This is a genomic window from Leptothrix mechoopdaensis (SeqCode), from assembly GCF_053893855.1.
Window position 1 is genome coordinate 963,104 of the sequence record NZ_CM132699.1, and the last position, 56,779, is coordinate 1,019,882.

Annotated in this window: 48 protein-coding genes and 1 pseudogene (2 of these 49 cut by a window edge); 32 read left to right on the forward strand and 17 right to left on the reverse strand. The window is 70.0% G+C overall.

The genetic code is table 11. From position 1 onward, the window contains the following. A protein-coding gene (locus ACWA7K_RS04360) for an aromatic/alkene monooxygenase hydroxylase subunit beta (RefSeq protein ID WP_456166002.1) crosses the window boundary here: on the reverse strand, positions 1-287 show its 5' end (the start). Its footprint begins 709 nt before the window's first position; only the first 287 of its 996 coding nucleotides appear in the window; it begins with the start codon at positions 285-287; the stop codon falls past the left edge of the window. A gap of 99 nt (positions 288-386) precedes the next feature. After that, positions 387-611 (reverse strand): phenol hydroxylase subunit, encoded by a 225-nt coding sequence (locus ACWA7K_RS04365; protein ID WP_456166004.1) that lies wholly within the window; start codon positions 609-611, stop codon positions 387-389. Between the two features lie 316 nt (positions 612-927). On the opposite strand from ACWA7K_RS04365, the gene ACWA7K_RS04370 reads away from it, so the two are divergent. Both ACWA7K_RS04370 and ACWA7K_RS04375 read left to right on the forward strand, forming a co-directional pair. Beyond that, positions 928-2,622 (forward strand): sigma 54-interacting transcriptional regulator, encoded by a 1,695-nt coding sequence (locus tag ACWA7K_RS04370; protein WP_456166006.1) that lies wholly within the window; start codon positions 928-930, stop codon positions 2,620-2,622. Positions 2,623-2,636: 14 nt separating this feature from the next. Beyond that, positions 2,637-3,377 carry a GntR family transcriptional regulator gene (locus tag ACWA7K_RS04375; protein ID WP_456166008.1) on the forward strand — a complete coding sequence of 247 codons (741 nt, stop codon included), beginning with the start codon at positions 2,637-2,639 and terminating at the stop codon, positions 3,375-3,377. Positions 3,378-3,443: 66 nt separating this feature from the next. Here the strand turns inward: ACWA7K_RS04375 and ACWA7K_RS04380 are convergent, their stop codons facing one another. From ACWA7K_RS04380 to ACWA7K_RS04410, 7 genes are all read right to left on the reverse strand, one after another. Then, positions 3,444-4,070 carry a SwmB domain-containing protein gene (locus ACWA7K_RS04380; protein ID WP_456168681.1) on the reverse strand — a complete coding sequence of 209 codons (627 nt, stop codon included), beginning with the start codon at positions 4,068-4,070 and terminating at the stop codon, positions 3,444-3,446. A gap of 43 nt (positions 4,071-4,113) precedes the next feature. Further along, positions 4,114-6,783: a sensor domain-containing protein gene (locus ACWA7K_RS04385; protein WP_456210362.1), complete on the reverse strand. Its 2,670-nt coding sequence runs from the start codon at positions 6,781-6,783 to the stop codon at positions 4,114-4,116. 34 nt (positions 6,784-6,817) lie between these two features. Then, the gene (locus tag ACWA7K_RS04390; RefSeq protein WP_456166012.1) at positions 6,818-9,916 is read right to left on the reverse strand and encodes an efflux RND transporter permease subunit; all 3,099 of its coding nucleotides are present in this window, start codon (positions 9,914-9,916) and stop codon (positions 6,818-6,820) included. A gap of 44 nt (positions 9,917-9,960) precedes the next feature. After that, positions 9,961-11,097, reverse strand: a complete 1,137-nt coding sequence (locus ACWA7K_RS04395) for an efflux RND transporter periplasmic adaptor subunit (protein WP_456166014.1) — start codon at positions 11,095-11,097, stop codon at positions 9,961-9,963. Between the two features lie 226 nt (positions 11,098-11,323). Further along, positions 11,324-12,217 carry a succinate--CoA ligase subunit alpha gene (sucD, locus tag ACWA7K_RS04400; protein WP_456164002.1) on the reverse strand — a complete coding sequence of 298 codons (894 nt, stop codon included), beginning with the start codon at positions 12,215-12,217 and terminating at the stop codon, positions 11,324-11,326. A gap of 31 nt (positions 12,218-12,248) precedes the next feature. Then, the gene (sucC, locus tag ACWA7K_RS04405) at positions 12,249-13,409 is read right to left on the reverse strand and encodes an ADP-forming succinate--CoA ligase subunit beta (RefSeq protein ID WP_456164004.1); all 1,161 of its coding nucleotides are present in this window, start codon (positions 13,407-13,409) and stop codon (positions 12,249-12,251) included. A 141-nt stretch (positions 13,410-13,550) separates the two neighbouring features. Continuing rightward, positions 13,551-14,282, reverse strand: a complete 732-nt coding sequence (locus ACWA7K_RS04410; protein WP_456166016.1) for a GntR family transcriptional regulator — start codon at positions 14,280-14,282, stop codon at positions 13,551-13,553. A 111-nt stretch (positions 14,283-14,393) separates the two neighbouring features. Here ACWA7K_RS04410 and scpA point away from each other — a divergent pair, with 111 nt between their 5' ends. From scpA to ribA, 11 genes are all read left to right on the forward strand, one after another. Further along, entirely contained in the window at positions 14,394-16,559 is a 2,166-nt protein-coding gene (gene scpA / locus ACWA7K_RS04415) for a methylmalonyl-CoA mutase (RefSeq protein WP_456166018.1), read from the forward strand. 73 nt (positions 16,560-16,632) lie between these two features. Then, the gene (locus ACWA7K_RS04420; protein WP_456166020.1) at positions 16,633-17,121 is read left to right on the forward strand and encodes a GNAT family N-acetyltransferase; all 489 of its coding nucleotides are present in this window, start codon (positions 16,633-16,635) and stop codon (positions 17,119-17,121) included. Positions 17,122-17,128: 7 nt separating this feature from the next. Then, on the forward strand, positions 17,129-18,175 hold the full coding sequence (gene meaB / locus ACWA7K_RS04425) for a methylmalonyl Co-A mutase-associated GTPase MeaB (protein WP_456166022.1): 1,047 nt from the start codon (positions 17,129-17,131) through the stop codon (positions 18,173-18,175). 91 nt (positions 18,176-18,266) lie between these two features. Beyond that, positions 18,267-19,799, forward strand: a complete 1,533-nt coding sequence (locus ACWA7K_RS04430; RefSeq protein ID WP_456166024.1) for an acyl-CoA carboxylase subunit beta — start codon at positions 18,267-18,269, stop codon at positions 19,797-19,799. Positions 19,800-19,824: 25 nt separating this feature from the next. Next, positions 19,825-21,912: an acetyl-CoA carboxylase biotin carboxylase subunit gene (locus tag ACWA7K_RS04435; protein WP_456166026.1), complete on the forward strand. Its 2,088-nt coding sequence runs from the start codon at positions 19,825-19,827 to the stop codon at positions 21,910-21,912. Between the two features lie 73 nt (positions 21,913-21,985). Beyond that, positions 21,986-22,279 carry an AbrB/MazE/SpoVT family DNA-binding domain-containing protein gene (locus tag ACWA7K_RS04440; protein ID WP_456166028.1) on the forward strand — a complete coding sequence of 98 codons (294 nt, stop codon included), beginning with the start codon at positions 21,986-21,988 and terminating at the stop codon, positions 22,277-22,279. Further along, positions 22,276-22,656: a PIN domain-containing protein gene (locus ACWA7K_RS04445; protein ID WP_456166030.1), complete on the forward strand. Its 381-nt coding sequence runs from the start codon at positions 22,276-22,278 to the stop codon at positions 22,654-22,656. Before ACWA7K_RS04440 ends, ACWA7K_RS04445 begins: the two co-directional genes overlap by 4 nt. Further along, the gene (locus ACWA7K_RS04450; RefSeq protein WP_456166032.1) at positions 22,653-23,114 is read left to right on the forward strand and encodes a VOC family protein; all 462 of its coding nucleotides are present in this window, start codon (positions 22,653-22,655) and stop codon (positions 23,112-23,114) included. The genes ACWA7K_RS04445 and ACWA7K_RS04450 overlap by 4 nt, the downstream gene beginning before the upstream one ends. A 163-nt stretch (positions 23,115-23,277) precedes the next feature. Continuing rightward, a complete protein-coding gene (locus ACWA7K_RS04455) occupies positions 23,278-25,176 on the forward strand; it encodes a propionate--CoA ligase (RefSeq protein WP_456166034.1) in 1,899 nt (632 codons plus the stop codon). Between the two features lie 50 nt (positions 25,177-25,226). Further along, complete coding sequence (locus ACWA7K_RS04460; protein ID WP_456166036.1) at positions 25,227-26,093, forward strand: pseudouridine synthase; 867 nt, start codon at positions 25,227-25,229, stop codon at positions 26,091-26,093. Positions 26,094-26,107: 14 nt separating this feature from the next. Then, positions 26,108-26,749, forward strand: a complete 642-nt coding sequence (gene ribA, locus ACWA7K_RS04465; RefSeq protein ID WP_456166038.1) for a GTP cyclohydrolase II — start codon at positions 26,108-26,110, stop codon at positions 26,747-26,749. Between the two features lie 19 nt (positions 26,750-26,768). Here ribA and ppk2 read toward each other — a convergent pair whose 3' ends face one another. After that, a complete protein-coding gene (gene ppk2, locus ACWA7K_RS04470; protein ID WP_456166040.1) occupies positions 26,769-27,932 on the reverse strand; it encodes a polyphosphate kinase 2 in 1,164 nt (387 codons plus the stop codon). Between the two features lie 232 nt (positions 27,933-28,164). On the opposite strand from ppk2, the gene ACWA7K_RS04475 reads away from it, so the two are divergent. The 4 genes from ACWA7K_RS04475 (at position 28,165) to ACWA7K_RS04490 (ending at position 33,327) form a co-directional block, all read left to right on the forward strand. After that, positions 28,165-29,694 (forward strand): methyl-accepting chemotaxis protein, encoded by a 1,530-nt coding sequence (locus tag ACWA7K_RS04475; RefSeq protein WP_456166042.1) that lies wholly within the window; start codon positions 28,165-28,167, stop codon positions 29,692-29,694. Between the two features lie 283 nt (positions 29,695-29,977). Next, positions 29,978-31,354 carry a tetratricopeptide repeat protein gene (locus tag ACWA7K_RS04480; RefSeq protein ID WP_456166044.1) on the forward strand — a complete coding sequence of 459 codons (1,377 nt, stop codon included), beginning with the start codon at positions 29,978-29,980 and terminating at the stop codon, positions 31,352-31,354. Between the two features lie 24 nt (positions 31,355-31,378). Continuing rightward, complete coding sequence (locus tag ACWA7K_RS04485; RefSeq protein ID WP_456166046.1) at positions 31,379-32,125, forward strand: YybH family protein; 747 nt, start codon at positions 31,379-31,381, stop codon at positions 32,123-32,125. Between the two features lie 8 nt (positions 32,126-32,133). Beyond that, positions 32,134-33,327, forward strand: a complete 1,194-nt coding sequence (locus ACWA7K_RS04490; RefSeq protein WP_456210364.1) for a L,D-transpeptidase family protein — start codon at positions 32,134-32,136, stop codon at positions 33,325-33,327. 14 nt (positions 33,328-33,341) lie between these two features. On the opposite strand, the gene ACWA7K_RS04495 is transcribed toward ACWA7K_RS04490, so the two are convergent. Further along, positions 33,342-34,229: a LysR substrate-binding domain-containing protein gene (locus ACWA7K_RS04495; RefSeq protein WP_456166048.1), complete on the reverse strand. Its 888-nt coding sequence runs from the start codon at positions 34,227-34,229 to the stop codon at positions 33,342-33,344. A gap of 141 nt (positions 34,230-34,370) precedes the next feature. Here ACWA7K_RS04495 and ACWA7K_RS04500 point away from each other — a divergent pair, with 141 nt between their 5' ends. The 6 genes and pseudogenes from ACWA7K_RS04500 (at position 34,371) to ACWA7K_RS04525 (ending at position 39,976) form a co-directional block, all read left to right on the forward strand. Then, positions 34,371-35,120, forward strand: a complete 750-nt coding sequence (locus ACWA7K_RS04500; protein ID WP_456166050.1) for an SDR family NAD(P)-dependent oxidoreductase — start codon at positions 34,371-34,373, stop codon at positions 35,118-35,120. Positions 35,121-35,209: 89 nt separating this feature from the next. Continuing rightward, positions 35,210-36,197: pseudogene (locus ACWA7K_RS04505) on the forward strand (TRAP transporter substrate-binding protein). A 97-nt stretch (positions 36,198-36,294) separates the two neighbouring features. Next, a complete protein-coding gene (locus ACWA7K_RS04510) occupies positions 36,295-36,819 on the forward strand; it encodes a TRAP transporter small permease (protein WP_456166052.1) in 525 nt (174 codons plus the stop codon). Continuing rightward, positions 36,816-38,075: a TRAP transporter large permease gene (locus tag ACWA7K_RS04515; protein WP_456166053.1), complete on the forward strand. Its 1,260-nt coding sequence runs from the start codon at positions 36,816-36,818 to the stop codon at positions 38,073-38,075. The genes ACWA7K_RS04510 and ACWA7K_RS04515 overlap by 4 nt, the downstream gene beginning before the upstream one ends. Before the next feature lie 54 nt (positions 38,076-38,129). Further along, positions 38,130-38,972: a transketolase gene (locus tag ACWA7K_RS04520; protein WP_456166054.1), complete on the forward strand. Its 843-nt coding sequence runs from the start codon at positions 38,130-38,132 to the stop codon at positions 38,970-38,972. Continuing rightward, positions 38,969-39,976, forward strand: a complete 1,008-nt coding sequence (locus ACWA7K_RS04525) for a transketolase family protein (protein ID WP_456166055.1) — start codon at positions 38,969-38,971, stop codon at positions 39,974-39,976. The genes ACWA7K_RS04520 and ACWA7K_RS04525 overlap by 4 nt, the downstream gene beginning before the upstream one ends. 34 nt (positions 39,977-40,010) lie before the next feature. On the opposite strand, the gene ACWA7K_RS04530 is transcribed toward ACWA7K_RS04525, so the two are convergent. The 5 genes from ACWA7K_RS04530 to ACWA7K_RS04550 all read right to left on the reverse strand — a co-directional run bounded on the left by ACWA7K_RS04530 (position 40,011) and on the right by ACWA7K_RS04550 (position 44,392). Beyond that, positions 40,011-40,496, reverse strand: coding sequence for a DUF1097 domain-containing protein (locus ACWA7K_RS04530; protein WP_456166057.1), 486 nt, complete (start codon positions 40,494-40,496; stop codon positions 40,011-40,013). Between the two features lie 506 nt (positions 40,497-41,002). After that, positions 41,003-41,731, reverse strand: coding sequence for an SDR family oxidoreductase (locus ACWA7K_RS04535; protein WP_456166059.1), 729 nt, complete (start codon positions 41,729-41,731; stop codon positions 41,003-41,005). Then, positions 41,728-42,729 (reverse strand): AraC family transcriptional regulator, encoded by a 1,002-nt coding sequence (locus ACWA7K_RS04540; RefSeq protein WP_456166061.1) that lies wholly within the window; start codon positions 42,727-42,729, stop codon positions 41,728-41,730. Before ACWA7K_RS04540 ends, ACWA7K_RS04535 begins: the two co-directional genes overlap by 4 nt. Before the next feature lie 163 nt (positions 42,730-42,892). After that, positions 42,893-43,711, reverse strand: coding sequence for a CmcJ/NvfI family oxidoreductase (locus tag ACWA7K_RS04545; protein ID WP_456166063.1), 819 nt, complete (start codon positions 43,709-43,711; stop codon positions 42,893-42,895). A 30-nt stretch (positions 43,712-43,741) separates the two neighbouring features. Continuing rightward, complete coding sequence (locus ACWA7K_RS04550; protein ID WP_456166065.1) at positions 43,742-44,392, reverse strand: glutathione S-transferase family protein; 651 nt, start codon at positions 44,390-44,392, stop codon at positions 43,742-43,744. A gap of 133 nt (positions 44,393-44,525) precedes the next feature. Here ACWA7K_RS04550 and ACWA7K_RS04555 point away from each other — a divergent pair, with 133 nt between their 5' ends. The 4 genes from ACWA7K_RS04555 (at position 44,526) to ACWA7K_RS04570 (ending at position 50,791) form a co-directional block, all read left to right on the forward strand. Next, positions 44,526-45,407, forward strand: coding sequence for a LysR family transcriptional regulator (locus ACWA7K_RS04555; RefSeq protein WP_456166067.1), 882 nt, complete (start codon positions 44,526-44,528; stop codon positions 45,405-45,407). Positions 45,408-45,561: 154 nt separating this feature from the next. Continuing rightward, complete coding sequence (locus tag ACWA7K_RS04560; protein ID WP_456166069.1) at positions 45,562-46,689, forward strand: metallophosphoesterase family protein; 1,128 nt, start codon at positions 45,562-45,564, stop codon at positions 46,687-46,689. Further along, positions 46,686-49,415, forward strand: a complete 2,730-nt coding sequence (locus tag ACWA7K_RS04565; RefSeq protein ID WP_456166071.1) for an AAA family ATPase — start codon at positions 46,686-46,688, stop codon at positions 49,413-49,415. Before ACWA7K_RS04560 ends, ACWA7K_RS04565 begins: the two co-directional genes overlap by 4 nt. Positions 49,416-49,660: 245 nt before the next feature. Next, positions 49,661-50,791, forward strand: a complete 1,131-nt coding sequence (locus ACWA7K_RS04570) for a GGDEF domain-containing protein (RefSeq protein ID WP_456166073.1) — start codon at positions 49,661-49,663, stop codon at positions 50,789-50,791. Here the strand turns inward: ACWA7K_RS04570 and ACWA7K_RS04575 are convergent. Then, complete coding sequence (locus ACWA7K_RS04575; protein ID WP_456166075.1) at positions 50,788-52,023, reverse strand: FAD-binding domain-containing protein; 1,236 nt, start codon at positions 52,021-52,023, stop codon at positions 50,788-50,790. The genes ACWA7K_RS04570 and ACWA7K_RS04575 overlap by 4 nt on opposite strands. Positions 52,024-52,230: 207 nt before the next feature. On the opposite strand from ACWA7K_RS04575, the gene ACWA7K_RS04580 reads away from it, so the two are divergent. The 5 genes in view from ACWA7K_RS04580 to xrtB are tightly spaced (at most 36 nt apart) and all read left to right on the forward strand, a layout consistent with a single transcriptional unit that may run on beyond the window. Next, a complete protein-coding gene (locus ACWA7K_RS04580; protein WP_456166077.1) occupies positions 52,231-53,094 on the forward strand; it encodes an EpsD family peptidyl-prolyl cis-trans isomerase in 864 nt (287 codons plus the stop codon). Positions 53,095-53,128: 34 nt separating this feature from the next. After that, a complete protein-coding gene (gene epsE, locus ACWA7K_RS04585; RefSeq protein WP_456166079.1) occupies positions 53,129-53,983 on the forward strand; it encodes a polysaccharide export protein EpsE in 855 nt (284 codons plus the stop codon). Positions 53,984-54,008: 25 nt separating this feature from the next. Further along, the gene (gene epsF, locus ACWA7K_RS04590) at positions 54,009-55,454 is read left to right on the forward strand and encodes a chain length determinant protein EpsF (RefSeq protein ID WP_456166081.1); all 1,446 of its coding nucleotides are present in this window, start codon (positions 54,009-54,011) and stop codon (positions 55,452-55,454) included. Next, entirely contained in the window at positions 55,451-56,380 is a 930-nt protein-coding gene (locus tag ACWA7K_RS04595) for a polysaccharide biosynthesis tyrosine autokinase (protein WP_456166083.1), read from the forward strand. The genes epsF and ACWA7K_RS04595 overlap by 4 nt, the downstream gene beginning before the upstream one ends. Before the next feature lie 36 nt (positions 56,381-56,416). Continuing rightward, positions 56,417-56,779, forward strand: the beginning of a protein-coding gene (gene xrtB / locus ACWA7K_RS04600; protein ID WP_456166085.1) for an exosortase B. The gene runs 510 nt beyond the window's last position; only the first 363 of its 873 coding nucleotides appear in the window; its start codon is at positions 56,417-56,419; the stop codon falls past the right edge of the window.

Below are 56,779 nucleotides of genomic sequence, written 5' to 3' on the forward strand. Positions count from 1 at the left end.
ATGGCGTCCTGCTGGCGGGCGCGGGTCATCGTCCAGGTCGCGTAATAGAACTGGCGCGGGTCCTTCAGCACGTACCAGTCGGCCAGCACGATGGCGCTGCGGCTGACGTCGAACAGCTCGTGCGACGGGTCCCAGGTCGGGCGGTAGTGGAAGTTGGCCATCGGCTGTGCGCCGAAGGTGGCCTCCTGGTAGCGCGTCGCCGCCTTGTCGCCGCCGATGTAGCGCGCGACATGCTCGTAGGTATGGCGCAGCGGGGTGATCTCGCGGGCCTGAAGGTCGATGTTCATCGGGCTTGTCTCCTGTGGCCGGTGCGTGCCGGCGGGTTCTCGGGGGCAGGGAAAGGTGAAGCGGGGAAACGTGATCGGGGAAGGAACGACCGGCGCGGCTCAGTCCGTCAGGACCACCGCCCGGTTGATGGCGCAGAACTCGTCGAAGGCCCTTGCGGGCAGCAGCAGCTCGACGGCCAGTTCGGGCCAGCCGATCGAGAACTCGAAGGCCACCAGTCCGTCGTCGCGGCGTTCCTGGATGCGCACGTAGCGGCGCTGCAGGTCGACGGCGGGCAGGGCGGTCTCGTCGGTGGGGGCGGCGGTCTGGATCGGGTCGGGCTGCATGCCGGGCTTCAACGCACGGGCCGTGCCCGTCCTGCCGTCGATCGCCGTGAATCTCGATAATTTCAGGGAAAACACCGAGGTTTGGCGATGTCGTCCGATCCTTGAAGAGGTTCTGTCCAGGACGATCGACCCGCCTGTTTTCGGATCTTGCGATGCGGCATGATCAAATCGGCAGTCGCTTCAGGCCTGGAATTCATCAAATGATCAACTTCTGGCCCGATGGCGGCCGGCGACGTGGTGGACGCGGCGCCGTTTGCGATCGGTCCCCGGGGTCAGCCCGGATGACAGTCTCCGGGTTTTTATCGATAGTTTCGACATGACTGCCGCCCCCCTGTTTTCGCTGCCGCCCGATGCCGACCTGCGCCGGCTGGTCCATTTCTCGGCCGGTGACGGGCGGATCTGGTTGGCTGGCCACCGCATGCTGCTGGTCCATGTCGAGGCGCTGGGATCGCTGCGGCGCGAGCTGATCCAGACCGTCGGCGTGCAGCAGGCCCGCCGGGTGCTGATGCGGGCGGGCTATGCCTCGGGCCAGCGCGATGCGGCACTGGCGCGCCAGGTGCGGCCGGACGCCACGCCGTTCGAGCAGTTCGCGGTCGGCCCGCAGCTGCACATGCTCGAAGGCGCCGTGCAGGTCACGCCGGAACGTTTCGAGATGGACCAGGAGGCCGGCCATCACCTGGGCGTGTTCCGCTGGGACCATTCCTGGGAGGTCGAGACCCATGTGCGCCACTTCGGCCCGCAGCAGGAACCCGTCTGCTGGATGCTGGTGGGCTATGCCTCGGGCTACGTCAGCGCCTTCATGGGCCGGCCGGTGATCTACCGCGAGACCGAATGCGCCGGCTGCGGCGCGTCGCACTGCCACATCGAGGGCCGCGTGCTGGAGGACTGGCCCGACGGCGAACAGCTGGCGCGCGACTACGACGCCGATTCGATGCTGGTGCGCATCGAGGACCTGCAGTCCACCGTCGACACGCTGCGCGAGACGCTGGCCCCGCGTGACGACCTGGGCGAGCTGATCGGCCAGTCGCGTGCCTTCCAGCGCGCCGCCGGGCTGCTGCGCAAGGGCGCGGGCACCAACGTCACGGTGCTGCTGACCGGCGAGACCGGCGTGGGCAAGGAGCGTTTTGCCCGATCGCTGCACGCGATGAGCGCCCGCGCGGCCAAGCCCTTTGTCGCGGTCAACTGCGCCGCGCTGCCGGCCGACCTGATCGAGAGCGAGCTGTTCGGCGCCGAGAAGGGCGCCTACACCGGCGCGGCCAGCGCCCGCATCGGCCGCTTCGAACGAGCCGACGGCGGCACGCTGTTCCTCGATGAGCTGGGCGAGATGCCCTTGCCGGCGCAGGCCAAGCTGCTGCGCGCGCTGCAGAACGGCGAGATCGAGCGGCTGGGCGGCACGCAGGTCCGCAAGGTCGACGTGCGGGTGGTCGCGGCCACCAACGTCGACCTGGAGGCGGCCGTGGCCTCGGGCCGTTTCCGGCGCGACCTGATGTACCGGCTCAACGTCTACCCGATCCGCATCCCGTCGCTGCGCGAGCGGGTCGAGGACATCGAACCGCTGGCGATGCACCTGCTGCGGCACTACGCGGCCCTGCACCAGAAGCGCGTCGGCGGCTTCACCGACAGGGCGCTGGACGCCATGCGCCACCACCCCTGGCCGGGCAACGTGCGCGAGCTGGAGAACCTGATCGAGCGCGGCGTGATCCTGTGCGGCAGCGGCGAGGCGATCGACGTCGACGAGCTGTTCCCGTCGCTGCCCGGACGTGACCGGCCCGGCGCCGTCACGGTCAGCGCCGAAGGGCATCTCGAACGGGTGGCACCGGCCGCCGACACGCACCTGCTCGACGCGGTGCTGCAGGGCGGCCTGAGCCTGGACGCGCTGGAGGACAGCCTGATCCAGGAGGCGGTCGCGCGCAGCAAGGGCAACCTGGCCGCCGCCGCGCGCACGCTGGGCCTGTCGCGGCCGCAGCTGAGCTACCGGCTCGCGCGGGTCAAGGAACGTCTGCGCGACTGACGCCGGAGCACACGATGGCCAAGCGCCCCTACATCCAGACCCCCGCCGACGAGGCGGGCCTGTCGGCCGGCGGCTCGCGCACGCTGATCGAGCAGGCCTATGCGCAGCTGCGCGAGGACATCCTCGACGGCCGGCTGCCGCCCGACGAGAAGCTGCGTGTCGAACACCTGAAGGACCGCTACGGCGTGGGCGCCGGCACGCTGCGCGAGGCGATCACGCGGCTGGTCAGCGACGCGCTGGTGGTGGCCGAAGGCCAGCGCGGTTTCCGCGTCGCGCCGATGGCGCTGGCCGACCTGGCCGACCTGACGCAGCTGCGCGTGCAGATCGAGATCGAGGCGCTGCGCCGCTCGGTGCGCCTGGGCGATGCGGCCTGGAAGGCGCGGGTGCAGGCGGCCTTCGACGACATCAGCGCGATCGAGCAGCCGCTGCTGCCACGCGACGCATTGCGCTGGGAGCAGGCCAACCGGCGGCTGCATGGCGCGCTGATCTCGGGCATCGATTCGCCGTGGACGTCCAAGGTGCTGCACCAGCTGTCGCAGCACTCGGAACGCTACCGGCGCGCGGCGATCGGGCTGACCCACCACGACCGCGACGTGCACGCCGAACACGCGCTGATCGTCGACATGGCGCTGTCCGGCCAGGAGGCCCGCGCCGCACTCGCGCTGGAGGCCCACATCATGCGCACGCCCGACTTGCTGATGCAGCGCCTGAAGGACGGCGCCGCGCTGCTCAGGCCGCGGCCGGAGCCGGCCTGAACCGCTGCTCGGCGCAGGCCTGTGGCGGCATCGGCCGGGCCTTCGGGTGGCCCGGCTCCGGCTGCGTCACTGCCAACGCAGCTTGATCGTCAGCAAGGGGCTGGACGAGTTCCCGAAGGTGATGGTGGTCAGGCCGCCGACGGTCACCGAGCTGTAGCTCACGTCATACAGGGCGGCTGACATGCTGTGGATGCTCATGGTGGCCGATCCGGTTCCCCCGTTGGCTCCGACCGTCTTGGTGCTTGTGGAACCGAGCCGGCTGTCGCTGTCGCTCACGGTCACACGGGTGCCTTCGCTAGCGGTGTACTCACCGTTGCTGGCGGGGCTGGCGACGACGCCGTTGATCTTCACCGTGGGCAGTGCGGCGACCGTGTTGGTCACCTTCAAGGCGCTGAAGCCGGGAGCGTCCGTTCCAGCGGCGTCTTGCAAGGCTGCATTGCTGAGCGAGGCATCGGCGGCGGGTGCGGTGTAGGACACGGTGACGACCTGCCCGGACCGGATGGCGCTGGCCAGGGTCAGGTTGACCCCGGTGCCGCTGATCTTGACGGCGGTGACGGCGATCGCGGTGCCGTCGGCCGAGACGCTCAGCGTGCTCGGCGCCGGCAGGGTTCCGGATATCCGATCGAGCCATGACCCGAATGACTGTTTTGGCTTTTGCGGCCATGCGGATTCATGCGTGCTGCGCCCGCAGATGTCCGTTCGTGATCTCCAGGAGGGCGCTCGTTGCGCCCAGGTGTCATCTCGCCAGAGACGCTCCGGCCGGCCTGAAGAGCTGCTCGGCGCAGGCCTGTGGCGGCATCGGCCGGGCCTTCAGGTAGCCCTGGATCTCGTGGCAGCCTTCCTGGCGCAGGAAGGCCAGCTGTTCCTCGGTCTCGACACCTTCGGCCAGCGTGCGCAGGCCCAGGCTGCGCGCCAGGCTGATGACGCTGCGCACGATGGCCTCGTCGTCCGGGTCGTAGCAGAGGCCGCGCACGAAGGACTGGTCGATCTTCAGGCGGTCGACCGACAGGCGCTTGAGGTAGCTCAGCGACGAGTAGCCGGTGCCGAAGTCGTCGATGGCCAGCTGCACGCCCAGGCGCTTGAGGCTGTCGACGGTGGCGACCGTGTGCTCGCTGTCCTCCATCGCGATGCTCTCGGTCAGCTCCAGCTCCAGCATCGACGCCGGCAGGCCGCTGGCGCGCAGCGCGGCGATGACGTGGTCGCGCAGGGCCGGGTCGCGGAACTGTGCCAGCGACAGGTTGACCGCCACCGGCACCACCGGCAGGCCGGCGTCGCGCCAGGCAGCCACCTGACGCAACGCCTCGTTCATGACCCACAGGCCGATCGGGCGGATCAGGCCGCTCGACTCGGCGATCGGGATGAAGCGGGCCGGCGAGACCAGCCCGAGCTGCGGGTGCTGCCAGCGCAGCAGCGCCTCGGTGCCGATCAGCTCGCCGGTGACGGCGTCGAACTGGCCCTGGTAGTGCAGCCGCAGCTCGTCGCGGCCGACCGCCAGCCGCAGCGCGCGTTCGAGTGCCAGCGACTCGCGCACCTGTTCGTGGCTGGCGCGCGAGTAGAAGCCCAGCCGGTCACCACCTTCGCGCTTGGCCTGCTGCACGGCCGATTCGGCCGCCTGCAGCAGCGGGCCCAGCTCGGTGCCGTCGGTCGGGTACTCGGCGATGCCGATGCTGGCGACGACGTGGAAGGTCTGGTCGCCGAGTTCGACCTCGTCGGCCAGCACGTCCTTGAGCCGCAGCGCGCGCTGGCTCAGGTCCTGGGTGTGGCTGCCGGCCAGCAGCACGATGAAGTTGTCGGCGCCCCGGCGCGAGACGGTGTCCTCGGGCGCGACGGCGGTGACCATGCGCGCGGCCAGCGTCTTCAGCAGCGCATCGCCGACCTCGTGGCCGTAGGACTCGTTGATGGCGCCGAAGTGGTCGATGTTGACGTGCAGCACCGCCACCACGCTGCGGTTGCGCACCGCGCTGGCGAAGGCGACCTGGGCGCGGTCGGCCAGCAGCACCGCGTTGGGCAGGCCAGTCAGCGCGTCATGCGACTGCAGGTGGGCGATGCGCGCATCGGCCGCCTTGCGCGCGCTGGTGTCGGTGAAGATGCCGAGGTAGCGCTCGATGCGCCCCGTCACATCGCGGATCGCGCTGATCGACAGCCATTCCGGGTACACCTCGCCGGACTTGCGGCGGTTCCAGATCTCGCCTTCCCAGCGGCCCTCGCGCAGCAGCTGGGCCCACATCGCCTGATAGAACGGCTGGTCCTGGCGGCCCGACTTCAGGATCGCCGGCGTGCGCCCGCGCACCTCGTCCGGGCCGTAGCCGGTGATCTCGGCGAACGACTGGTTGACCGCGATGAAGCGGCCGCGTGCATCGGTGATGAAGATGCCCTCGTGGCTGAGCTGGAAGACCTGCGCGATCAGGCGCAGCTGCTCGTCGGCACGGTGCCGGTCGCTGACGTCCTTGGCCAGCACGAGGCGCAGCCGGCGGCCGTCGCGCTCGAAGGTGTGGCCGCTCAGCTCGATCCAGAACAGGCTGCCGTCGCGACGCCGGTGCTGCATCTCGCCGGACATCGAGTAGGTGTCCTCGCGCTGGCGGATCTGCTCGATGCGCTGCATCAGCTCGGCGCGTTGCGCGGCCGGGCGGATGTCGAGGATCGTCATCGCCAGGAACTCGTCGCGGCTGTAGCCATAGGCCGCGACGGCGGCGTTGTTGACCGAGTGGAAACGCAGCGTCTCGAGGTCGTAGACCCACATCGGCCACGGGTTGATCTCGAACAGCTCCTGGTAGCGCGTGGCGGCCTCGCGCAGGTCGATCTCGGCCTGCTTGCGCTCGGTGACGTCCAGCCAGGCACCGACGACGTGGCGCGGCGAGCCGTCGGCATCGAAGATGACGCGCAGCTGGTCGTCGATCCAGCGCCATTGGCCGTCACCGCGACGGAAGCGGTACTCGTGGTGCAGCTCGCCGTCGATCATCAGGCGCTGCTGCGCGCCGTCGAAGCGGGCGTGGTCGTCCGGATGAATGTGCCGGCGCAGGAAGTCGGGCTCCGTCAGCCACTGTTCGGCCGTGTAGCCGGTGATGTGTTCGACGTTCTCGCCGATGTGGTCGATGCGCCAGCCGAGCCCGCCGGACGGCGGCCGCAGCGCATAGATCAGCGTCGGCGAGACGCGCAGGATCTGCGCCAGCCGGTCGCGCTCGTCGCGCAGGACCTCGCGCTGATGGGCGCTGACGCGCTGGCTGTGGCGCACCAGCGCGTGGATCAGCCAGGCCGACAGCAGCACGAACACGATGCCCTTGACCGACTGCAGCCGCAGCAGCAGCGCCTTGTCGTCGACCAGGGCATCGAGCAGGTGATCCGAGCCCAGGATCCACGACACGCCGAAGGCGATGAAGGGCAGCACCACCCGGGCGGTGGTGGGCACGCTCGGGGTGGATGCCGCGCGCCCCGTCATGGACTCAGGCCTGAGGTGCCGCCGCTGCGGGCGCCTTGTGGCCGCGCAGGCGGCCGATGCCGCCGGTCGTCAGCCGCACCAGGTCGTCGACATAGGTGAAGACCACCGGCACGACCAGCAGGCTCAGGAAGGTCGAGGTGATCAGCCCGCCGATGACGGCCACCGCCATCGGCTGGCGGAAGCTCGGGTCGGTGCCCAGGCCGAGGGCGATCGGCAACATGCCCGCGCCCATCGCGATCGTCGTCATGACGATCGGCCGGGCGCGCTTGTGGCAGGCGTCGATCAGCGCGTCGTAGCGGCTCATGCCGTCGCGGCGGGCCAGGATGGCGTAGTCGACCAGCAGGATCGAGTTCTTGGTCGCGATGCCCATCAGCATGATCAGGCCGATCAGCGAGGGCATCGAGAACGCGCTCTTCGTCAGCAGCAGCGCGACGAAGGCGCCGCCCAGCGACAGCGGCAGCGCGGCCAGGATCGTCACCGGCTGCATGAAGCCCTTGAACAGCAGCACCAGCACGATGTAGATGCACAGCACGCCGGTCAGCATCGCCAGGCCGAAGCTGGCGAACAGCTCGCCCATGACCTCGGCGTCGCCGAAGTTGGCGCGCGTCACGCCGGCCGGCAGGTTGACGACCGACGGCAGCTTCTCGACGGCGGCGGCGATGTCGCCGAGTGGCTGGCCGTTGAGCTCGACCTCGAAGTTGATGTTGCGCTGGCGGTCGAAGCGGTCGATCTGCGCCGGGCCGGTCTCCAGGCCGATCGTGGCGATGTTGGCCAGCCGCATCGGGCCGTTCCGGCCGGGCACGGTCAGCTGGCCGAGCAGCTCCGGATCGCGCCGCGCGGCATCGGGCAGGCGCACGACGATCGGCACCTGGCGCTGCGCCAGGTTGAGCTTGGACAGGCCGCTGTCGAAGTCGCCGGCGGTGGCGATGCGCAGCGTGTCGGCGATGGCCGCCGAGGTGATGCCGGCATCGGCGGCCAGCGTCGCGTCGGGGCGGATCACCAGTTCGGGCCGCACCAGGCTGGCGGTCGAGGCGATGTTGCCCAGGCCGGGCAGGGTGCGCAGGTCGCGCTCGACCGCGCGGGCGGCGTCCAGCAGCGTGTTGCCGTCGTTGCCCGACAGCACCAGCACGTACTTCTCGCCCGAGCCGCCCAGGCCGACCGTCACGCGGGCGCCGGGCAGCGCCTGCATGGCCTCGCGCAGCTCGCGTTCGATGACCTGCTTGCGCGTGCCCTTGCGCTGGTCACGCGGCTTGAGCGTCAGCGTCAGCGTGGCCTTGCGGACCTCCGAGACGCCGCCGCCCATGAACGGGTCGGCGCCCGATGCACCACCGCCGACGGCGGTGTAGACCTTGGTCACCATCGGGTTGGCCTGCACGATCGCGCGGGCCTGCTCGGCCGCGGCCAGCGTGTCGGAGAAGGTGCTGCCCGGCGGCAGCTCGATGGACACCTGCGACTGGCTGAAGTCGTCGGCCGGGATGAAGCCGGTGGGCAGCAGCGGCACCAGCATGATCGAGCCGATGAAGAAGGCGACCGCGCCGATGGCGGTCACCAGCCGGTGGCGGATGCTCCAGGCCACCGCGCGCAGGTAGACCTTCATGACGCGGCTGTCCTCGCCGCCGTGGCCGGCCACGATGGGCTTGAGCAGGTAGGCCGACATCATCGGCGTCAGCATCCGCGCGACCACCAGCGAGGCGAAAACCGCCAGCGCGGCGGTCCAGCCGAACTGCTTGAAGAACTTGCCCGGGATGCCGGCCATGAAGGCGGTCGGCAGGAACACCGCGATCAGCGTGAAGGTCGTCGCGATGACGGCCAGGCCGATCTCGTCGGCCGCCTCCATCGCCGCCTGGTAGGGCGACTTGCCCATGCGCAGGTGCCGCACGATGTTCTCGATCTCGACGATCGCGTCGTCGACCAGGATGCCCACCACCAGCGACAGGCTCAGCAGCGTCACCACGTTGACCGAGAAGCCCAGGTACCACATGCCGATGAAGGCCGGCACGACCGACAGCGGCAGCGCGGTCGCCGCCACGAAGGTCGCGCGCCAGTCGCGCAGGAAGAACCAGACCACGATGATGGCCAGGATCGCGCCCTCGTAGAGCAGGGCCAGCGAGCCTTCGTAGTTGTCGACCACTGGGTCGACCATGTTGAAGGCCTGGTCGAAGCGCAGGTCCGGGTGTTCGGCCAGCAGGCGGTCCAGCACGGCACGCACGCCGGCATCGACGTCGACCTCGCTGGCGCCGCGGCTGCGGGTGATCTCGAAGCCGACCACCGGCTTGCCGTCCAGCAGCGCGGCGCTGCGCTGTTCGGCGACGGTGTCGCTGACCCGGGCGACCTGCGACAGCCGCACCCGCCGGCCGTCCGACAGCGGGATGTCCAGCGCGGCCAGTTCCTCGGCCGACTTGACGGTGGCCAGCGTGCGCACGGTCTGCTCGCTGCCGCCCCAGTCGGTGCGGCCGCCGGAAGCGTCCTGCTGCACCGCGCGCAGCTGGCGCGAGACGTCCGACGCGGTCACGCCGAGCGCGAGCAGGCGCGACGGGTCGAGCTCGACGCGCAGTTCGCGCGTCACGCCGCCCACCCGTGCGACCGAGCCGACGCCGTTGACGCTCAGCAGCGCCTTGGTCACGTCGTTGTCGACGAACCAGCTCAGGCCTTCCTCGTCCAGCCGGCTCGACGCGATCGTGTAGGTCAGGATCGGCGTGCCGGCCAGGTTCATCTTGCTGATCTGCGGGTCGCGCAGGTCGCCTGGCAGGTCGGCGCGGATGCGGTTGATGGCATCGCGCACGTCGTCGACCGCTTCCTGGGTCGACTTCTCCAGACGGAACTCGACGGTCACCGTCGCGACGCCGTCCTGCACCTTGCTGTAGATGTGCTTGACGCCCTGCAGCGCGGCGACCGCGTTCTCGATCTTGCGGGCGACCTCGGTCTCGAGCTGGGCCGGCGCGGCGCCGGGCAAGGAGGCGCTGACGCTGACGGTGGGCAGGTCCAGGTCCGGGAAGTTCTGGATCTTCATCGACCGGAAGCTCATCAGGCCTGCCAGGGTCAGCAGGACGAAGAGCATCACGGCCGGGATGGGGTTGCGGATCGACCAGGCGGAAACGTTCATGACGGCGGGGCTCGTGACGGTGCTCGTGTCGGCTGGGGCGGGGCTCAGGACTTCGGCGCGGCGGGCTTGGCCGGGGCCTGCACCGTGCGCACCGTGTCGCCGTCGCTCAGGAAGGCGCCGCCCTGGCGCACCACGCGGGCCGTGGCATCGATGCCGTCGACGGCGACGCGCTGGTCCAGCCGGGCCAGCACGCGCACGGCCACCTGCGTCACCTTCTGGTCGTCGCCGACCTGCATGACGACGGCGCGGCCGTCACGCAGCAGCACCGCGCTGGCCGGCAGCACCAGCGCCTCGCGGCTGTCGAAGGCGAAGTCGCCGCGCACGAACATGCCGGGCTTGAGATCGCCTTCGGGGCCGACCGGCAGGTCGACGTAGACCAGGCCGTTGCGGCTGGCCGCGTCGACGGTCGGCGCGACCTTGCGGACCTTGCCGACGAGGCTGCGACCGCCGGGTGTCTTCAGCTCGGCCTTGTCACCGGCCTTCAGGCGCGCCAGGTCGGCGGCGGGCACCTCGGCGCGCCATTCGAGGCGGCCGGCGCGGATCAGCTTGAACAGGTCCTGGGCGCCACCGATCGCGCCGACCGTGGCGTTGCGGGCGCTGATCACGCCGTCGTCCGGCGCGCTGACGCGGGTCTGCGCCAGACGCAGCTTCTGCAGCTGGATGGCGGCCTCGGCGGCGGCCACGCGGGCCTGCGCGGCGGTCTCGCCGCTGAGGGCCTGCTGGACCTGCTGGGCGCTCAGCACGCCGGTGTCGCGCAGGTTGCGGGTCCGCTCGGCGTTGTCGGTGGCATCGGCCAGGGCGGCACGGGCCTGGGCCAGCGCGGCTTCGAGCTGGGCCAGATCGGCCTTCAGCGTGTCGGAGGCGAACACCGCCAGCAGCTGGCCGCGCCTGACGCGATCACCGACGTCGACCAGCACCTCGGTCAGCCGCAGCCCGGCCAGTTCGGCGCCGATGCTGGCTTCCTGCCACGCGGCGATGTTGCCGTTGGCCTGCAGCGTCACCGGCACCGTCGCCTTGACGGGGCTGACCACCTCGACGCTGAGCGCCGCCTTGGCGGCCTTGGCCGGTGCCGATGCGGCCACCGCCTGTGCCTGTGCTGCGGGGCTCAGGCTGGTCAGGGCCAGGCTGGCGGCGGTCAGCAGAACGGAAAGGGCGGGGGCGGTGCGGGTCGGCAGGTGCATGGCTTCGATCGGAGGGGGCTTCAGGCCTCGACCTGCACGGGGGGCCCGCAAGGGGCTGGCAGGGCGACTGTCGCGGCGCAGTTTACTGGCGCGATGGGTCAGCTTCGTGGCGAAACGTCCCGGCCCGGAACGACGAAGACCCCGGCCTCGCGGCACGGGGTCTTCGTGTGGATCAGCCGATCAGGCCGATCCGATCGATCAGATCAGCCCGGTCAGATCAGGCCGATCAGATCAGGCCCTTGAGCAGCCGCCCCATCTCCGACGGGTTGCGGGTGATGGTGAAGCCGCACTCTTCCATGATGGCGAGCTTGGCATCGGCCGTGTCGGCGCCGCCGCTGATCAGCGCGCCGGCGTGGCCCATGCGCTTGCCGGCCGGGGCGGTCACGCCGGCGATGAAGCCCACGATCGGCTTCTTCATGTTGGCCTTGCACCATTGCGCGGCCTCGGCCTCGTCCGGGCCGCCGATCTCGCCGATCATGATCACGGCGTCGGTGTCCGGGTCGTCGTTGAAGGCGCGCATCACGTCGATGTGCTTCAGGCCGTTGATCGGGTCACCGCCGATGCCCACGGCGCTGGACTGGCCCAGGCCGATCTCGGTCAGCTGCGCCACCGCTTCATACGTCAGCGTGCCCGAGCGGCTCACGACGCCGATGCGGCCCTTGCGGTGGATGTGGCCCGGCATGATGCCGATCTTGATCTCCTCGGGCGTGATCAGCCCGGGGCAGTTCGGGCCCAGCAGCAGCGTCTTCTTGCCGCCGGCGGCTTCCTTGGCCTTCATCTTGTTGCGCACTTCCAGCATGTCCCGCACGGGGATGCCTTCGGTGATGCAGATGGCCAGGTCCAGGTCGGCCTCGACCGCTTCCCAGATCGCGGCGGCCGCGCCCGCCGGCGGCACGTAGATCACGCTGACGGTCGCGCCCTGCGCCTGCGCGGCTTCCTTGACGGTCGCGTAGATGGGGATGTCGCTGAACTTCTCGCCCGCCTTCTTCGGGTTCACGCCCGCGACGAAGCAGTTCTTGCCGTTGGCATAGGCCTGGCAGCCCAGCGTGTGGAACTGGCCCGTCTTGCCCGTGATGCCCTGGGTGATGACGCGCGTGTCCTTGTTGATGAGGATGCTCATGTCTGGATTCCTTGGTTCTCTGGGCGGGGGCTTACTTGACCGCGTTGACGATCGCGGTGGCGGCTTCGGCCATCGTGTCGGCCGCGATGATCGGCAGGCCCGACTCGGCCAGCATCTTCTTGCCCAGGTCCTCGTTGGTGCCCTTCATGCGCACCACCAGCGGCACGCTGAGGTTCACGGCCTTGCAGGCGGTGATGACACCCTCGGCGATGGTGTCGCACTTCATGATGCCGCCGAAGATGTTGACCAGGATGCCCTTGACGCTCTTGTTCTTGAGCATGATCTTGAAGGCCTCGGTGACCTTCTCGGCGGTCGCCCCGCCGCCCACGTCCAGGAAGTTGGCCGGCTCGCCGCCGAACAGCTTGATGGTGTCCATCGTGGCCATCGCCAGACCGGCACCGTTGACCAGGCAGCCGATGTTGCCGTCCAGGCTGATGTAGGCCAGGTCGAACTTGCTGGCCTCGACCTCGGCCGGATCCTCTTCGTCCAGATCGCGGTAGGCCACGATCTCGGGGTGGCGGAACAGCGCGTTGCTGTCGAAGTTGAACTTGGCGTCCAGCGCGATCAGCTTGCCGTTCGAGTCGCAGTTCAGCGGGTTGATCTCGACCAGCGAGGCGTCCGTCTCCATGTAGCAGCGGTACAGGTTCTGGAACAGCGTGACGGCCTGCGCGATCGACACGTCACCCAGGCCGATGGCGCGGGCGATCTTCTCGGCCTGCGCGGCACCCAGGCCGGTCAGCGGATCGATCACCTCGGTGATGATCTTCTCGGGGGTCGAATGGGCGACTTCCTCGATGTCCATGCCACCTTCGCTCGACGCGATGAAGGCGACCTTCTGGCTCTGGCGGTCGGTGACCAGCGAGACGTAGTACTCCTTGCGGATGTCGGCGCCTTCCTCGATGTAGAGGCGACGCACCTTCTGGCCTTCCGGGCCGGTCTGGTGCGTGACCAGCTGCATGCCCAGGATCTGGCCGGCCAGCGTCTGCAGGTCGTCCATCGAGCGCGCGAGCTTGACGCCGCCGCCCTTGCCACGGCCACCGGCGTGGATCTGGGCCTTGACCACCCACACCGGGCCGCCCAGCTTCTGCGCGGCCTCGGCCGCCTCCTGGACCGTGAACGCCGGATAGCCGCGGGGCACCGGCACGTCGAACTGGCGCAGGATTTCCTTGCCTTGGTACTCGTGGATCTTCACTGGGATCGCTCCTCTTGGGGGATGGGGAAGGCTGGCGGGGCGGTCGGACCCGTTCGGTCCGGCCGGCCGGGGCAGGCGTGGCGGGCGGAACTGTGCGGGGTCAAGCTGACCTCAAGCTGAGAAGTGCGGGCGGCTGCGGCATCAGGCCGCCGCGGCCGCCAGGCCGTTGTCGAAATGCGCCTGCATCAGGCGGCGCACCGCCTCGGCATCGCGGGCCTCGAAGGCCCGCATGATGGCCCGGTGCTCGTCGAGGGACTCGACCAGGCGGCCCTCCTTGAACAGCGAGTGGTGGCGGTTGAGCTTCATGACCTTGCGCAGGTCGCTGATCATCTGCTGCTGCCAGCGGTTGCCCGCCAGCGCCAGGATCTGCATGTGGAAGGCCTCGTTGGTGGCGAAGAAGAACTCGCGCTGGTGAACCTCGCGCTCGAGCTGCTCGTGCAGCGAACGCAGGCTGGCCAGCTGGGCCTCGTCGGCATGGCGGGCGACCGAGGCCGCCGCGTCGCTCTCGAGCAGCGCGAGCAGGTGGTAGACCTGCCGCACGTCCTCGGTCGACATCTCGGTGACGTAGGCGCCGCGGCGCACCTTCATCGTCACCAGCCCCTCGACCGCCAGCACCTTCAGCGCCTCTCGCAGCGGCGTGCGGCTGATGCCGTAGTCGGACGCGAGCTTCTGCTCGTCGATCCAGCTGCCGGGTTCGAGCTCGCGGTTGAAGATCTGCTGGCGCAGCCGCTCGGCGACGTCCTGGTACAGGGCGCGCGGGGACAGCTGGGACTCGGCAAGGGCGAGGGGGAGGGCCACGGTGGGTGTGCTGACGGCGTCAGGCGGTGAGGACTTCAGGTGTCGGGGGATCTTGAATTCATAATTATGCATCATGTATCATGCTTGGCAACGCCGGACACCGGTCCGCACCGCCTACGTACCGCCGCCCGCACCGCCGTCCTCACCGCCTTGACGCCCCGTCATCTCCAGACCGCAGGAAGCCCCATGTCCCAGTCCCCCGAGTTCAAGCCCGCCAACCTCGACCAGTGGGCCAAGGCGGCCGCCAAGTCGGCACCGGGCGGTGACCTGGGCAAGCTGGACTGGGTGACGCCCGAGGGCATCACCGTCAAGCCGCTGTACACGGCCGCCGACATCGCCGACCTGCCGCACACCGACACGCTGCCGGGCTTCGAGCCCTTCATCCGCGGCCCGCAGGCGACGATGTATGCGGTGCGGCCGTGGACCATCCGCCAGTACGCCGGCTTCTCGACTGCCGAGGAATCGAACGCCTTCTATCGCAAGGCGCTGGCCGCCGGCGGGCAGGGCGTCTCGGTCGCCTTCGACCTGGCCACGCACCGGGGCTATGACAGCGACCATCCGCGCGTGACCGGCGACGTCGGCAAGGCCGGCGTGGCGATCGATTCGGTCGAGGACATGAAGATCCTGTTCGACGGCATCCCGCTGGACAAGGTCTCGGTGTCGATGACGATGAACGGCGCGGTGCTGCCGGTGCTGGCCGGCTACGTCGTCGCGGCCGAGGAACAGGGCGTGTCGCAGGAGCTGCTGAGCGGGACCATCCAGAACGACATCCTCAAGGAGTTCATGGTCCGCAACACCTACATCTACCCGCCCGAGCCGTCGATGAAGATCATCGGCGACATCATCGAGTACACGGCCCAGAAGATGCCGAAGTTCAACTCGATCTCGATCAGCGGCTATCACATGCAGGAAGCGGGCGCGAACCAGGCGCTCGAACTGGCCTTCACGCTGGCCGACGGCAAGGAGTACGTCAAGACCGCCCTGGCCAAGGGCCTCGATGTCGACGCCTTCGCCGGCCGCCTGAGCTTCTTCTGGGCCATCGGCATGAACTTCTATCTGGAGATCGCCAAGATGCGGGCCGCGCGCCTGCTGTGGTGCCGGATCATGAAGGGCTTCAACGCGCAGAACCCCAAGAGCCTGATGCTGCGCACGCACTGCCAGACCTCGGGCTGGTCGCTGACCGAGCAGGACCCGTACAACAACGTCGTGCGCACCACCATCGAGGCGATGGCGGCGGTGTTCGGCGGCACCCAGAGCCTGCACACCAACAGCTTCGACGAGGCCATCGCGCTGCCCACCGAGTTCAGCGCCCGCATCGCCCGCAACACGCAGCTGATCATCCAGGAAGAGACCCACATCACCAACGTCGTGGACCCGTGGGCGGGCTCCTACATGATGGAGAAGCTCACGCAGGACATGGCCGACCAGGCCTGGGCCATCATCGAGGAGGTCGAGGCGATGGGCGGCATGACCAAGGCCGTCGACAGCGGCTGGGCCAAGCTGAAGATCGAGGCCAGCGCGGCCGAGAAGCAGGCCCGCATCGACTCCGGCCGCGACGTGATCGTCGGCGTCAACAAGTACAAGCTGAAGCAGCAGGACGCCATCGACATCCTCGAGGTCGACAACGTCCGCGTGCGCGACGGCCAGATCGCCCGCCTGCAGCAGATCCGCGCCAGCCGCGACAGCGCCAAGGTCCAGGCCGCGCTGGCCGCGCTGACCGATGCCGCGCGCAGCGGCCAGGGCAACCTGCTCGACCTGTCGATCCAGGCGATGCGGCTGCGCGCCACGGTCGGCGAGATCAGCGATGCGCTGGAGCTCGTCTTCGGCCGCCACCGCGCCGACATCCAGAAGGTCACCGGTGTCTACGCCGCCGCCTACGACTCGGCCGAAGGCTGGGCCCAGCTGCAGACCGAGATCGCCGCCTTCGCCGAGGAACAGGGCCGCCGCCCGCGCGTGATGATCGCCAAGCTCGGCCAGGACGGCCACGACCGCGGCGCCAAGGTCGTCGCCACCGCCTATGCCGACCTGGGCTTCGACGTCGACATGGGCCCGCTGTTCCAGACCCCCGAGGAATGCGCCCGCCAGGCGATCGAGAACGACGTGCACGCGGTGGGCGTGTCGACGCTGGCGGCCGGCCACAAGACGCTGGTGCCGGCCATCATCGCCGCGCTGAAGGACCAGGGCGCCGACGACATCATCGTGTTCGTCGGCGGGGTGATCCCGCAGCAGGACTACGGCTACCTCTACGACGCGGGCGTCAAGGGCATCTTCGGCCCGGGCACGCCGATTCCGGCGTCGGCCAAGACGGTGCTGGAGCAGATCCGCGCCGCCGTCGGCAGCGCCACCGCCTGATCACGTGGTGAGCCACGCCACGGCGCGGGCGCTGACGGACACTCGCCGGGTCGCGACCATTCACGTCCTCGCCATGTCCAGCGCCCCGACCTATCCGACCGCCCGGCTGACCCTGATGCCCGCCGGTGAAGGCGACTTCGAGGGGTTGCTGGCGCTGCGCATGGCCGCCATGCGCGAGAGCCTCGACCGGGTCGGCCGCTTCGATCCGCAGCGTGCCCGCGAGCGCCTGAGCCGCGGCTACAACCCGGCCCACACCCGCCACATCCTGCGCGACGGCGAACTGGTCGGCTTCGTGGTCGTGATCCCGCGCGAGCAGGACCTGCTGCTCGACCACCTCTACATCCACCCCAGCGCCCAGCGCGAGGGCATCGGCGCCTGGGTGATGCGCCAGGTGCTGGCCGAGGCCGATGCCGCGTCCAGCCCGGTCAGCGTGACCGCCCTCAAGCACAGCGACGCGACCCGCTTCTACGAACGCCACGGCTTCGTGCTGCAGGCCGAGGGCGAGTGGGACCTGTACTTCCGCCGCCCGGCCCAACCGGCCAGCGACGACCCGATCAACTGACGCGCCGATGTCCGAACCCACCTCCAGTGCCGCGATGCCCGCGCTCCCGGCTGCCGACCAGGCCCTGGCCGACGCGCTGCTGCAGGGCGCCGAGGCGCCGCGCCGGCGCGCGCTGGCCAAGGCCATCACGCTGCTGGAGTCGACCCGGCCCGATCACCGTGCCCGGGGCGACGCACTGCTCAACACGCTGCTGCCGCACAGCGGGCGGTCGTTCCGGCTGGGCATCTCGGGCGTGCCGGGTGTCGGCAAGAGCACCTTCATCGAGGCGCTGGGCCTGTACCTGATCGGCCTGGGACATCGCGTCGCGGTGCTGGCGGTCGACCCGTCGTCGAGCGTCTCGGGCGGTTCCATCCTGGGCGACAAGACCCGCATGGAACAGCTGTCGGTGAACCCGCAGGCCTACATCCGGCCGAGCCCTTCGAGCGGCACGCTCGGCGGCGTGGCCGAGAAGACGCGCGAGTCGATGCTGCTGGCCGAGGCGGCCGGCCACGACATCGTCATCGTCGAGACCGTCGGCGTCGGCCAGAGCGAGACCGACGTCTCGGCCATGACCGACATGTTCGTGCTGCTGCAGTTGCCCAATGCCGGCGACGACCTGCAGGCGATCAAGAAGGGCGTGATGGAGCTGGCCGACCTGGTCGTCATCAACAAGGCCGACCTCGACGAGAACGCCGCCACGCGGGCCCGGGCGCAGATCACGTCGGCACTGCGGCTGCTGGGCATGCACGGGCATCCGGACCATGCGCATCACGACCAGCAGATCTGGCATCCCGAGGTCATTCAACTGAGTGCGCTCAAGCAGCAGGGCCTGGCCCCGTTCTGGGACTGCGTCTCGCGTTTCCGCACGCTGCAGACGGCCAACGGCCGGCTCGCGCAGCGCCGCCAGCAGCAGTCGCTGGCGTGGATGTGGGAGCGCATCGAGGCCGGCCTGCGGGCCCGCTTCAAGGCCCATGCCGCCGTGCAGGCGCAACTGCCCGACAGCGTCGAGGCGGTCCGCGACGGCCGGCTCGCGGCCTCGGTCGCGGCGCGGCGGCTGCTGGACCTGATGGCTTGATGACTTGATGGCCTGAGCCCCCGCACGTTCACCGTTCAACCTTCTTCGTTTTCCTTTCGATCCAACCACCTCCCGACGAGGAGCAAGACACATGCACGACATCCAGCAGATGCTCGAAGAGAAGCGCGCCAAGGCCCGTCTGGGCGGGGGTCAGAAGCGCATCGATGCCCAGCACGCCAAGGGCAAGCTGACCGCGCGCGAGCGCCTCGAGCTGCTGCTCGACGAGGGCACGTTCGAGGAATGGGACATGTTCGTCGAGCACCGCTGCGTCGAGTTCGGCATGGCCGACAACAAGATCCCCGGCGACGGCGTCGTGACCGGCTACGGGATGATCAACGGCCGCCTGGTGTTCGTGTACAGCCAGGACTTCACCGTCTTCGGCGGCGCGTTGAGCGAGTCGCACGCCGAGAAGATCTGCAAGGTGATGGACCAGGCGATGAAGGTCGGTGCGCCGGTGATCGGCCTGAACGACTCGGGCGGCGCGCGCATCCAGGAAGGCGTGGCCTCGCTGGGCGGTTATGCCGAGGTGTTCCAGCGCAACGCGATGGCCTCCGGCGTGATCCCGCAGATCAGCATGATCATGGGCCCGAGCGCGGGCGGCGCGGTGTATTCGCCGGCCATGACCGACTTCATCTTCATGGTGAAGGACTCGTCCTACATGTTCGTCACCGGCCCCGAGGTCGTGAAGACCGTGACGCACGAGGAAGTGACCGCCGAGGAACTGGGCGGCGCGTCGACCCACACGACCAAGTCGGGCGTGGCCGACCTGGCCTTCGAGAACGACGTCGAGGCGCTGCTGATGCTGCGCCGCTTCTTCAACTACCTGCCGCTGAACAACCGCGAGAAGGCTCCGCATCGTCCGAGCGGCGACCCGGCCGGCCGGCTCGATCCGTCGCTCGACACGCTGGTGCCGGACAACCCGAACAAGCCCTATGACATCAAGGAGCTGATCACCAAGGTGGTCGACGACGGCGACTTCTTCGAGCTGCAGCCCGACTACGCCGCCAACATCGTCATCGGCATGGCGCGCATGGAAGGCCAGACGGTCGGCATCGTCGCCAACAACCCGCTGGTGCTGGCCGGCTGCCTGGACATCAAGAGCAGCATCAAGGCGGCCCGCTTCGTGCGCTTCTGCGATGCCTTCAACATCCCGGTGATCACCTTCGTCGACGTGCCCGGCTTCATGCCCGGCACCTCGCAGGAGTACGGCGGCATCATCAAGCACGGCGCCAAGCTGCTCTACGCCTATGCCGAGTGCACGGTGCCCAAGGTCACCGTCATCACCCGCAAGGCCTATGGCGGTGCCTATGACGTGATGGCCTCCAAGCACCTGCGTGGCGACGTCAACTTCGCGTGGCCGAATGCCGAGATCGCGGTGATGGGCGCCAAGGGCGCCGTCGAGATCATCTTCCGCGAGGACAAGGGCGACCCGGCCAAGCTGGCTGCCAAGGAAGCCGAATACAAGGCCCGTTTCGCCAACCCGTTCGTGGCCGGCTCGCGCGGCTTCATCGATGACGTGATCCAGCCGCACGAGACGCGCAAGCGCATCTGCCGCTCGCTCACGATGCTCAAGGACAAGAAGGTCGAGAACCCGTGGCGCAAGCACGGGAACATCCCCCTCTGAGCCGCCGGACCAGGAGAAGAAAACCATGTTCACCAAGATCCTGATCGCGAACCGGGGCGAGATCGCCTGCCGCGTCATCCAGACCGCCCGCAAGATGGGCATCCAGACCGTCGCCGTCTATTCCGAGGCCGACAAGGACGCCCGCCACGTCGAGCTGGCCGACGAGTCCGTGCTGCTCGGCCCGGCGCCGTCGCGCGAGTCCTATCTCGTGGCCGACAAGATCATCGCGGCCTGCAAGCAGACCGGCGCGCAGGCCGTGCACCCGGGCTACGGCTTCCTGTCCGAGAACGAGGACTTCGCCCGCCGCTGCGAGGAAGAAGGCATCACCTTCATCGGCCCGAAGCACTACTCGATCGCCGCGATGGGCGACAAGATCGCCTCGAAGAAGCTGGCCAACGAGGCCCGCGTCAACACCATCCCCGGCTGGAACGACGCGATCGAATCGGCCGAGCGCGCCGTCGAGATCGCCAAGGGCATCGGCTACCCGGTGATGATCAAGGCGTCGGCCGGCGGCGGCGGCAAGGGCCTGCGCGTGGCCTTCAACGACAAGGAGGCCTTCGAGGGCTTCTCGTCCTGCCGCAACGAGGCCCGCAACAGCTTCGGCGATGACCGCGTGTTCATCGAGAAGTACGTGCTGGAGCCGCGCCACATCGAGATCCAGGTGCTGGGCGACAGCCACGGCAACGTGGTCTACCTGCACGAGCGCGAGTGCTCGATCCAGCGCCGTCACCAGAAGGTGATCGAGGAGGCGCCGAGCCCCTTCATCAGCGACGCGACCCGCCAGGCGATGGGCGAGCAGGCCGTGGCGCTGGCCAAGGCGGTCAAGTACCAGAGCGCCGGCACGGTCGAGTTCGTCGTCGGCAAGGACCAGGACTTCTACTTCCTGGAGATGAACACGCGTCTGCAGGTCGAACACCCGGTCACCGAGTGCATCACCGGGCTGGACCTGGTCGAGCAGATGATCCGAGTGGCCGCCGGCGAGAAGCTGTCGTTCGGCCAGGCCGACATCCCGCGCCAGGGCTGGGCCATCGAGTGCCGCATCAACGCCGAGGACCCGTTCCGCAACTTCCTGCCGTCGACCGGCCGGCTGGTGCGCTACCAGCCGCCGAAGGCCGATCTGGTGCAGGGCACCGAGACGCTGCAGGGCCCCGCCTACGCGGGCGGCCAGTTCGGCGGCGTGCGGGTCGACACCGGCGTCTACGAAGGCGGCGAGATCCCGATGTTCTACGACTCGATGATCGCCAAGCTCATCGTGCACGGCCGCGACCGCCAGGACGCGATCGCCAAGATGCGCGAGGCGCTCAACGGCTTCGTGATCCGCGGCATCAGCAGCAACATCCCGTTCCAGGCTGCGCTGCTGGCGCATCCGAAGTTCGTCACCGGCGAGTTCAACACCGGCTTCATCGCCGAGCATTACGCCAAGGGCTTCCGGGCCGAGGACGTGCCGCACGACGACCCGCTGTTCCTCGTCGCGCTGGCCGCCTTCGTGCGCCGAAAGGCCCGCCAGCGCGCCGCCGGCATCACCGGCCAGCTGCCCGGCCACGGCGTGACCATCGCGCCGGACTTCGTCGTCGCCGTCATGGGCGCGCAAGGCAAGCACGCCTACCACCCCGTCAACGTCAGCGCCTACGACCCGGTGGCCTGCAGCGCCAACGTGGTGGTCGGCGAGGGCGAGTCGGCCCGCACCTACGCGATCCGCAGCCACACCAAGCTCGGCGACCTGATGATGACCGGCGCGGTCAACGGCAAGCCGTTCACCGCCCAGGTCGAGCAGGGATCGGCCAAGCGCCCGCTGGCCATCCGCGTGGCCCACAACGGCACGCAGATCGACGCGCTGGTGCTGGCACCGCGCGCGGCCGAGCTGATGAAGCTGATGCCCTACAAGGCCCCGCCCGACACCAGCAAGCTGCTGCTGTCGCCGATGCCCGGCCTGCTGGCCGACGTCGCGGTGCAGGTCGGCCAGAAGGTGCTGGCCGGCGAGAAGCTTGCCGTCATCGAGGCCATGAAGATGGAGAACATCCTCGTCGCGCAGCAGGACGGCGTCGTCAAGTCGGTGCTGGCCAACAAGGGCGAGAGCCTGTCGGTGGACCAGCCGATCCTGTCGTTCGAGTGAGGGAACTGGCGATCCGTATGACGAAAACCTCCGGTGCTACGATTCTTGGATCGTTTTACGAAGGTGGTCTTGCATGACGAGTGTCGCCGTTTCTCCCAAATTTCAGATCGTCATACCCAAGGCGATACGCGAAGCCCTGAAGCTCCGTCCCGGTCAGAGGGTGGACGTCCGCCTGGATGGTGCGGGGCGCGTGGTCGTCGAACCGGAACTGGACATCCGTTCGGCGCGTGGATTCCTCCCGCCCATTCCAGGCGTGGACCTCGCCCAAGTCACTTCCGATCCGGAAGGCCCCGACTGGCCCGGTGGCTGTGAGCCGTTGCCAGACGCGCCGTGGGTACGGGCCTCGGATCCAGGCGACAAGCCATGATCGTCGTGGATTCCTGTGGGTGGCTGTCCTACTTTGCAGGCGACGCCAACGCCAACTTTTTCGCCGAGGCGATCGAAGACACCCAGCAGGTCCTCGTGCCTGGCATCGTGGTGTACGAAGTCTGCCGGCGGCTGATGCACCTCTACGGTCCGGAAATGGAAGCCAGAGGATTCGCCTTCATGTCGTTGGCACGGCCCGCGCCCGCCGACGGCGCGCTTCATCGGCTGGCAGCCAGCGCGGCGGTGCGATATCGACTGGCCATGGCCGACGCCATCATCTGGCAAACCGCACAGACCCACGGTGCGGCTCTCTACACCCAGGATGTCGACCTGCAAGGTCTGCCTGGCGTGGTCTTCAGACCCAAGCAACCATCATGAGCAAACCCTTCAAGATCCTCGGCATTCAGCAGATCGCCATCGGCGGTGCGAGCAAGGACCGGCTCAAGGCCCTGTGGGTCGACATGCTCGGCCTGACCGTCAAGAGCACCTTCGTCAGCGAACGCGAGAACGTCGACGAGGACATCTGCGCGCTCGGCAGCGGCGCGACCGCCGTCGAGGTCGACCTGATGCAGCCGCTCGATCCGGACAAGAAGCCGGCCGTGCACACCACGCCGCTGAACCATGTCGGCCTGTGGGTCGACGACCTGCCCAAGGCGGTCGAGTGGATGACCGCCAACGGCGTGCGCTTCGCGCCGGGCGGCATCCGCAAGGGCGCCGCCGGCCACGACATCACCTTCATCCACCCCAAGGGCAACGACGAGTTCCCGCTGGGCGGCGAGGGCGTGCTGATCGAGCTGGTGCAGGCGCCGCCGGAGGTGGTGGCGGCGCTGGGCTGAAGCGGCCACCCGCATCACCCCCTGATCGCCGGGATCCCCGATGAACACGAGCAAGGCGCTTGTCGACATCGCGGATCCCGGTGTCGTTTCCAGCGTCGGTTGACAGGGGCATGTCAGCCGCCGGCGCTGAAATCCAGGCCTGTTGCCCAGGAGACATCTCGCCATGACGAATTTCGCCGAATTCCACCGCCGCTCCATCCAGGACCGAGACGGCTTCTGGGCCGAGCAGGCCGAGCTGATCGACTGGCACAAGCCGTATGACCAGGTCTGCGACTACACCAACCCGCCGTTCGCGCGCTGGTTCGCGGGCGGGCAGACCAACCTGTGCCACAACGCGGTCGACCGGCACCTGAAGGACCGGGCCGACCAGAACGCGCTGATCTTCGTGTCGACCGAGACCGACACCGAGAAGGCCTACAGCTACCGCGAGCTGCATGCCGAGGTGCAGCGCATGGCCGCGATCTACCGCGCGCTGGGCGTCAAGAAGGGCGACCGCGTGCTGATCTACATGCCGATGATTGCCGAGGCCGCCTTCGCGATGCTGGCGGCGGTGCGCATCGGCGCGATCCATTCGGTGGTGTTCGGCGGCTTTGCCAGCCACTCGCTGGCCAGCCGCATCGACGATGCGCAACCGACCCTCATCGTCAGCGCCGACGCCGGCATGCGCGGCGGCAAGTCGGTGCCCTACAAGCACCTGCTGGACGAGGCCATCAGCCTGTCGACCCACAAGCCGGCCAAGGTCGTGATGGTCAACCGCGGCCTGGCCGACTACGCCCGCGTCGACGGCCGTGACGTCGACTACGCCGAGCTGCGCGCGCAGCACATGGACACCGTCGTGCCCTGCGAGTGGGTCGAGTCGACCCATCCGAGCTACATCCTCTACACCTCGGGCACGACCGGCAAGCCCAAGGGCGTGCAGCGCGACACGGCCGGCTACACCGTCGCGCTCGCGGCGTCCATGAAACACATCTACATGGGCAACCCGGGCGAGACCTACTTCAGCACCAGCGACATCGGCTGGGTGGTGGGCCACAGCTACATCATCTACGGCCCGCTGATCAACGGCATGGCCACGATCATGTACGAGGGCCTGCCGATCCGGCCGGACGCCGGCATCTGGTGGAGCCTGGTCGAGAAGTACAAGGTCACCGTGATGTTCAGCGCCCCGACCGCCGCGCGCGTGCTCAAAAAGCAGGATCCGGCCTATCTGAAGAAGTACGACCTGTCGTCGCTTCGGGCGCTGTTCCTGGCCGGCGAGCCGCTGGACGAGCCGACCGCGACGTGGATCGGCGGCGAGCTCAACAAGCCCATCATCGACAACTACTGGCAGACCGAGACCGGCTGGCCGATCATGGCCATCTGCAACGGCGTCGAGCCCGCGCCGACCAAGTTCGGCTCGCCCGGCAAGGCGGTCTACGGCTACGACGTCAAGCTGATCGACGAGAGCACCGGCGCCGAGATCACCGAGCCGGACCAGAAGGGCGTCATCGCCGTCGAAGGCCCCCTGCCGCCGGGCTGCCTGCAGACCGTCTGGGGCGACGACAAGCGCTACGTCAGCACCTACTGGTCGAGCATCCACGGCAAGGTCATGTACTCGACCTTCGACTGGGGCGTGAAGGACGCCGACGGCTACTTCTTCATCCTGGGCCGCACCGACGACGTCATCAACGTGGCCGGTCACCGCCTGGGCACCCGCGAGATCGAGGAGAGCATCTCCAGCCACGCCAACGTGGCCGAGGTCGCGGTGGTGGGCGTGGCCGACCAGCTCAAGGGCCAGGTCGCGGTCGCCTTCGCGGTGCTGAAGGACGTCAGCCGCGCGGCGACGCCGGAAGCGGCCAAGGCGCTGGAGGCCGAGATCATGAAGGTCGTCGACGGCCAGCTCGGCGCGGTCGCCCGCCCGGCGATGGTCAAGTTCGTCACCGTGCTGCCCAAGACCCGCTCGGGCAAGGTGCTGCGCCGCGCGATCCAGGCGGTCTGCGAAGGCCGTGACGCCGGTGACCTGACGACGATGGAAGACCCGGCCGCGCTGGCGCAGATCAAGGACATGGTCCGACCGGCCTGATCGACCAGCCTGATTCGACCGGCGTGCATCGCGCCGGCTAAGCTGGCGCGATGCACGAGCGCAGCGGCACCGATCTGCCCATCCTCTGGCGCGACGAGCACCTCGTCGCGGTCCACAAGCCGGCCGGCTGGCTGGTACACCGCACCGGGCTGGACGCGGGCGAGACGCGCTTTGTCGTGCAGACGCTGCGCGGCCAGCTCGGCGGGCGGCATGTCCACCCGGTCCACCGGCTCGACAAGGGCACCTGCGGCGTGCTGCTGCTGGCGCTGCATGCCGAGGCGGCGCGGGCGATGTCGGCGCTGATTGCCGGCCATCGGATCCGCAAGCGTTACCTCGCGCTGGTGCGCGGCTGGGCGCCCGCGGCGGTCGAGGTCGACCACCCGCTGCGACCTGATGACGCGCCGCCCGATGCCCCGGCGCAGCCGGCGCTGACGCGCTTCCGGCAACTGGCCGCCTTCACGCGTGACGAGGCCTTCGACCCGCGCCACGCGGCCACGCGCAGCGCGCTGGTCGAGGCGCTGCCGGTGACCGGCCGGCGCCATCAGATCCGGCGCCATCTGAAGCACCTGGCCCATCCGATCCTGGGCGATGCGACCCACGGCAAGGGCCCGCTGAACCGCTGGTGGGCCGAACGCATCGGCCTGCAGCGGCTGTGGCTGCATGCGCAGTCGCTCGCCTTCGAACACCCGCTGACGGGCCAGCCGGTGCAGGTCGACAGCGGCCTGCAGTGGGACGGCACGGCCTTTGTCTCGACCCGGCCGGAGCAGGTGGCCGCGCTGGCCGACTGGCTCGGGCTGACCGGCCCGCAGCGCCATGTCCTGGGCCGCATCGAGGGCGGTGCCGCCGCGCCCGCAGGTCTGCCGTCCGGCGTCACCACCCGGGACGGGCAAACACCGGACAATCCCGGGCTGACATGACACACGATGCCTTGATGACCCCCGACGAATCCCGCGACGCGCCCGTGCCCACCCCCTGCGTGCAGGCCGGCCCGAGCGTGCGCATGCCGACCTCCCACGGCGGCTTCCAGCTCTCGTCCTTCATCGAGACGCGCAGCGGCATCGAACACCTGGCGGTCCACCTGGGCGACCTGTCGGTGCCGGGCGTGCTGGTGCGGGTCCATTCCGAATGTTTCACCGGCGACATCCTCGGCTCGCTGCGTTGCGACTGCGGGCCGCAGCTGCACAAGGCGATGGACCGCATCGCAGCCGAGGGCCGCGGCGTGGTGATCTACATGCGCGGCCACGAGGGCCGCGGCATCGGCCTGATCGAGAAGCTGCGGGCCTATGCGCTGCAGGACCAGGGCCTCGACACGGTTGACGCCAACCTGGCGCTGGGCCATCCGGTCGACGCGCGTCGTTACGAGGCGGCGGCGGCGATCCTGCAGCTGCTGGGCGCCCGCTCGGTCCGGCTGATGAGCAACAACCCGCTCAAGCTGCTGGCGCTGCGCGAACAGGGGCTGGAGGTCGTCTCGCGCGAGCCGCACGAGGCCGGCGAACACCCCGAGAACGCCGCCTACCTCGGCACCAAGCGCGACCGCCTGGGCCACCTGCTGGGCCACCCGGTCAGCGACTGACGGCGCCCCCGGCCGGCGCTCAGCCGGCCCCGTTCATCGCCAGCAGGTCCTCGCCCAGGCTGCTGGGCACCAGCGACGGCCGGCCGACGATCAGCGGGTCGACCGGGCCGATCGCCGCCAGGTCCTTGCGCGCATAGGGCATGCGGTGCAGCACGTAGCGCATCGCGTTCAGGCGCGCGCGTTTCTTGCAATCGCTCTTGATCACCGTCCACGGCGCATCGGCCGTGTCGCAGTGCAGGAACATGGCCTCCTTGGCGCGGGTGTAGTCGTCCCACTTGTCGAGCGAGGCCGTGTCGATCGGGCTGAGCTTCCACTGCTTGAGCGGGTGCAGCTTGCGTTCCTTGAAGCGGCGACGCTGCTCGCTGCGGCTGACCGAGAACCAGAACTTGAACAGGTGGACGCCCGAGCGCACCAGCTGGCGTTCGAACTCGGGCGCCTGGCGCAGGAACTCGTCGTATTCGGCGTTGGTGCAGAAGCCCATGACCCGCTCGACGCCGGCGCGGTTGTACCAGCTGCGGTCGAACAGCACGATCTCGCCGCGCGTCGGCAGGTGCGAGATGTAGCGCTGGAAGTACCACTGGCCGCGTTCGACCTCGCTGGGCTTCTCCAGCGCCACGACGCGCGCGCCGCGCGGATTCAGGTGTTCCATGAAGCGCTTGATCGCGCCGCCCTTGCCGGCGGCGTCGCGGCCCTCGAACAGGATCACCACCCGCGCCCCGGTCTCCTTGACCCAGGCCTGCAGCTTCAGCAGCTCGACCTGCAGGCGGTACTTCTGCTTCTCGTAGGTCTTGCGTGACAGCAGGTGGCGATACGGGTAGGCGCCCTCGCGCCAGCCGGCCGACAGCACCAGGTCCGGGTCCGGCGCGCCGGGCAAGGCGCGGCGCGGCGGAGCCAGCGAGCGCCGCAGCGCGGCGATGTCGTCCGGCGCGGCGCCGTCGATCAGCGCCTGCACCTGGCGCAGCAGGTCGGCCCGGGCGGGCGTGCCCACGCCCTCGTGCATCGCCCGGTCGACCATGTCCTGCACGACCTCGTGTTGCACCACGTGGGCGGCGTCCTCCGCCGCCTGCACGGCATACCGCTCGCGCTCGGTGGCGCGGTTGCGCGACGGTGCCGGGAGTGCCGGCGGCGCGGCGTGGATCGGGGTCGGGCTGACCTGCGGGGGCGTCCGTTTGCGTGTGGCCATCGTGGGATCTCCTGGGGGCGGGCAACGAGCCCATGTTAGGCAGTCACCCGCTCGCTGCAGCCGTTTCGACCGCAGAGAAGCGCCCGGTTTCGCCCTGAACTGCAACGATCGGCCCCGGTGCGGTTCTGAACAATCCGCCCATTGCCACGGCTGGACGCGTCCGGCCTTGAGGTGGATCAAGTCGATCGCCACGGCAGCCAACGTCGCCCGATGCGACACGAGGGAGCGTTCGATGAAGCTGAGAACCCAGATCCTGCTGCTCGGTGCCGCTGGCGCGTCGGCCGCTGTCCTGGCCGGCGGCGTGGGCCTGTACGGCACGCAGCGCGTGAGCGTCGCCGTGGTCCATTCGATCGAGTCGGCCCAGGCCCTGCAGGCCAGTCAGCTCGCGGACATGATGCACGACGCCATCCGCGGTGACGGCCAGCTCGCGATGCTGGGGGCGCTGGAGCACGACGAGGGCAAGATCAAGTCGGCCGCCGAAGGGCTGGCCGAACACGAGAAGACCATGAAGGGGGCGCTCGACCAGCTGGCGCAGGCCAACATCAGCACCGAGGCCTCGGCCGCGCTGATGCTGGCCGGCCCCCAGGTCGAGAAGTACCTGGAGGCGGCGCGGCAGGTCGTGCGCGGGGCATCCGGCGACCTCGACGCTGCGCGCAGCGAGGTCGTCAAGCTGCAGCAGGCCTTCGAGGAACTCGAGGTCGCGCTGGCGGCCGTCAGCGAGCTGATCGAGGCCGACGGCAAGGCGGCCGCAGAGGCCGCCACCGCCGCCACGGCCAGCGCCGCCTGGGTCACGCTGGCTGGCCTGGTCGGCGCGGTGCTGGCGATCGTCGCCGGTGCGCTGCTGCTGGCCCGCCGCATGACCGCGCCGATGGGCCATGCGGTCGACGTCGCGGTGCAGATCGCGCAGGGCGACCTGGGCGTGCGGGTGCATCCGACCGGCAACGACGAGACCCGTCGCCTGCTGGAATCGCTGTCGGCGATGCAGTCCAGCTTCGGCCGCATCGTGCAGGAGGTCAAGCACAACGCCGACGAGGTGGCCAGCGCGAGCACCCAGATCGCGCACGGCAACAGCGACCTGAGCCAGCGCACCGAGCAGCAGGCCAGCGCGCTGCAGCAGACCGCCGCGACGATGGAACAGCTCAGCGCCACCGTGCGCAACAACACCGACAACGCGCGTCAGGCCAACCAGCTGGCGCTGGGCGCATCCCACGTCGCCAGCCAGGGCGGCGAGGTGGTCGGCCAGGTCGTCTCGACGATGCGCGGCATCAACGAGAGCAGCAAGAAGATCGCCGACATCATCGCGGTGATCGACGGCATCGCCTTCCAGACCAACATCCTGGCGCTGAACGCCGCCGTCGAGGCGGCGCGGGCCGGCGAGCAGGGCCGCGGTTTCGCGGTCGTCGCCAGCGAGGTCCGCAGCCTGGCCCAGCGCAGCGCCGATGCGGCCCGCGAGATCAAGGGACTGATCACCGCCAGCGTCGACCAGGTCGAGCAGGGCACCCGACTGGTCGACACCGCCGGCCACACCATGGACGAGATCGTCGCGGCGATCCGCCGCGTCAGCGACATCGTCGGCGAGATCACCGAGGCCAGCGTCGAGCAGAGCGGCGGCATCTCGCAGGTCGGCGAGGCGGTCACGCACATGGACCACGCGACCCAGCAGAACGCCGCGCTGGTCGAGCAGAGTGCGGCCGCCGCGCAGACCCTGCAGCAGCAGGCGCAGCGCCTGGTCGAGGCGGTCGGCGTCTTCCGTGTCGCGTGACCGCATCATTCAGGAAAACCTGACTTTCCGGATATTTCAAGTCCGGTGACCGGTTCCAGTCGGTCGAGATGGGATTGTTGATATTTTCTGGACGAAACTAGGAATTGGCTTGCAAAATATCTAGGTTATTCCTGATATTGGTATCCCAATGAGTATCTTTCGTCGTCGATGCAATAATTCGGACGTGGCGACTCGCCTGTCTGCCCCTGGGCAGGCCAAGGTCCGCACCGTGCTATCAGGCAGCGGGTGGCCGTGGCGCGAGAGTCCGTGTCCGAAAGCTGTCGTGCCCCTGCCTGTGTCCGTTTCCGTACCTCGTCCTGCCCGTCCGCTGCGTCCTGAACCGATCCGTCCACTGACCCTCCGGCTGCTGCACCTGTGTGCGTGCGCCGCCCTGACGGTCGTCGCCGGAACCGGCCGCGCCGGTGAGGTCGACGACCTGATCGCCCAGGGCCGACTGCGGGAGGCGCTCCAGTCGCTGGATGCGGCGGGCGCGTCACGAAGCGCCGCAGCGCAATTCCTGCGAGGCGTCGCATTGACCCAGCTGGGCCGTCTGGATGAGGCGGCGAAGGTGTATCGCAAACTGATCGAAGACCATCCGGAAATGCCCTCGGCCTATAACAATCTGGCGGTTGTCCTGAGTTCGCAAGGGCTGCATGAACAGGCCCGGGACGTGCTCGAACAAGGCCTGCGCGCCAGTGCCGAAACTGCGGCGCTCTACCGCAACCTGGGCAATCTGCAGGTCTACCTGGCGCGCGAGCGCTACCACAAGGCCTTCCCGGTGCTGGAGCGCACGAACGTCTCCGCGCCACGGCTGGCCCTGCTGCGCAAGGCCGGTTCGTCGACTGCGGCTGCGGCACCCAACGCGGCCGTCGCCGCAGGGCTGGCGGCCGACTGGCGGCTGGCGTCCGGACCGATCGACACCCCGCCCTGGCGTCGTCTCGGCCCCTCCACGGCGGCCGCTCGCCCGGCGGCGGCGCCCGCACCAGTGGTGGTGGCCCTGGCGGCACCCGCACCCGCACCCGCACCCGCACCCGCACCCGCACCAGCGCCAGCGCCAGCGCCAGCGCCAGCGCCCGCTCCGGTGCAACCGACCGCTGCCGCACCTTCGCCCGCGCCGACCCCGGCGCCGGCGCCGACCCCCGTGGTGGCCTCCGCAGCGCCCGTGGTGGCCCCGAAAGAGGCCGAGAAGCCGGCGCCCAAGGCGGTCGAGAAGCCGATCGAGAAGCCAGTCGAGAAAGTTGCCGAGAAGCCCGTGCCCGCGCCGACCGTGGTGTCCACCCCGGCTCCGGCCCCGGCCGCCGCACCGGTTCCGGCCGGGCAGGACGAGATCCGCTCGGCCGTGCTGGCCTGGGCGGCCGCCTGGAGCCGCCGCGATCTCGAGGCCTACATGGCCGCCTATGCCGACGACTACCGCGGCCAGTCCGCCAGCCGGGCCGACTGGGAACGCGAGCGGCGCGACCGCATCCTGGGTCGGCGCGAGATCCGCGTCGCCCTGACCGACATCACCATCGACGTGCGTGGCGACCGTGCGGTTGCCCGCATGCGCCAGGACTACCGATCCGAAATCCTGCAAGCCGTCAGCCGCAAGACGCTGACGCTGCGGCGGCTGCCATCCGGGCAGTGGCGGATCGAGCAGGAAACGTCGGGCAACACGAACTGAATGCCCGTAACCGGAGCCATCGCCATGAAGTTGCATGCCCTGTTCACCGTTGAATACAACGTCCCCGTCCGCGGTGCCGTGAAGCGTCGCATCCGCCTGCGCGAGCGTGCGCTGGATGCCGTGCTGGCCGTGCGCGGGACGCAGCGGCCAGGGGTGGAACTGCCGAGCCTGCGGATCAACCTGCAGCCTTCGGCGGCGGTGTCGCGGGCGGTCTGGATGGGTGGCGTCGGACTGGCGGTCGCGATGGTCCTGGTCGGCACGCGCCTGACGTCCGAAGCGCATGCCGAACGAGTCGGCGCCTTGGCCACGCCCGCCCGCGTCGTGCCGATGCGCGCGAGCGCCCCGGTTTCGCCGCCCTCTGTCGCGACGGTTGTCGCCCCGGTCACCGCACCGGTCGCCGCCGCACCGGCCGCGGACATCCCGGGCGTCGATGTGGCTGCGATGGAGAGCCGGATCCGCGATGCGGTCGAGAACTGGGCCGAGGCCTGGAGCCGCCGCGACGTGGCCGCGTACCTGGCGTCGTATGCAGACCACTATGCAGGGCCGGCCGGTGACCGGAATAATTGGGAACGTGAGCGCCGCTACCGAATTGAGTCACGCCGCCTGATCCGGGTGGAGTTGAGTGACATCGAGGTTGAACGCGACGCTGACAAGGCCCGTGTCACTTTCCTGCAGCGCTACCGCTCTGATGCGCTGCAGGAAACCACGCGCAAGACCCTGACCCTCGAACGTGTCGGCCAGGATCGCTGGTTGATCGTGCGCGAATCCTGACCCTCCTCATGAGCCTGAAGATCGAAGCTCGTCGCAACCGCCGCAGACTGTCCTGGTGGCTTTCCCTCGCCGGACTGGCCGTCAGCGGGGGGGCGAGCGTGTGGCTTCTGCAGGCCGATCTGCACGGGCTGGCCTGGGGCCGCACCGTCTCGCTGACGGCGGATCCCGCCACGATCCCTTTTTTCGACCCTGCCGCCGACCTGCCGCCGCCGCCGTCCGCCGCCGACGCGCATCCGGAGGCCCTGCTGTTGCAGGTGTTCGACCTGCTCGACCGCCAGGAGCTGGACGCCGCGCTGGTGGTCAGCCGGCGACTCGTGGATGCCCATCCGGACTTCGCGCTGGCGCAGTTCGTGCACGGCCAGCTGGTGGCGTTGCGATCGCCCGGCGTCGGCTGGCCCGAGGTCGCCTCGGACGACGCTTCGGCCCGGACCCTGCAGGACCTGCTCGATGAAGCCCGCCTGCGCCTGGGCGCGCACCGCCTGCCGCCGCCGCCGGGCACCCTGCCGACGGCCCTGATCCAGGTCTCGCCGCTCACCCGCCACGTCATCGCGGTCGACACCAGCGAGTCGCGGCTGCACGTGTTCGAGAACACCGGTCACGGCCTGCGCCAGGTCGACGACATGTACGTCACGATCGGCCGTCGCGGTGTCGGCAAGACCGAGGAGGGCGACCAGAAGACGCCCATCGGCGTCTACCACACGGGGGTGCTGCGCAGCTTCAAGCCGGTCGATCCGCGCCTGGGCACGCACGTCTTCTCGCTGAACTTCCCGAACGCGCTGGACCGCCAGTCCTCGCGCGGCGGCACCGCGATCCTGATCCACGGCGTGCCGCCGGAGACCTACTCGCGTCCGCCGCAGGACAGCGACGGCTGCCTGGCCCTGTCCAACCAGGACCTGCTGCGACTGGTCCAGCGCGGCCTGGCCCATGACACGCCGGTGATCATTGCCCGCAAGCTCGACTGGCGCGATCCCGCTGCCATCGCCGCGCCGCCGGCCATGAACCTGGCCTGGCGGCAGTGGCTGGCCACGCCCCGGAGCCCGGCCAGCCGCATCGAGGACATCAACATGCTCGGCTGGGCCGAGCGTGGCGTCGTGGTGGTGTCCTACACCGCCGTCGACGGCGTCAGCCGCAAGCGGATGCGCCAGTACTGGGGCGAACACGACGGCGCCTGGCAGGTGCTGGCCGACGGCGAAGTGCGCTGACCGGTCCGGCGGCCTCAGCCGCTGCGCGCCGCCTCGCGGTGCAGCCAGGTCAGGAAGGCATCGACCGGCGGGCGCTTGGCATGGCGCAGCGGGTAGACCACGAAGTGGGCCTTCACGCGGATCGCCATTTCCATCCCGAAGACCGGCTTGAGCCTTCGTTCGGCCAGGTGCTGGCCGGCGTTGGTCGCGCTCTCCAGCGCGACGCCCAGGCCCTGGGTGGCGGCGTCCAGTGACATCTGGGCGCGGTCGAAGCGGACCGCATAACGCTCCGGCGCGCGCAGCTCGGTGTAGCGCGAGAACCAGTCGGACCACTGCACGATGCTGACGTTGCTCTGGATCAGTGGCACTTCCAGCAGCTGCTCCGGGCGCTTCAGGCGGTGTTCGCGGATGAACGATGCGCTGGCCAGCGGCAGGATGCTTTCCTCGAACAGCGGCTCGACCTCCAGGTCCGGCCATTGCGGGATGCCGTAGCGGATGTCGACATCGGCCTGCCCGAGCGCGAAGTCGCTGTGCGTGTGCGCGGCCGACAGGTTCAGCGAGATGTCCGGATAGGCCTGCGCGAACTGGCGCAGCCGGGGCATCAGCCACAGGCTGGCGATGCTGGGCGCCGAATGCACGTAGAGGCTGTTGCTGACGCCCTGGCGCAGGTCCTCGGTGGCCGCCCGGATCGCGTGCAGCGCCCCACCCACACGCGACAGGTAGGCCTCGCCGGCGGTGCTCAGGCGCACGCCGTGGGCGCTGCGCTCGAACAGGCGCACGCCGAGCTGCGCTTCCAGCTTGGTGATCTGGTGGCTGACGGCCGATGCCGTCAGGTGCAGTTCGGCCGCCGCCAGCGCGAAGCTGCGCCGGCGCGCGACCGCCTCGAAGGCCAGCAGGTGGGGCGAGGGCGGGATGTTGGCCATCGGGTGTTCCCGGACGTCAGATGATGAAGCTTCATCTTAGGGTGAAAACGATTCGCTTGTCGTCATCTGATCGGGCCCGAAGAATGCGCTTCATCCGATCCAGAACCCGCCCGTCCAGGGCCACGCCAGGAGATTCCCACCATGCTGCTCGACGACAAGATCGCCGTGATCACCGGCGGTGCCGGCCGCAACGGCCTCGGCTACGCCACGGCCCGCGCCATGGCCGCCCAGGGCGCCCATGTCGCCATCCTCGACCTTGAACGGGCCGACCCGGCCGCTGCGGCGGCGGACCTCGGCGCCGGGCATCTCGGCCTCGTCGCCGACGTGACCGACAAGGCCTCGTGCGAGGCCGCCGTGCAGGCCGTGCTGGCCCGTTATGGCCGCCTCGACGTGCTGGTCAACAACGCCGGCATCACCCAGCCGGTCAAGACGCTGGAGATCACCGGCGCCGACTACGACCGCATCCTCGACGTCAGCCTGCGCGGCACGCTCTACATGTCGCAGGCGGCCCTGCCGGCGATGAAGCGCCAGCAGGCCGGCTCGATCATCTGCATCTCGTCGGTCTCGGCCCAGCGTGGCGGCGGCATCTTCGGTGGCCCGCACTACTCGGCCGCCAAGGCCGGCGTGCTCGGCCTGGCCCGCGCGATGGCGCGCGAGTTCGGCGCCGAGGGCATCCGCGTCAACTGCCTGACGCCCGGCCTGATCGAGACCGACATCACCGCCGGCAAGCTCAGCGACGAGCGCAAGGCCGAGATCAACTCGACCATCCCGCTGGCCCGCCTGGGCCGGCCGTCGGACATCGCCGGCGCCTGCGTCTTCCTCGCCAGCGAGCTGTCGGCCTACTGCACCGGCGTGACGCTCGACGTCAACGGCGGCATGTTGATCCACTGAGCCGCAGCGCCCGATTCGTCCGCCAGTCCACAAGCCAGCAAGCCCGCAAGCCGGCAAGCCCACCGCCGACATCCCCAGGAGACAAGACCATGCAACGCCAGACCTTCTTCCGCGCCCTCGTCGCCACCGCGATCGCGGCCGCCTTCGCCCTGCCGGCCGCGCAGGCCCAGACCGTCAAGCTGACGCTCGGTCACGGCGCCGCGCCGGGCAACCCGCGCCATGAGGCGGCGGTCAAGTTCGCCGAGGTCGCCAAGGCGAAGTCCGGTGGCCGCATCGAGGTGCAGGTCGCGCCGTCGGCCCAGCTCGGCGATGACGCCGCGATGGTGACGGCGCTGCGCACCGGTGCGCTGGACCTGTCGGCCAACTCGCAGGGCGCGGTCGCCACCACCGTGCCGGAGTACGCCGCCTACGGCATGCCCTTCCTGTTCTCGACCCCGTCGCAGGCCTTCCGGCTGCTGGACGGCCCGCTGGGCAAGGAGCTGGCCGACAAGTCGGCCGAGAAGGGCCTGGTCGTGCTGGGCTACTGGGACAACGGCATCCGCCACATGACCAACGGCAAGCGCCCGATCAACAAGGTCGAGGACATGAAGGGCCTGAAGATGCGCACGCCGCCCGACGCGGTGCTGGTGGACATCATGCATGCGCTGGGTGCCGAGGCGCAGCAGATCAAGTTCGCCGAGCTGTACGTGGCGCTGCAGCAGGGCGTGGTCGACGGCCAGGAGAACCCGCTGGTCAACATCCACGCCAGCAAGCTCTACGAGGTCCAGAAGCACCTCGCGCTGACCAGCCACATGTTCCAGATGACGCCCTTCCTGATGAGCAAGCGCAGCTGGGACCGCCTGTCCGAGGCCGACCGCAAGGCCGTCACCGAAGCCGCCGCCGAGGCCACCGCGCTGCAGCGCCGGCTGTCGCAGGAGGCCGATGACAAGCTGCTGGCCGAGCTGAAGGCCAAGGGCGTGCAGGTCACCACGGTCGACAAGGCCGCCTTCGCGAAGGCCACCGCCGACGTCGACGACAAGTGGCTGGCGCATCCCGATCGGGCCCTACCTGAAGAAGGTCATCGCGGCGGCACGCTGACCTTGCCGTGACCTGGCGCCGATGGCCCCCGCGTGGCCTCGGCCTTCTCTCCTGTCCACGCCGGCACGACCCGCTCGTGCCGGCCGAGGTGCCCACCGTGCAACGATTCCTCGACCGGGTCGACCAGGCCGTCGGCGCGCTCTGCCGCGCCGTGCTCTACCTGACGCTGACCCTGACCTTCCTGATCCTCAGCATCAACGTGGTGCTGCGTTATGCCTCCGGCTCCAGCCTGGCCTGGGCCTCCGAACTGCCCGAGCTGCTGTTCCCCTGGATGATCATGAGCGGCGTCGTGCTGGCCACGCAGCACGGCTCGCACATCGCGGTCGTGATCCTGACCCAGCGCCTGCAGGGCTCGCGTCGCTGGCTGCTGGCCGCCGGCTCGCTGCTGGTCGCCGCGCTCTACCTGGGCCTGTCCTGGGCCGCCGTGCCGCTGATGGAGATCGCGGCCGATGAACGCTCGCCGATCCTGCAGGTGCCCGGATCGATCACCGTCGGCTGCCTGCTCGCCGGCTTCGTGCTGCTGGCCGTCGTCACGCTGTGCCAGCTGCCACGGGCCTGGCGCCTGAACTCGCAGACCCGCACCGCCCCCACCGATGGCCTGACCGAAGGAGCCTCGTCATGACCGCGCTGATCATCGGCCTGTTCATCGTCGCCGCGCTGGCGTCGATCCCCATCGCCCATGCCCTCGTGCTGGCCTCCGTCAGCGCCTTGCTGCTGTCCGGGCGCATCCCCGTGGACCTGGCGGTCCAGCAGATGATTTCCCAGGTGCAGAGCTTCCCGCTCATCGCCATCCCGTTCTTCATGCTGACCGGCGCGCTGATGGTCAGCGGCAAGCTCGGCCAGAGTCTGGTCAACCTGCTGACGATGATGATCGGCCGCGTGCATGGCGGGCCGGCGCAGGTCGGCGTGCTGTCGTCGACCATCTTCGGCGGCGTCTCGGGTTCGGCCGTGGCCGATGCGTCGGCGATCGGCTCGATGCTGATCCCGTGGCTCAAGAAGCTCGGCTACCCGGCGCCGTTCGCGGCCGGCACGCTCGCCGCAGCGGCCACGATCGACATCCTGATCCCGCCGTCGATCCCGATGATCGTGTACGCGCTGGTCTCGGGTGCCTCGATCGGCGCGCTGTTCGTGGCCGGCATCCTGCCGGGCCTGCTGATGTGCGGCGGCTTCATGCTGGTCTGCTACATCCAGGGCCGGCGCCGCAACTTCCCGCGCGACACGACGCCGTTCGAATGGGGCGCCTTCGCGAGCCAGCTGGTGCAGGCCGGTCCGGCGCTGGCCATGCCGGTGCTGATCATCGTCTTCCTGCGCTTCGGCATCGCCACGCCGACCGAGGTCAGCGTGATGTCCACGCTCTACGCGCTGGTCGTCGCCGGGCTGGTCTACCGCGACCTGACCTGGGCCAAGCTCCGGCACGCCGCGATCGAGGCCGGCATCTCCACCGGCGTGGTGCTGCTGATCATCATGGCCTCCAGCGTGGTCGGCTGGATCGTCACCTACGAGCAGCTGCCGGCCGTGTTCACCCGCTTCGCGACCGAGACGCTGCAGTCGCCCTGGCTGATCATCCTGGCGATGAACCTGATCATGCTGGCCACCGGCATGTTCATCGACCTGCCGGCCGCCGTGCTGCTGCTCACGCCGATGTTCGTGCCGCTCGCATCGGCCGTCGGCATGGACCTGATCCAGCTCGGGATCATGATGATCGTGAACCTCTCGATCGGCCTGTACCACCCGCCGATCGGCACCACGCTGTTCATCACCGCATCGATCGCCAAGGTCCGCATCGGTGATGTCGTGGTCGAGCTGATCCCGTTCTACCTCGTCGCGATCGGCCTTCTGCTCGGTTTCGCCTACCTGCCGTGGCTCACGCTGCACTGAGCGACCGGCCGCATCCGACGTCTCCAACGACCCCCTTCCTCACGGGAAACCGACATGTCCGCATCCGCTGATCTTCGACAACGAGCCTGGCGCATCCGCCGCTACGCCCTGCGCATGGGCGAGGTGCAGGGCCAGGGCTACATCGGCCAGGCCCTGGGCTGGGCCGACGTGCTGGCCGTGGCCTACGGCCATGCGCTGAAGCTGCGCCCGGCCGAGCCCGGCTGGGAAGGCCGCGACCGCTTCCTGCTCTCGCACGGCCACTACGCGATCGCCCACTACGCCGCGCTGATCGAAGCCGGCGTGATCCCCGAGTCCGAGCTGGAGACTTATGGCAGCGACGACAGCCGCCTGCCGATGTCGGGCATGGCGACCTACACGCCCGGCATGGAGGTGTCCGGCGGCTCGCTCGGCCAGGGCCTGGCGATCGGCGTGGGCATCGCGCTCGGGCTGCGCCACAAGCGCAACCCGGCCTTCGTCTACAACTCGATGTCGGACGGCGAGCTCGACGAGGGCTCGACCTGGGAGGCCGCGATGGGCGCCGCCCACCACCGGCTCGACAACCTGATCTGCCTGGTCGACATCAACAACCAGCAGGCCGACGGGCCGTCGTCGAAGGTGATGGGCTTCGAGCCGCTGGCCGACAAGTGGGCCGCCTTCGGCTGGCATGTCCAGCGCGTCGACGGCAACGATCTCGACGCGGTGCTGGCCGCCTTCGAGACCGCCCGCACCCTGCCCGAGGCGCGACCGCGCGTCATCCTGTTCGACACGCTGATGGGCAAGGGCGTGCCTTTCCTGGAACAGCGCGAGAAAAACCATTTCATCCGCGTCGATCCGCCCGAATGGCAGCAGGCCATCGCGATCCTGGACGCCAACCGACCCGCTGGAGCCGACGCATGAACGCCACCACCGACAAGAAGCCCCGCCTGACCACCTCGGCCATGATCGCGTCGATCGCCAGCGAGGGGCAGCGCGTCCGGGCCGCACCGTTCGGCAAGGCGCTGGTCGAGCTGGCGGCCGACCGGCCCGAGATCGTCGGCCTGACCGCCGACCTGGCCAAGTACACCGACCTGCACCTGTTCGCGCAGGCCTACCCCGAACGCTTCCACCAGATGGGCATGGCCGAGCAGCTGCTGATGGCCGCAGCCGGCGGCATGGCCAAGGAAGGGCTGGTGCCCTTCGCGACCACCTACGCGGTGTTCGGCACGCGCCGCGCCTACGACTTCATCCACCAGGTCATCGCCGAGGAGAACCTGCCGGTCAAGATGTGCTGCGCCTTGCCCGGCCTGACCACCGGCTACGGCCCCAGCCACCAGGCCACCGAGGACCTGGCGATGATGCGTGGCATCCCCAACCTGACCATCGTCGACCCGTGCGACGCGCTCGACATCGAGCAGGCCGTGCCGCAGATCGCCGCCCATCCGGGGCCCGTCTACCTGCGGCTGCTGCGCGGCAACGTGCCGCTGGTGCTCGATGAATACGGCTATTCCTTCGAACTGGGGCGGGCGAAGATGCTGCGCGAGGGGGCCGACGTGCTGGTCATCTCCAGCGGCTTCATGACGATGCGCGCGCTCGAGGTCGCCGAGGACCTGCGCGCCGATGCGGTCGATGTCGCGGTGCTGCATTGCCCGACGATCAAGCCGCTCGACGAGGCCACGATCGTCGCGGCGGTCGGCGCGAAGCCGCGTCTGGTCGTCGTGGCCGAGAACCACTCGGTGATCGGCGGTCTCGGCGAAGCGGTGGCCAGCGCGCTGCTGCGCCACCGCGTCCAGCCGGCCGGCTTCCAGCTTGCAGGCCTGCCCGATGCCTACCTCGACGCCGGCGCCCTGCCCACGCTGCACGAGCGCTACGGCATCAGCCGCAGCGCGCTGGCCCTGCGCGTGAAGGCCTGGTTGAGCGCCTGAGCCGAGGCGGTTCGGCTTTCAGGCCCTCAGGCCGTCAGGCCGACTTCGTCAGCTTGCCCGCGACCTGCTCGGACAGCCAGCCGAAGGCGGTGCCCAGCACGATCGAGACGATGGTCGGCACGATCGCGTCCATCGGGGCCGTGCCCTTCAGCAGGATCAGGCCGGCGACGCTGGCGAAGCCGTAGACGCTCGACGGGATGGTCGACAGCAGCGGCACGTGCGCGGCCAGCACGATGACGGCCGCGCCGATGCCCACGGCCACGGGTGCCGCGAGGGCACCGAGTCCGCCGAGGTGGCCGGCCAGGATCACCGAGGCCATGCCGACGACGGCACCGAAGGACATGCAGACGGCGGTCTTCACCGCGCCGTCCGATTTCCCGCCGTTGTGGAAGAAGCTGGCCCAGGCGATGAACGCCTGCCAGATCTGGACGTTCATCGCCGCCAGGGGGCCCAGGAACAGCCAGGTCGCGACAACGGCGAGCAGGCCGATGGAGATCGTCAAGGCGATCAGCAAGGTCATGGAAAGTCTCCAGTTGAGGTGGGAATGCGCCGAGCTGCCGACAGGCCAGGAGCCTTCAGCGTTCCAGGGAGACGTCGTGGCACCGGTGCGTGCGTGCGTCGACCCTGCCGACTGCGGACGGCCAGGCGATGGCAGGCGGGGGGTGTTGCCTGCGCGCATGGCGGCACAACCCGGGACATGTCGTTGGAGAACGGTCAGGCAACTGGCCTTGCCAGCCGTTCGATGTCCGGTTGTGCCGGCCTTTCAGCAAGATGCATTCCGGCCCGGATGTCCCGTGGACCTGGCGGCCCGATCCGGCAAATCTGCGCGGTGATGGGCGGCCAGCGGGGCGAGGGCGAGGGAAGACCCTCAGCTCCGGCGGCTGACCAGCGGCCCTGGCATGCGCCGTTGGCGCATGGGGGTGTCCCATCGGTGTGTCGCATCGGTGTCGTGACCGATGACAGCGCGGCGCGCCGGTGCAGACCGGCGGCTGCGGCGTGACACAGTGTCCGGGTGTGGACGCGTCCTCAGAGGTCGAAGTTGGTCGGCATCATCACGACGTCGCGGATCGTCATGCCGCGCGGGCGGGTCAGCATGAAGGTCACGACCTCGCCGACCTCGCGGGCGTCGAGCAAGGAACCGGAGTCGCGCGCCTCCTGCAGCTTCTCGGCCGGCCAGTCGGACAGCAGCGCCGTGATGACCGGGCCGGGCGAGATCGAGCCGACGCGGATGCCGTGCTTGAAGACCTGCCGGCGCACCGTCTGCACGAAGCAGTTGATGGCCCATTTCGACGAGGCGTAGACGGGCTCCCACGGGGTCGGGAAGTGCGCCGCCAGCGAGCTGGTCACGATGATGTCGCCACTGCCCTGGGCGATCATGTGCGGCAGCACGTCGTGCACGTTCTTCATCACGACGTTGACGTTGAGGTGCAGCATGCGGTCGATCGCGCGGGTGTCGTTGTCGACCAGGTCGCCGCCGACATAGGTGCCGGCGTTGGCATGCAGGATGTCGAGCCGGCCGGCCAGTTCCAGCACGCGTGGCAGCAGGCGCGCGCATTCATCGGCGTCCAGCAGGTCGAGGGTCATCGGCAACACGGCGTCGCCGTGCTTGTCGCGCAGCGCCTGCATCGCCGCGACGTCGCGGTCGATCAGCACGACGCGGGCGCCTTCGGCCAGCATGGCCTCCGCGCTGGCCAGGCCGATGCCCGATGCGCCCCCGGTGATGGCGGCGACCTTGCCGCTCAATTTGCCTGTCATGTGCTTGCTCCTGTGGTGGGTGTGGATCCGTCCGTCGGCGAGCCGCCGCCCTTCAGGCGCAGCAGGCTCAGCCGGCGGTATTCCGTGGGCGTGACGCCCTTGACGTCGCGGAAGCGGCGGTTGAAGTTGGCGAGGTTGTTGAAGCCGACGGCCCAGCAGATGCTGGAGACCTGCTGGTCGCTGTGCATCAGCAGCTCGCAGGCCTGGTGCACGCGCACGCGGTTCACGAAGGCGGTGAAGGTGCTCTCGGTGGCACGGCTGAACCAGCGCGAGAAGCCGCTCTCGCTCATGTGGAAGCGTGCGGCGACCTCGGCCACCGACAGCTCCTGGGCGTGGTTCTCGTTGACGTATTCGACGACCTTGTTGATGGTCGATCGGGTCGAGCCCGGCGTCAGGCCGACCACGTTCTCGGACGACAGCAGGCGGTAGTCCTCGCAGCGGCGCAGCTGGCACATCAGGCCGATGAACTCGGCGAAGCGGGCCAGGCCGCGACTGGCGCGGATGCGGTGGAAACGTTCGAGCACACGCTCGCTCTGGCCGAGGAACTCGATGCCGCGCCGGGCGCGTTCGAGCAGCGGGCCGAGTTCCTCCAGCTCGCGGAAGGCCTGCATGCCCGCGCGCAGCGGTTCCTCGCGGAACTGGATGACGAGGCTGCGCACGCTCAGGCCGCTGGGCGGCAGGTCGGTCGAGATCCAGTTGTGCGGCAGGCGCAGGCCGCACAGCACCAGGTGACCGGGCTCGAAGTGGCCGACGTGGTCGCCGACGAAGGCCCGGCCGCGCGCGCCGACGATCAGCTGCAGCTCGTACTCGTCATGGCAGTGCCAGCGTTCCAGCGGCGTCGGGCTGCCGTGTTCGAAGCAGCGCACGAAGTCGCCCGCGTCCGGCGGCTCGTAGCCCAGCCGCGGATCGCGGTTGAGGTCGTGCTCGAACTCGGGGGTGAGCTTCGGCGTGGGCGTGGGCCTGGACTTGGCGGTGGACTTGTGTCGGCTGCTTCCCATCGGGGGCGGCTCCGTGTGCGCGGCGTGTCAGGTCGACACCTTAGTCGCGCCACGGTCACCGGCCGATATCCGGCGAGTCCGTGCTGATACTTTCCTGTCCGGTGGGGCGCCGGAAAAACACCAAGGCCGCACCGAGGTCGCACCGAGGCCGATGTCTCGACCCTCAGAAGAACGCCATCGTCCGCACCTCGATGCTCTCGCGCTTCATCGCGCCGGGCGGGGTGGTCGGGTCCTCGAAGGCGCTGTGGCCCATGAAGCGGGCCCGGCCGTCGACCTCCGAGTCGTAGGTCTTGAGCAGCAGCGCGTGGTGCGCCTCCATCTTCGGGAAGTAGACCCAGCGGTGCGCCGGCGAGTGGCGCAGCACGTAGATCTCGCCGGTGCGTTCGCGGTACTTCAGGTCCATGCGCAGCAGGTCGGCGTCGACCTGGGTGCGCGCGTCGATCATCGCCAGCGGCAGTTCCTCGACCCGCCGGTACAGCGGCTTCCAGACGTTGAAGAACGCGACCCGGCGCTGCAGCAGCGACTCGGCCTCGTCGGGCAGGATGTCGCGCACCCGCTGCGGGCCGCTGGCCGGCGTGTAGTCGCTGTGCACCAGCAGGACCGCCGGGCGCTGCACGGTGGTCTGCTGCTTCAGGTCGGCCGGCAGGCGCTTGCGGATGGTGTGGTCGAACACGACCACCCGCTTCGCGCCGGTGTGGCGCTTCACGAAGTCGATCACCTGCGGATGGAACTGCGCCCGGATCGACGCCTCGTCGTCGAACTGGTCGAAGCGGCCCTCGAAGTCGTGCAGCTCGAAGCCCTCGCGGTCGACCGAGAAGCCGGCCACCTGCGGCCAGCCGTCGTGGACTTCGACCTCGCGGGCATCGGTGCCCGGCGGGTTGAGCACGACCGACGGATCGGGCTCGTAGAAGTAGTAGTCCGGCGCGATGCCGTTGTCGACCGTGTACTGCATCGTCGCGCGGACGCTGGACGGGTGGCTCATGGCGGGCTGTCTCTCCGGCAGGTGCGGGCCTCAGGCGGGGCGCTGGGTGGTGAAGCCTTCGTAGACGGCGGTGTCCTGCCAGCAGGGCAGGGTCTCGACGCTCTCCAGCAGCCAGCGCTTGAGGTTGGGGTGATCGTTCAGCGGCAGCTGCTGCCAGCCGTGCAGGTGCATCGGCGCGGCCAGCACGATGTCGGTGATGGTGGGGCCGTCGCCGACCATCCACTGCCGGCCGGCCAGGCGGCGGTCCAGGATGCCCGCGAGCTTGTGGAAGGTCTCGGCCTGGGCCGTCAGCACGGCCGGGTCGGGCTGGCCGCCGAGCAGCGGCTTGACGCAGTTCTCGACCAGGAAGACATAGCAGGCCGGGAACCAGTGCGAGCCCTCCCACTGCAGCCAGCGGTTGATGTCGGCGCGGGTCTGCAGGTCACGCGGGTAGACGGCCTCGTTGCCCATCTTGTCGGCCGCGTACTGCAGCATCGCGTTCGACTCCCACAGCGAGAAATCGCCGTCGGTCAGCGCCGGCACCGAGGCGTTCGGGTTCAGCGACAGGTAGGGCTCCTGCTTGTGCTCGCCCTTGAAGTAGTCGACGTGGACCAGCTCGTAGGGCGCGCCGATCAGCTTGAGGCCGGCCAGCACCTTGCGGCAGTTGACGGTGATGGGGTCGGCATGGATCTGGATGGTCATGGCGTTGTCTCCGGTGTTCGGCGGTCTCGGGTGCCGCGCTGGGTCGGACTCTATGCATTGACGCAGGTCAACGCAGCTGCTCGAATGCAAACGTTTTGTCGCCGGAATGGAAACAATGGCGGTCTCATTCGACATGTTGGCGGCCTTCCTGAAAGTGGCCGACAGCGCCAGCGTCAGCCGCGCCGCACGCGAACTGGACGTCGGCAAGAGCGTGGTCAGCAAGCGTGTCGCGCAGCTGGAGGCCCAGGTCGGCGCGACGCTGTTCGCGCGCAGCACCCGCCGCATCGCGCTGACGCCGGCCGGCGAGGCCTACGCCGATTTCGCCCGCCGCGCGCTGGCCGAGATGGCCGCCGGCGAGGAGCGGCTGCGGGCCTTGCGCTCGGAGCTGACCGGCCGCATCCGGCTGTCGGCCACGGTGTCCTGGGGCCAGCGCGTGCTGGCCGGCAAGCTGCCCGAGTTCCTGCGCCTGCACCCCGCGATCGAGCTGGAGCTGCAGCTGGCCGACCGGCTGGTCGACGTCGCCTACGAACGCATCGACATCGCGCTGCGCTGGTCGACCACGCCGCCGCAAGGCCTGGCCTGCGAGCCGGTCGCGGTGGTGGGCTGGTCCATCGTCGCGACGCCCGCCTATCTGGCCGACGCCGGCACGCCGCAGCGGCCCGAGGACCTGGCCCGCCACAGCTGCCTGAGCTACTGGCGCGAGGCCTCCGACGACCTCTGGACACTCGCCCAGGCCGGCGCGATGGCGCAGGTGCGGGTGCGCGGCCGCTACCACGTCGACAACCCCGAGGCGGTCGCCGAAGCCGCGCTGGCCGGGCTCGGCATCGCGCTGCTGCCCGACTACCTCTGCCAGTCCGGCCTGGCCGACGGCCGCCTGCAGCGCGTGTTGCCGGGCTGGACGCCGCAGACCAAGTTCGGCTCGCTGATCAGCGCCGTCTCGACCGCCGAACGCCTGCGCCTGCCGCGCAACCAGGTGCTGCTCGGTTTCCTGAAGCAGCAGCTCGGAACCGGCTGAGGCGACGCGCCAACGCCTGCAGATAAAGTGCCTTCAACGTCGTCACACCCGCGCCGTCACACCCTCGCCGTCACGCCGCCCACTGACAGGCTCACCCGATGAGCCACCCGGACGGCAGCCTGTGCGCCTGTCCCCCACCTGACCCGGATCCCCGATGCCCCGCTTCCTGCACACCGCCGACTGGCAGATCGGCCGGCTCTACGCCAGCCTGCCCCCCGAGAACGCGATGCCGCTGGCCGAGGCCCGCATCGCCTGCGTCGAACGCCTGGCCGAGCTGGCGGCGCGCGAGCGGGTCGATGCGGTGCTGGTCGCCGGTGACGTGTTCGACGCCCAGAACGTCGCCGAGCGCACCGTGCGCCGGCTGTTCAACGCGATGGCCGCCTGGCCGGGGCCGTGGGTGCTGATCCCCGGCAACCACGACGCGGCGCTGGCCGAGAGCGTCTGGACCCGCGCGCAGCGGCTCGGCGCGGTGCCGGCCAACGTCCACCTGGCGCTGACGCCCGAACCGCTGCTGCTGGCCGACATCGGCCTGGCGCTGCTGCCCGCGCCGCTGACCCAGCGCCACACCCACAGCGACCTGAGCGCCTGGTTCGACACGGCGCAGACGCCCGCCGGCCTGCTGCGCATCGGCCTGGCGCATGGCAGCGTGCAGGGGCTGCTGGCCGAGGACATCGATTCGGCCAACCCGATCGCGCCGGACCGCGCCGCCCGGGCCCGGCTCGACTACCTGGCGCTGGGCGACTGGCACGGCTGCAAGCAGGTCGACGACCGCACCTGGTACGCCGGCACGCCCGAGCCCGATCGGCACAAGGACAACGGCGCCGGCCAGGCGCTGGTGGTCGACATCGCCGCGCCGGGCGCCTTGCCGCAGGTCACGCGCCATGCCACCGGGCGCTACCGCTGGCAGGCGGTCGACGCGGTGCTGGCGGTGCCCAGCGACCTCGACGGCCTGCTGGCGCGGCTCGATGCGCTCGGGGCCGACGATGTCGTCGCGCTGACGGTTGCCGGCGCGCTGGACCTGGCCGCCCACCAGCGGCTGCGCGACGCCCTGGCGCGGGCCGAGGCACGTTGCCGTCACCTCGGCACCGACCTGTCGGCGCTGCGCCTGAGCCCGACCGACGAGGACATCGCCGCGCTGCAGGCCGACGGCTACCTGGGCGAGCTGATCGTGTCGCTGCGCGAACGCCAGTCGCGCGCCGACGACCCGGCCGCCGCCCGGCTGGCGGCCGATGCGCTGGCGCTGCTGAGCGCCGAGCTGGTCGACCTGGAGGCCCGGACATGACGCTGCAACTCACGCGCATCCAGGTCGAGCAGGTCCGCAAGTTCCGCCAGCCTTTCGCGCTGACCGACCTGCAACCCGGCCTGAACCTGTTCAGCGGCGACAACGAGGCCGGCAAGAGCACGCTGGTGCGGGCGATCCGCGCGGCCTTCTTCGAGCGCCACGGCACCTCGACCGTGACCGACCTGCGGCCCTGGGACGACGGCTCGGCGACGCCGCAGGTCGAGATCGACTTCCGGCTCGACGGCGAGGACGGCCGGCTGACCAAGGCCTTCCTCGGCCGCAAGCGCTGCCTGCTGCAACTGGGCAGCCGGCGCCTGGAAGGCACCGAGGCCGAGGACCTGCTGGCCGAACGGCTGGGCTACGGCTATGCCGCCAAGGGCGCGAGCAAGACCGAGCACTGGGGCATCCCGGGGCTGCTGTGGATCGAGCAGGGCGCCGGCCAGGACATCCACGACGCCGCCGGCCATGCCCGCGAACACCTGCGCGGCGCCTTGCAGCGTGGCCAGGGCGATGCGTCTGGCGGGGTGGACGGCAACCCGGCCGGCGCGCTGGCCGCCAGCCTGGGCGACGCGCTGCAGGCGCGGCTGCTGGCGGCGCGGGCCGAACTGCTGACGTCGACCGGGCGGGCGCGTGGCGGTCTGGCCGATGCCCAGGCACGGGTCGACACGCTGACCGCCGAACGCGACGCGCTGGACCAGCGCATCGCCACCTACCGCGGCCAGGTCGATCAGCTCGACGCGCTGCGTCGCGCCCATGCAGTCGACGCACAGACGCAGCCGTGGCAGGCACTGGAAGCCGAGCTGGCGAGTGCCCGCGCGAAGCTCGCCGCGCTGCAGGACGGCGAACGCCTGCTGGCGCAGGACCAGCAGCGGCTGGCGACCTTGCAGAGCCAGGTCGACCTGCTGCAGCAGCAGGTCCAGGCCGGCCAGCAGCAGGCCGAGGCCCTGAGCCGCCGCGAGGCCGAGCTGGCGCAGGCACAGGCCGACCTGCAGGTGGCCGAATCCGCCGCGCAGCAGGCGCGTGAGCGGCTCGATGCCGCGCAGGCGCTGGCCCGTGCAGCGGCGGCCGACACCGGCCGCTGGCGCGCCCGGGCCAGCCGCGCCGAGCGGGTCCGCCAGCAGCGCGAGCAACACGAGGCGCAGGCCGTGCGGCAGGCCGCGCTGGTGCAGGCCGAGGCGGCCGCCGCGACGCTGACGGCGCTGCGCGCCCAGGCGGCCGCCGTGGCGCTGGCGCCCGAGGCGCTGAAGTCGCTGCGTGCGCTCGACACCCGTCTGCGCGAGCTGCAGACCCGCCACGACGCGGCGGCGACCCGGCTGTCGCTGGACCTGTTGCCCGGCGTCACGCTGACGCTGCAGACCGACGGCGAGGCCGACCAGCCGCTGACCGGGTCGAGCCGGCAGGTGCTGGTCCGGCCGGCCACGCTGGACATTCCCGGCGTGGGGCGGCTGGTCATCAGCCCGGGCGGGCAGGACCTGGACGAGCTGGCCCGCCAGCGTGCCGATGCGCAGGCGCGCTGGCTGGCGGCCTGCCAGTCGGCTGGCGTGGCCGATCTGGCGGCGGCCGAACAGCGGCAGGCACAGCAGGCCGACCTGCTGCGCCAGATCGGCCTGGCCGAACAGGCGCTGGCCCTGCACGCGCCGCAAGGGCTGGACGCCTTGCGGCGGGCCCAGGCCGAAGCGGACGCGCGCTTGCAGCAGCTCGATGCGGCGTTGGCCGCGCTGGAGGCGCCGCAGGTCGACCACGACGTGGTGCAGGACGGCGATCCGGACGTCGACCCGGCCACCGCGCTGACCCAGGCCGAAGCCCGCCAGCAGGCCGCCGACGCCGCCGTCCAGCTGGCCCAGCAGGCGGCAGCCCAGGCCGGCCAGCGGCTGGCGACGGCGACGACGCGGCATCTGCAGGCCCGCCATGAACGGGATGCGCTGGCGGCGCTGCGGGCCGATCCGGCGCGCCAGGCGCAGGACACGCAGGCGTCCGGCCAGCTGCTGTCGGTCGGCGCCGAACGCGCGGCGCTGGCGCTGCGCATCGAGCAGACCCGCCGCCAGCTCGACTTGGCGCAGCCGCGCATCGTCGAACAGGACGTGCAGCGGCTGACCGCCAGCGTCGCGCAGCTGCAGCGCGCCCACCAGCAGCGTCACGAGCAGATCCTGGTGCTGGAGACCCAGCTGGCCGAGGCCGGTGCGCAGGGGCTGGACGAGGCGCGTGCGCAGGTCGACGGCGAGCGGGCCCGGGCGGTTGCCCGGCGCGACGAGCTGCAGCGCCGCGCCGATGCGCTCGACCTGCTGTGCCGTGAACTCGGCGACCGCCGCGCCGCCACGCTGGCGCGCCTGCAGGTGCCGCTGATGCGCCATCTGCAGCACCACCTGGGCCTGCTGTTCCCGCAGGCGACGCTGGCGGTCGACGCGCAGCTGGTGCCCGGCGAGCTGACCCGGCCGGACGCCCGCGGCCGGCCCGAGACCGGCGCCATCACCGCGCTGAGCTACGGCGCACGCGAGCAGCTCGGCCTGATCGCCCGCTGCGCCTATGCCGACCTGCTGCGCGAGGCCGGCCGGCCGACGCTGCTGATCCTCGACGACGCGCTGGTCCACACCGACGCGCAGCGGCTGGCGCAGATGAAGCGCGTGCTCTATGACGCGGCGCAGCGCCACCAGGTCCTGCTGTTCACCTGCCACCCGGAAGACTGGCGCGACCTGGGCGTCATGGCCCGGCCGATCCAGGCCGGCTGAGGTTTTCCCCAGCCGGGTTACAGGTGCGTCACGACGAGCACCTGTTCCGGGGAGTCCTGAAATGAAAACGTTTGCGCCGAGTATTAACGCCGATCAATTTCCGGAATCGACTTGATCAAATCAGGGTAATTGAATTTCAATTTTGTCTGCATTCACCCGACTCTCAGGTTTCCCGCAAGTCTCTCAGGCAAGCTATGGTGTTTCCGAACAAACCGATCCCACCCTGACTGGAGCCTGTTTTGTCGATGCTGGAGCGCGCCATCTTTGGCGAAGCCCGCTTTGTCGAGAGCGAAGAGTATCTGGCGTTCCAGCATCGGTTCCTGATCCTGGTGCTGGTCGGCAGTCTCGTGTTCGCCAGCCTGTTCCTGTTGGCCGCGCTGCTGCAACTGCATCCGCTGCCGGTCGGCCACGTCTGGGTGCTGGCCGCCTACACGGTCGGCACGGCCGGCCTGTGGCAGGCGCTGCGGGGTCACCGAGAACGGCAGCGGTGGGTCACCGCCGGTCATGTGCTCGGCTCGCTGGTGGTGTTCTCGTCGGCCCTGGTGCAGGTGCCGCACAACGAGTTGCGACTGCTCTGGTTCTATACCTCGATACCCAGCGCCTATATCCTGATGGGCACCCGCTTCGGGTTGTTCGCGACCGCTGGCCTGGTGGTCGGGTTCGCGCTGGTGAATCCCTGGCTGAGCGCCCCGTATTCACGCCACGCGATCGTCAGCGGGCTGGTCGTGATGGTCTTCCTGGGTTTCTTCTTCCACGTCTACGTCGACCGCTCGCTGGCCTACTTCCAGCGCATGCGTGAATCGAACGAGCGCCTGCGCGAGCTGAGCCAGCACGATGTGCTGACCGGCGTGCTGAACGCGCGGGCCTACTACGAGCAGGGCGACCGGCTGATCCTGGCGTCGCGCCGGGTCGGCCAGCCGTGTTCGGTGCTGTTCATCGACCTCGACCATTTCAAGTGGATCAACGACACCCGCGGCCACGCCGCCGGTGACCGGGTGCTGCGGATGGTGGCCGAGCACATGATGAGCACGCTGCGCCGCAGCGACCTGATCGGCCGGATCGGCGGCGAGGAGTTCTCGGTGCTGCTGCCCCACACCGATGCCGCCCAGGCACTCGCGCTGGCCGAGAAGCTGCGCGGGTCGGTCGAGTCGCTGATGCCGTCGCTGGACGGCAAGCCGCTGCGCATCACCGCCAGCATCGGCGTGGCCAGCGGGCATGACCGCGACGCGTCGATCCTCGATGTCCAGCAACGCGCCGACCGGGCGATGTACCAGGCCAAGGCGCTGGGGCGCAACCGCGTGACCGCGTTCGACCCGATGCAGGTCTGGGCCCAGGCCTCGCCGGCGCATGTCGGTCTGGCCGGCCCGAACGGCTAGGCCAGGTTCCGGTCCTCGTCGGCCCGGTCGGCATGTGCGAGCAACCCGGCGACGCTGGTGATGCCCGCCGTGCTGCGGTTCCACCATTGCGAGAACGAGTCGCAGCAGGGGCTGACCTCCGGGAACAGCGCGGCCGGCGGGCGGCAGCGCGCCCAGCCCGACAGCCACGGCTCCAGGTGCGGTTCGGCCGTGCTGCGCACCCGCTTGGCGGCCGACAGCGCCTTGCCGACCGCCTCGGCACTGCCGTGCCAGCGCAGCGGCGTCAGCTCGGCCATGCGCTGGGCGACGAAGTCCCAGCGGCGCGCGTTCCAGGGTCGGGCGCGGTGGAAATCGGCCAGCCAGAGTCCGACCACGATGGTCTGCGGCGGCAGGTCGTCGGGCAGTTCGCCCAGGCTCCACGGGTGGACCAGCCAGACCTCGCGGCCGCGCACGTCGGCGGCGGCCGGGGCCTTCACGGCATGGTCGTCCGGCGGCGTCGTGCGCAACGCGGGCTCGTCGACGCCGGGGCGGTCGGCCTCGTCCGGATCGACCGGATCGGGGCTGCGTGCCAGCGCTTCCAGCGCGTCGTAGCCGGCGTCGATGACGCTGCCCGGGCTGTGCCACTCGGGCGGCGCGTGGCGGGCCACGTTCTCGGCGTTGAACAGGTAGGGCTTCTGGCTGCCGGTGCCGGCGACCCACTGCCAGCTCAGGTGGTTGCTGGCCAGGTCGCCGTCGAGCAGGTGGCCGTAGAGCCAGTCGGCGGCGACGCGCCAGTGCGTCTTGCGCACGTGGACGGCGTAACTCGCCAGCCACATGCGCGCATGGTTGTGCAGCGTGCCGCTGGCGTAGAGCGTGTGCACGGCCTGGTCGATCACGGGGATGCCGGTGCGGCCCTCGCGCAGGTCGGCCGGCACCTCGGTGCGGTAGGCCGCCTCGGGCAGCGGCCCCGCGTGCAGCGACTGCAGGATCGCGTCGCCCCGGTGGGCCCAGACATGGTGGAAATAGGCCCGCCAGCCGAGCTCGAAGACCAGCTTGTCGCCGACCTTCATGACGTGGCGGGCGGCGGCGCCGCGCAGCACCTCGGCGAGGCTGACGAGGCCGTGGGTCAGGTAGGGCGACAGGCCGGTCACGGCGCCGTCGAGGTGGTTGCGGCTGCGGGCGTATTCGGCCGGCCGGATCGCGACGATGCGGCGGTGCGCGGCGTCGCGCGTGGGCACCAGCGGCGGCAGCGCGAGGGGGGTTCGGTTGGTCATGGACTTCAGGATAAGCGCCCGATGGCGTGGAGTCTTGACGCCAGCGGCGCCGCTCGCGCGTGCGGCAGGGCGCCGGTGCAGGGTCGGAGCCGCCGTCGCCAGTACCATCCGGCCGCTTCGGTTGTTCGTGGCGTGCCCTGTCGTGCGCCATCGGCCGACCGCCTGCTGCCTTCCCAAACGTCCTTGCCCTTGCCCTTGCCCTTGCCCATGTCCATCCGAACGCGCGCCTTCCCCGTCCTGACCCTGCTCGCCGCCACCGTGCTGCTGGTGGCCTGCGGAGGGGGCGACAAGAAGGGCGCCACGCAGGTGGTCGCCAAGGTCAACAAGGAGGAGATCTCGGTTCACCAGATCAACTTCGTGCTGCAGCGCCAGGGCGGCCAGGGCGCCGATGCGCCGCAGGAGGCCAGCCGGCGCGTGCTGGAGGGCCTGATCGACCAGGAACTGGCGGTGCAGGCGGCGGTCGACCAGAAGCTCGACCGTGACGCCGCCGTCGTCATGGCGATCGAGGCGGCGCGGCGCGATGTCATCGCTCGCGCCTATGCCGACAAGGTCGCGTCGGCCGTCTCCAAGCCGTCCGAGGACGACATCGCGGCCTACTACAAGGCCAAGCCGGCGCTGTTCGAGCAGCGCCGCATCTACACGATGCAGGAATTCAGCATCGAGGCCGGCGCGGCTGCCGCCCCGCAGGTCGAGGCGGTGACCAAGGCGGCGCGTTCGCCCGACGAGCTGGCCACGCAGCTCAAGATGGCCGGCGTGAAGTTCGCGTCGCGGTCGGTGACCCAGCCGGCCGAGAACCTGCCGCTGACGCTGATCGACCAGATCGGCGCGCTGGCCGAAGGCCAGCACCTGACGCTGCCGTCGCCGGCCGGCTTCAGCGCCATGTTCCTGACCTCGGCCAAGGCGCAACCGGTGACGCTGGAGCAGGCTCGTCCGGCCATCGAGCAGTTCCTGTCCAACGAGCGCAAGCGCCAGGTCCTGGCCGACGAGATCAAGCGCCTGCGCGACAAGGCCAAGATCAGCTACGAAGGCGAGTTCGCGGCGGCGGCGGCATCGGCCGCTTCGGCCCGTTGAGCGCGCTGCAACACCGTTTTCCGGACGGCACCGCATGACCCTGAACCCTGCCAGCCTGCGCCGAGCCCCGGCCTTCCCCTTGCCGGCCCTGCTGGCCCTGCTGCTGATCGTCTGGGCGACGCTGCTGCCGGGCCTCGCGCGGGCCCAGGCGGCGGCCGGGCGGCTGGAATACGTCATCGGTGCGGGCGACGTGCTGCGCATCAACGTCTACCAGAGCAACGACCTGACGCTCGAAGCCCGCGTGTCCGAGAACGGCACGATCAGCTACCCGCTGCTGGGCACGCTGACGCTCGGCGGCCTGAGCGTCGCCCAGGCCGAGGCGACCGTGGCCGACGGGCTGCGGCGCGGCAACTTCCTGCGCAATCCGCAGGTCAGCATCCTGCTGGTACAGGTGCGCGGCAACCAGGCGGCGGTGCTGGGCATGGTCAACCGGCCTGGCCGCTACCCGATCGAGGTCGCCGGGCTGCGCCTGTCGGAGCTGCTGGCGACGGCCGGCGGCATTGCGCCGGGCGGTGGCGACATCGTCGTGCACACCGGCGTGCGCGACGGCAAGGTGGTGCGCACCAGCGTCGACATCGGCCGGCTACTGACCAGCGGCGGCGGCGAGTCGGACCCGGTGATCCGCCACGGCGACACGCTCTACGTCGAGCGCATGCCGATGGTCTACATCTACGGCGAGGTGCAGCGCCCGGGCGGCTTCCGGCTCGAACGCGGCATGACGGTGATGCAGGCGCTGGCCACCGGCGGCGGCGTGACGGCACGTGGCACGGTCAAGGGCCTGAAGGTCCACCGCCGCACGCCCGAGGGCCGGGTCCAGGAGGTCGAGCCGTCGCTGGCCGACACGCTGCGCGAAGGCGACGTGATCTTCGTGCGCGAGAGCCTGTTCTGAGCGCCACCCCGGAGTCGACCGCCCGATGACCTTCTCCCAGTTCCTGGCCATCCTGAGGGCGCGCTGGCTGTCCGCCCTGATCGTCCTGGCGCTGACCGTCGGCGGCGCCGTCGGGGCCAGCCTGCTGCTGCCCAAGACCTACACCGCCACGGCCGCCGTCGTGCTGGACGTGCGCTCGCCCGACCCGATCGCCGGCATGGTGCTGGGGGCGATGGCGATGCCGGCCTACATGGCCACGCAGGTCGACATCATCCAGAGCGACCGCGTGGCCCAGCGCGTGGTGCAGACGCTGCGCCTGAGCGAGAACCCGCAGATCCGCGCCGACTGGATCGAGGCCACCGAGGGCAAGGGCAGCTTCGAGGCCTGGGCGGCCGACCTGCTCAAGCGCAAGCTCGACGTCAAGCCCTCGCGCGAGAGCAACGTCGTCAACGTCGCCTACAGCAGCGGCGACCCGCGCTTCGCCGCGACGCTGGCCAATGCCTTCGTCAAGGCCTACATGGACGTCAGCATCGGCCTGCGCGTGTCGCCGGCGCGCCAGTACAACGAGTTCTTCGATGCCCGCGCCAAGGAACTGCGCGAGACGCTGGAGCAGGCCCAGTCGCGCCTGACGACGTTCCAGAAGTCCAGCGGCATCCTGGCCACCGACGAGCGCTTCGACATCGAGACCCAGCGCCTGAACGAACTCAGCTCGCAGCTGGTCGCGCTGCAGGCGCTGGCGGCCGAATCCGGCAGCCGCAGCGCCCAGGCCCGCGGCAACCAGTCCGACCAGCTGCAGGACGTCATCGCCAACCCGGTCGTCGCCGGGCTGCGCGCCGACCTGTCGCGCCAGGAGGCGCGGCTGCAGGAACTCAACGCCCGGCTCGGCGATGCCCACCCGCAGGTGGTCGAGCTGCGCGCCAACATCGCCGAGCTGGCCGCCAAGCTGAAGGCCGAGAGCCGGCGCGTCAGCGGCAGCGTCGGCGTGACCAACACGATCACCAGGGCCCGTGAGGCCGAGATCCGCGCCTCGCTGGAAGCCCAGCGCGCCCGCGTGCTGGCGCTCAAGCAGCAGCGCGACGAGGCCAGCGTGCTGATCAAGGAAGTCGAGACGGCCCAGCGCGCCCTCGACCAGGTGGTCGCGCGGGCCAGCCAGACCAGTCTCGAAAGCCAGAACACGCAGACCAACATCTCGGTGCTGACGCCGGCGAGCGAACCGTCGGACCCGTCCTCCCCCCGGCTGCTGCTGAACACGCTGCTGAGCGTCTTCGTCGGCACCTTGCTGGCGGTCGGCTTCGCCTTGCTGCGCGAGCTGCTGGACCGCCGCGTGCGCGGTCCGCAGGACCTCGTCGAGGCCCTGGGCCTGCCGGTGCTGGGCGCCTTGCCGCGGCCGATGCGCCTGCAGCGTCCGATGGTCGGCGGCGTGCCGCAGGCCAGCACCTTGCAGCTGCCGCCGAACGTCCTGGCCAGCCCCGACCGGAAACGCATCCGATGAGCACCGCCCCCCGCCCCGGTCACGCCAGCCCGCGCCTGCCGCAGCGTGCCCAGACGGTCGACACCTTCGGCGACCTGCCGCCGCATCCGGAGGAAGACCGCAGCATCGGCGAGATCATCCGGCAGTACCGCCACCTCGGCGACGACCAGGTGGCGGCCATCGTGGCCCACCAGCGCGCCCACGGGCTGCGCTTCGGCGAGGCCGCCGTGGCGCTCGGGCTGGCCAGCGACGCCGATGTCGTCTACGCCCTCAGCCAGCAGTTCCACTACCCCTACACGCCCGAGGAACACCGTGCCACGCGGGCCGAGCTGGTGGCCGCGACGCAGCCCTTCGGCCAGCAGGCGGAGGCCTTCCGGGCCATCCGCAGCCAGCTGATGATGCGGGTCTTCAACCCGGCCGAGCCCAAGAGGGCGCTGGCCGTCATCAGCCCGGACAGCGGCGACGGCAAGACCTTCTTCGTCGCCAATCTCGGCGTCACGCTGGCCCAGCTTGGCGGGCGCACGCTGGTGGTCGATGCCGACCTGCGCGCGCCGCGCCTGCACGAGGTCTTCGGCGTGCCCGGCCGCAGCGGCCTGAGCGCCATCCTGAGCGGCCGGCAGGACGACAACGTGATCTACCAGGCGCCCGACCTGCCCAGCCTGTACGTGATGCCGGTGGGCGTGACGCCGCCCAATCCGACCGAGCTGCTGGAGCGGCCCGCCTTCCGCCAGCTGATGAACGAGCTGCTGCGCAAGTTCGACCATGTGGTGGTGGACACGCCGGCCGCGTCGCGCGGCAGCGATGCGGCCGTGATCGCCAGCAAGTGCGGCGCCGCGCTGGTGCTGGCCCGCAAGGACCGCTCGCGGGTGCAGCAGCTGCAGGAGCTGGTGGCGACCGTCAGCGCCAGCACGGCCAAGCTCGCCGGCGTGATCGTCAACGAGTTCTGATCCGGCACGCTCCGGCGCCAGCGGACCCGCAGCCTCATGGACCCGCGCGTCGAACCCGTTCCGGCCCCTGCGCCCACCGCCTTCGATGTCTGGCCGTGGTGGATCGCCGGTGCCGGCCTGCTGGCGATGTATGCGCCGACCTTCCGCGACCTGTTCCTCGGCATCTGGTCGACCGACCAGCAGGGCCACGGCCCGATCGTGCTCGCGCTGAGCCTGTGGCTGTTGTGGCGGCGCTGGCCGGCGATCCGGGCCCGGGCGCCGGCGCCACGTCCGGCACTCGGCTGGCCGGTGTTCGCCATCGGGCTGCTGCTGTACCTGGCCGGCCGCTCGCAGGACATCCTGATGTTCGAGGTCGGTGCGCTGGTCTGGCTGCTGGCCGCCGTCGTGCTGCTGCTGCAC

What these genes read in the sequence shown, in the direction of transcription:
- ribA (WP_456166038.1), top strand. Translation starts at nt 26,108, where the DNA reads ATGACCCCCGACGAATCCCGCGACGCGCCCGTGCCCACCCCCTGCGTG.
- ACWA7K_RS04555 (WP_456166067.1), top strand. Translation starts at nt 44,526, where the DNA reads ATGTTGGCGGCCTTCCTGAAAGTGGCCGACAGCGCCAGCGTCAGCCGC.
- ACWA7K_RS04520 (WP_456166054.1), top strand. Translation starts at nt 38,130, where the DNA reads ATGTCCGCATCCGCTGATCTTCGACAACGAGCCTGGCGCATCCGCCGC.
- ACWA7K_RS04440 (WP_456166028.1), top strand. Translation starts at nt 21,986, where the DNA reads ATGACGAGTGTCGCCGTTTCTCCCAAATTTCAGATCGTCATACCCAAG.
- ACWA7K_RS04515 (WP_456166053.1), top strand. Translation starts at nt 36,816, where the DNA reads ATGACCGCGCTGATCATCGGCCTGTTCATCGTCGCCGCGCTGGCGTCG.
- ACWA7K_RS04570 (WP_456166073.1), top strand. Translation starts at nt 49,661, where the DNA reads ATGCTGGAGCGCGCCATCTTTGGCGAAGCCCGCTTTGTCGAGAGCGAA.
- ACWA7K_RS04490 (WP_456210364.1), top strand. Translation starts at nt 32,134, where the DNA reads ATGAGCCTGAAGATCGAAGCTCGTCGCAACCGCCGCAGACTGTCCTGG.
- ACWA7K_RS04460 (WP_456166036.1), top strand. Translation starts at nt 25,227, where the DNA reads ATGCACGAGCGCAGCGGCACCGATCTGCCCATCCTCTGGCGCGACGAG.
- ACWA7K_RS04565 (WP_456166071.1), top strand. Translation starts at nt 46,686, where the DNA reads ATGACGCTGCAACTCACGCGCATCCAGGTCGAGCAGGTCCGCAAGTTC.
- ACWA7K_RS04560 (WP_456166069.1), top strand. Translation starts at nt 45,562, where the DNA reads ATGCCCCGCTTCCTGCACACCGCCGACTGGCAGATCGGCCGGCTCTAC.
- ACWA7K_RS04475 (WP_456166042.1), top strand. Translation starts at nt 28,165, where the DNA reads ATGAAGCTGAGAACCCAGATCCTGCTGCTCGGTGCCGCTGGCGCGTCG.
- ACWA7K_RS04540 (WP_456166061.1), bottom strand. Translation starts at nt 42,729, where the DNA reads ATGGGAAGCAGCCGACACAAGTCCACCGCCAAGTCCAGGCCCACGCCC.
- ACWA7K_RS04580 (WP_456166077.1), top strand. Translation starts at nt 52,231, where the DNA reads ATGTCCATCCGAACGCGCGCCTTCCCCGTCCTGACCCTGCTCGCCGCC.
- ACWA7K_RS04420 (WP_456166020.1), top strand. Translation starts at nt 16,633, where the DNA reads ATGTCCAGCGCCCCGACCTATCCGACCGCCCGGCTGACCCTGATGCCC.
- ACWA7K_RS04455 (WP_456166034.1), top strand. Translation starts at nt 23,278, where the DNA reads ATGACGAATTTCGCCGAATTCCACCGCCGCTCCATCCAGGACCGAGAC.
- ACWA7K_RS04375 (WP_456166008.1), top strand. Translation starts at nt 2,637, where the DNA reads ATGGCCAAGCGCCCCTACATCCAGACCCCCGCCGACGAGGCGGGCCTG.
- ACWA7K_RS04595 (WP_456166083.1), top strand. Translation starts at nt 55,451, where the DNA reads ATGAGCACCGCCCCCCGCCCCGGTCACGCCAGCCCGCGCCTGCCGCAG.
- ppk2 (WP_456166040.1), bottom strand. Translation starts at nt 27,932, where the DNA reads ATGGCCACACGCAAACGGACGCCCCCGCAGGTCAGCCCGACCCCGATC.
- epsE (WP_456166079.1), top strand. Translation starts at nt 53,129, where the DNA reads ATGACCCTGAACCCTGCCAGCCTGCGCCGAGCCCCGGCCTTCCCCTTG.
- ACWA7K_RS04390 (WP_456166012.1), bottom strand. Translation starts at nt 9,916, where the DNA reads ATGAACGTTTCCGCCTGGTCGATCCGCAACCCCATCCCGGCCGTGATG.
- ACWA7K_RS04435 (WP_456166026.1), top strand. Translation starts at nt 19,825, where the DNA reads ATGTTCACCAAGATCCTGATCGCGAACCGGGGCGAGATCGCCTGCCGC.
- ACWA7K_RS04410 (WP_456166016.1), bottom strand. Translation starts at nt 14,282, where the DNA reads ATGATGCATAATTATGAATTCAAGATCCCCCGACACCTGAAGTCCTCA.
- ACWA7K_RS04395 (WP_456166014.1), bottom strand. Translation starts at nt 11,097, where the DNA reads ATGCACCTGCCGACCCGCACCGCCCCCGCCCTTTCCGTTCTGCTGACC.
- ACWA7K_RS04525 (WP_456166055.1), top strand. Translation starts at nt 38,969, where the DNA reads ATGAACGCCACCACCGACAAGAAGCCCCGCCTGACCACCTCGGCCATG.
- ACWA7K_RS04500 (WP_456166050.1), top strand. Translation starts at nt 34,371, where the DNA reads ATGCTGCTCGACGACAAGATCGCCGTGATCACCGGCGGTGCCGGCCGC.
- ACWA7K_RS04530 (WP_456166057.1), bottom strand. Translation starts at nt 40,496, where the DNA reads ATGACCTTGCTGATCGCCTTGACGATCTCCATCGGCCTGCTCGCCGTT.
- ACWA7K_RS04485 (WP_456166046.1), top strand. Translation starts at nt 31,379, where the DNA reads ATGAAGTTGCATGCCCTGTTCACCGTTGAATACAACGTCCCCGTCCGC.
- ACWA7K_RS04535 (WP_456166059.1), bottom strand. Translation starts at nt 41,731, where the DNA reads ATGACAGGCAAATTGAGCGGCAAGGTCGCCGCCATCACCGGGGGCGCA.
- sucD (WP_456164002.1), bottom strand. Translation starts at nt 12,217, where the DNA reads ATGAGCATCCTCATCAACAAGGACACGCGCGTCATCACCCAGGGCATC.
- ACWA7K_RS04575 (WP_456166075.1), bottom strand. Translation starts at nt 52,023, where the DNA reads ATGACCAACCGAACCCCCCTCGCGCTGCCGCCGCTGGTGCCCACGCGC.
- ACWA7K_RS04365 (WP_456166004.1), bottom strand. Translation starts at nt 611, where the DNA reads ATGCAGCCCGACCCGATCCAGACCGCCGCCCCCACCGACGAGACCGCC.
- ACWA7K_RS04450 (WP_456166032.1), top strand. Translation starts at nt 22,653, where the DNA reads ATGAGCAAACCCTTCAAGATCCTCGGCATTCAGCAGATCGCCATCGGC.
- ACWA7K_RS04370 (WP_456166006.1), top strand. Translation starts at nt 928, where the DNA reads ATGACTGCCGCCCCCCTGTTTTCGCTGCCGCCCGATGCCGACCTGCGC.
- ACWA7K_RS04430 (WP_456166024.1), top strand. Translation starts at nt 18,267, where the DNA reads ATGCACGACATCCAGCAGATGCTCGAAGAGAAGCGCGCCAAGGCCCGT.
- epsF (WP_456166081.1), top strand. Translation starts at nt 54,009, where the DNA reads ATGACCTTCTCCCAGTTCCTGGCCATCCTGAGGGCGCGCTGGCTGTCC.
- ACWA7K_RS04550 (WP_456166065.1), bottom strand. Translation starts at nt 44,392, where the DNA reads ATGACCATCCAGATCCATGCCGACCCCATCACCGTCAACTGCCGCAAG.
- meaB (WP_456166022.1), top strand. Translation starts at nt 17,129, where the DNA reads ATGTCCGAACCCACCTCCAGTGCCGCGATGCCCGCGCTCCCGGCTGCC.
- ACWA7K_RS04445 (WP_456166030.1), top strand. Translation starts at nt 22,276, where the DNA reads ATGATCGTCGTGGATTCCTGTGGGTGGCTGTCCTACTTTGCAGGCGAC.
- ACWA7K_RS04545 (WP_456166063.1), bottom strand. Translation starts at nt 43,711, where the DNA reads ATGAGCCACCCGTCCAGCGTCCGCGCGACGATGCAGTACACGGTCGAC.
- ACWA7K_RS04495 (WP_456166048.1), bottom strand. Translation starts at nt 34,229, where the DNA reads ATGGCCAACATCCCGCCCTCGCCCCACCTGCTGGCCTTCGAGGCGGTC.
- scpA (WP_456166018.1), top strand. Translation starts at nt 14,394, where the DNA reads ATGTCCCAGTCCCCCGAGTTCAAGCCCGCCAACCTCGACCAGTGGGCC.